The organism is Sinorhizobium glycinis, assembly GCF_001651865.1.
Taxonomy (GTDB): domain Bacteria; phylum Pseudomonadota; class Alphaproteobacteria; order Rhizobiales; family Rhizobiaceae; genus Sinorhizobium; species Sinorhizobium glycinis.
Genome location: NZ_LPUX01000064.1, coordinates 283603 through 339249 on the forward strand (window position 1 = coordinate 283603; position 55647 = coordinate 339249).

At 63.7% G+C, this 55647-nt stretch carries 54 protein-coding genes and 1 pseudogene (1 of these 55 only partly in view); 28 read left to right on the plus strand and 27 right to left on the minus strand.

All coding sequences use genetic code 11. The features are described from left to right. Positions 1 to 317 precede the first annotated feature (317 nt). From AU381_RS21210 to AU381_RS21235, 6 genes are all read left to right on the plus strand, one after another. A complete protein-coding gene (locus tag AU381_RS21210; RefSeq protein WP_064244175.1) occupies positions 318 to 2012 on the plus strand; it encodes a putative bifunctional diguanylate cyclase/phosphodiesterase in 1695 nt (564 codons plus the stop codon). Between the two features lie 104 nt (positions 2013 to 2116). Further along, on the plus strand, positions 2117 to 2635 hold the full coding sequence (locus tag AU381_RS21215; RefSeq protein ID WP_064243703.1) for a hypothetical protein: 519 nt from the start codon (positions 2117 to 2119) through the stop codon (positions 2633 to 2635). After that, positions 2632 to 3810 carry a class I SAM-dependent methyltransferase gene (locus AU381_RS21220; RefSeq protein WP_064243704.1) on the plus strand — a complete coding sequence of 393 codons (1179 nt, stop codon included), beginning with the start codon at positions 2632 to 2634 and terminating at the stop codon, positions 3808 to 3810. Before AU381_RS21215 ends, AU381_RS21220 begins: the two co-directional genes overlap by 4 nt. Next, the gene (locus AU381_RS21225; protein WP_064243705.1) at positions 3807 to 6167 is read left to right on the plus strand and encodes a SpoIIE family protein phosphatase; all 2361 of its coding nucleotides are present in this window, start codon (positions 3807 to 3809) and stop codon (positions 6165 to 6167) included. Before AU381_RS21220 ends, AU381_RS21225 begins: the two co-directional genes overlap by 4 nt. Positions 6168 to 6170: 3 nt before the next feature. Continuing rightward, complete coding sequence (locus tag AU381_RS21230) at positions 6171 to 6731, plus strand: slr1658 superfamily regulator (RefSeq protein WP_064243706.1); 561 nt, start codon at positions 6171 to 6173, stop codon at positions 6729 to 6731. Positions 6732 to 6746: 15 nt separating this feature from the next. Further along, positions 6747 to 7085: a slr1659 superfamily regulator gene (locus AU381_RS21235; RefSeq protein WP_064243707.1), complete on the plus strand. Its 339-nt coding sequence runs from the start codon at positions 6747 to 6749 to the stop codon at positions 7083 to 7085. A 38-nt stretch (positions 7086 to 7123) separates the two neighbouring features. Here AU381_RS21235 and AU381_RS21240 read toward each other — a convergent pair whose 3' ends face one another. From AU381_RS21240 to AU381_RS21280, 9 genes are all read right to left on the minus strand, one after another. Further along, complete coding sequence (locus AU381_RS21240; RefSeq protein ID WP_064243708.1) at positions 7124 to 8284, minus strand: helix-turn-helix transcriptional regulator; 1161 nt, start codon at positions 8282 to 8284, stop codon at positions 7124 to 7126. Between the two features lie 640 nt (positions 8285 to 8924). Further along, a complete protein-coding gene (gene arsC, locus AU381_RS21245) occupies positions 8925 to 9356 on the minus strand; it encodes an arsenate reductase (glutaredoxin) (RefSeq protein ID WP_064243709.1) in 432 nt (143 codons plus the stop codon). Positions 9357 to 9513: 157 nt separating this feature from the next. After that, positions 9514 to 10293, minus strand: coding sequence for an intradiol ring-cleavage dioxygenase (locus AU381_RS21250; protein WP_082910319.1), 780 nt, complete (start codon positions 10291 to 10293; stop codon positions 9514 to 9516). Positions 10294 to 10543: 250 nt separating this feature from the next. Beyond that, positions 10544 to 11848, minus strand: coding sequence for a Gfo/Idh/MocA family protein (locus tag AU381_RS21255; protein ID WP_082910256.1), 1305 nt, complete (start codon positions 11846 to 11848; stop codon positions 10544 to 10546). 162 nt (positions 11849 to 12010) lie between these two features. Continuing rightward, positions 12011 to 12835 (minus strand): sugar phosphate isomerase/epimerase family protein, encoded by an 825-nt coding sequence (locus tag AU381_RS21260; protein WP_064243711.1) that lies wholly within the window; start codon positions 12833 to 12835, stop codon positions 12011 to 12013. A gap of 20 nt (positions 12836 to 12855) precedes the next feature. After that, a complete protein-coding gene (locus AU381_RS21265) occupies positions 12856 to 14271 on the minus strand; it encodes an enolase C-terminal domain-like protein (RefSeq protein WP_064243712.1) in 1416 nt (471 codons plus the stop codon). Between the two features lie 9 nt (positions 14272 to 14280). Next, positions 14281 to 15444, minus strand: coding sequence for a dihydrodipicolinate synthase family protein (locus tag AU381_RS21270; protein WP_064243713.1), 1164 nt, complete (start codon positions 15442 to 15444; stop codon positions 14281 to 14283). 3 nt (positions 15445 to 15447) lie between these two features. Next, a complete protein-coding gene (locus AU381_RS21275) occupies positions 15448 to 16596 on the minus strand; it encodes a Gfo/Idh/MocA family protein (protein WP_064243714.1) in 1149 nt (382 codons plus the stop codon). A gap of 122 nt (positions 16597 to 16718) precedes the next feature. After that, entirely contained in the window at positions 16719 to 17399 is a 681-nt protein-coding gene (locus tag AU381_RS21280) for a TetR/AcrR family transcriptional regulator (RefSeq protein WP_064243715.1), read from the minus strand. Positions 17400 to 17598: 199 nt separating this feature from the next. Between AU381_RS21280 and AU381_RS21285 the strand changes: the two genes are divergently transcribed. Genes AU381_RS21285 through AU381_RS21310 form a run of 6 tightly spaced genes read left to right on the plus strand, consistent with a single transcriptional unit; the run spans position 17599 to position 23941 of the window. Next, positions 17599 to 18885, plus strand: a complete 1287-nt coding sequence (locus AU381_RS21285; protein WP_064243716.1) for an ABC transporter substrate-binding protein — start codon at positions 17599 to 17601, stop codon at positions 18883 to 18885. A gap of 5 nt (positions 18886 to 18890) precedes the next feature. Continuing rightward, positions 18891 to 19847 carry a carbohydrate ABC transporter permease gene (locus AU381_RS21290; protein WP_064243717.1) on the plus strand — a complete coding sequence of 319 codons (957 nt, stop codon included), beginning with the start codon at positions 18891 to 18893 and terminating at the stop codon, positions 19845 to 19847. Then, positions 19840 to 20727, plus strand: coding sequence for a carbohydrate ABC transporter permease (locus AU381_RS21295; protein ID WP_064243718.1), 888 nt, complete (start codon positions 19840 to 19842; stop codon positions 20725 to 20727). The genes AU381_RS21290 and AU381_RS21295 overlap by 8 nt, the downstream gene beginning before the upstream one ends. Before the next feature lie 22 nt (positions 20728 to 20749). Further along, positions 20750 to 21766, plus strand: a complete 1017-nt coding sequence (locus AU381_RS21300; protein WP_064243719.1) for a Gfo/Idh/MocA family protein — start codon at positions 20750 to 20752, stop codon at positions 21764 to 21766. 2 nt (positions 21767 to 21768) lie between these two features. Beyond that, a complete protein-coding gene (locus AU381_RS21305) occupies positions 21769 to 22842 on the plus strand; it encodes a Gfo/Idh/MocA family protein (protein WP_064243720.1) in 1074 nt (357 codons plus the stop codon). A 19-nt stretch (positions 22843 to 22861) separates the two neighbouring features. Then, entirely contained in the window at positions 22862 to 23941 is a 1080-nt protein-coding gene (locus AU381_RS21310; protein WP_064243721.1) for an ABC transporter ATP-binding protein, read from the plus strand. A gap of 49 nt (positions 23942 to 23990) precedes the next feature. Here AU381_RS21310 and AU381_RS21315 read toward each other — a convergent pair whose 3' ends face one another. Continuing rightward, positions 23991 to 25247, minus strand: a complete 1257-nt coding sequence (locus AU381_RS21315) for an MFS transporter (RefSeq protein WP_064244177.1) — start codon at positions 25245 to 25247, stop codon at positions 23991 to 23993. A 158-nt stretch (positions 25248 to 25405) separates the two neighbouring features. Here AU381_RS21315 and AU381_RS21320 point away from each other — a divergent pair, with 158 nt between their 5' ends. From AU381_RS21320 to AU381_RS21340, 5 genes and pseudogenes are all read left to right on the plus strand, one after another. After that, complete coding sequence (locus tag AU381_RS21320) at positions 25406 to 27178, plus strand: adenylate/guanylate cyclase domain-containing protein (RefSeq protein WP_064243722.1); 1773 nt, start codon at positions 25406 to 25408, stop codon at positions 27176 to 27178. A 233-nt stretch (positions 27179 to 27411) separates the two neighbouring features. Next, positions 27412 to 27883 (plus strand): annotated as a pseudogene (locus tag AU381_RS21325) (cupin domain-containing protein). 110 nt (positions 27884 to 27993) lie between these two features. After that, positions 27994 to 28674 carry a redoxin domain-containing protein gene (locus AU381_RS21330; RefSeq protein ID WP_064243723.1) on the plus strand — a complete coding sequence of 227 codons (681 nt, stop codon included), beginning with the start codon at positions 27994 to 27996 and terminating at the stop codon, positions 28672 to 28674. A 163-nt stretch (positions 28675 to 28837) separates the two neighbouring features. Then, positions 28838 to 29308: a carboxymuconolactone decarboxylase family protein gene (locus tag AU381_RS21335; protein ID WP_064243724.1), complete on the plus strand. Its 471-nt coding sequence runs from the start codon at positions 28838 to 28840 to the stop codon at positions 29306 to 29308. Continuing rightward, entirely contained in the window at positions 29308 to 30165 is an 858-nt protein-coding gene (locus tag AU381_RS21340; protein ID WP_064243725.1) for a sigma-70 family RNA polymerase sigma factor, read from the plus strand. The genes AU381_RS21335 and AU381_RS21340 overlap by 1 nt, the downstream gene beginning before the upstream one ends. 190 nt (positions 30166 to 30355) lie before the next feature. On the opposite strand, the gene AU381_RS21345 is transcribed toward AU381_RS21340, so the two are convergent. Both AU381_RS21345 and AU381_RS21355 read right to left on the minus strand, forming a co-directional pair. Further along, entirely contained in the window at positions 30356 to 30676 is a 321-nt protein-coding gene (locus tag AU381_RS21345) for a hypothetical protein (RefSeq protein WP_064243726.1), read from the minus strand. An 822-nt stretch (positions 30677 to 31498) separates the two neighbouring features. Further along, positions 31499 to 32221 carry a FadR/GntR family transcriptional regulator gene (locus AU381_RS21355; RefSeq protein WP_064243728.1) on the minus strand — a complete coding sequence of 241 codons (723 nt, stop codon included), beginning with the start codon at positions 32219 to 32221 and terminating at the stop codon, positions 31499 to 31501. 76 nt (positions 32222 to 32297) lie between these two features. Here AU381_RS21355 and araD point away from each other — a divergent pair, with 76 nt between their 5' ends. Continuing rightward, positions 32298 to 34022: an L-arabinonate dehydratase gene (gene araD, locus AU381_RS21360; protein ID WP_064243729.1), complete on the plus strand. Its 1725-nt coding sequence runs from the start codon at positions 32298 to 32300 to the stop codon at positions 34020 to 34022. 219 nt (positions 34023 to 34241) lie between these two features. Further along, positions 34242 to 35294: a glycoside hydrolase family 25 protein gene (locus AU381_RS21365; protein ID WP_064243730.1), complete on the plus strand. Its 1053-nt coding sequence runs from the start codon at positions 34242 to 34244 to the stop codon at positions 35292 to 35294. A gap of 21 nt (positions 35295 to 35315) precedes the next feature. On the opposite strand, the gene AU381_RS21370 is transcribed toward AU381_RS21365, so the two are convergent. From AU381_RS21370 to AU381_RS21380, 3 genes are all read right to left on the minus strand, one after another. Then, positions 35316 to 36212, minus strand: a complete 897-nt coding sequence (locus AU381_RS21370; RefSeq protein WP_064243731.1) for an SMP-30/gluconolactonase/LRE family protein — start codon at positions 36210 to 36212, stop codon at positions 35316 to 35318. A 105-nt stretch (positions 36213 to 36317) separates the two neighbouring features. Beyond that, positions 36318 to 37349 carry an L-idonate 5-dehydrogenase gene (locus AU381_RS21375; RefSeq protein WP_064243732.1) on the minus strand — a complete coding sequence of 344 codons (1032 nt, stop codon included), beginning with the start codon at positions 37347 to 37349 and terminating at the stop codon, positions 36318 to 36320. Between the two features lie 10 nt (positions 37350 to 37359). Then, positions 37360 to 38307 (minus strand): 2-hydroxyacid dehydrogenase, encoded by a 948-nt coding sequence (locus AU381_RS21380; protein ID WP_064243733.1) that lies wholly within the window; start codon positions 38305 to 38307, stop codon positions 37360 to 37362. Positions 38308 to 38395: 88 nt separating this feature from the next. Between AU381_RS21380 and AU381_RS21385 the strand changes: the two genes are divergently transcribed. From AU381_RS21385 to AU381_RS21400, 4 genes are read left to right on the plus strand one after another with little or no spacing between them, the layout of a single operon-like run. Next, positions 38396 to 39151 (plus strand): SDR family oxidoreductase, encoded by a 756-nt coding sequence (locus AU381_RS21385; RefSeq protein WP_064244178.1) that lies wholly within the window; start codon positions 38396 to 38398, stop codon positions 39149 to 39151. Next, entirely contained in the window at positions 39120 to 39656 is a 537-nt protein-coding gene (locus AU381_RS21390; protein WP_082910262.1) for a gluconokinase, read from the plus strand. Before AU381_RS21385 ends, AU381_RS21390 begins: the two co-directional genes overlap by 32 nt. Next, positions 39653 to 40540, plus strand: a complete 888-nt coding sequence (locus AU381_RS21395; RefSeq protein WP_064243735.1) for an NAD(P)-dependent oxidoreductase — start codon at positions 39653 to 39655, stop codon at positions 40538 to 40540. The genes AU381_RS21390 and AU381_RS21395 overlap by 4 nt, the downstream gene beginning before the upstream one ends. Continuing rightward, positions 40537 to 40869: a hypothetical protein gene (locus tag AU381_RS21400; protein ID WP_064243736.1), complete on the plus strand. Its 333-nt coding sequence runs from the start codon at positions 40537 to 40539 to the stop codon at positions 40867 to 40869. Before AU381_RS21395 ends, AU381_RS21400 begins: the two co-directional genes overlap by 4 nt. 61 nt (positions 40870 to 40930) lie before the next feature. Here the strand turns inward: AU381_RS21400 and AU381_RS21405 are convergent, their stop codons facing one another. After that, positions 40931 to 41746: an oxidoreductase gene (locus AU381_RS21405; RefSeq protein ID WP_064243737.1), complete on the minus strand. Its 816-nt coding sequence runs from the start codon at positions 41744 to 41746 to the stop codon at positions 40931 to 40933. An 89-nt stretch (positions 41747 to 41835) separates the two neighbouring features. Between AU381_RS21405 and AU381_RS21410 the strand changes: the two genes are divergently transcribed. Together AU381_RS21410 and AU381_RS21415 are read left to right on the plus strand one after the other, a co-directional pair. After that, positions 41836 to 42267, plus strand: a complete 432-nt coding sequence (locus AU381_RS21410; protein ID WP_064243738.1) for a winged helix-turn-helix transcriptional regulator — start codon at positions 41836 to 41838, stop codon at positions 42265 to 42267. A gap of 97 nt (positions 42268 to 42364) precedes the next feature. Then, positions 42365 to 43381: a LacI family DNA-binding transcriptional regulator gene (locus AU381_RS21415; RefSeq protein WP_064244179.1), complete on the plus strand. Its 1017-nt coding sequence runs from the start codon at positions 42365 to 42367 to the stop codon at positions 43379 to 43381. Positions 43382 to 43414: 33 nt separating this feature from the next. Here the strand turns inward: AU381_RS21415 and AU381_RS21420 are convergent, their stop codons facing one another. The 6 genes from AU381_RS21420 to AU381_RS21445 all read right to left on the minus strand — a co-directional run bounded on the left by AU381_RS21420 (position 43415) and on the right by AU381_RS21445 (position 47080). Next, the gene (locus AU381_RS21420) at positions 43415 to 43738 is read right to left on the minus strand and encodes a type II toxin-antitoxin system PemK/MazF family toxin (RefSeq protein ID WP_064243739.1); all 324 of its coding nucleotides are present in this window, start codon (positions 43736 to 43738) and stop codon (positions 43415 to 43417) included. After that, on the minus strand, positions 43735 to 43947 hold the full coding sequence (locus tag AU381_RS21425) for an antitoxin MazE family protein (RefSeq protein ID WP_064243740.1): 213 nt from the start codon (positions 43945 to 43947) through the stop codon (positions 43735 to 43737). The genes AU381_RS21420 and AU381_RS21425 overlap by 4 nt, the downstream gene beginning before the upstream one ends. Before the next feature lie 193 nt (positions 43948 to 44140). Then, positions 44141 to 44872, minus strand: a complete 732-nt coding sequence (locus AU381_RS21430; protein ID WP_064243741.1) for an amino acid ABC transporter ATP-binding protein — start codon at positions 44870 to 44872, stop codon at positions 44141 to 44143. Continuing rightward, positions 44853 to 45512, minus strand: coding sequence for an amino acid ABC transporter permease (locus AU381_RS21435; RefSeq protein ID WP_064243742.1), 660 nt, complete (start codon positions 45510 to 45512; stop codon positions 44853 to 44855). The genes AU381_RS21430 and AU381_RS21435 overlap by 20 nt, the downstream gene beginning before the upstream one ends. After that, positions 45509 to 46213, minus strand: a complete 705-nt coding sequence (locus AU381_RS21440; RefSeq protein WP_064243743.1) for an amino acid ABC transporter permease — start codon at positions 46211 to 46213, stop codon at positions 45509 to 45511. Before AU381_RS21440 ends, AU381_RS21435 begins: the two co-directional genes overlap by 4 nt. Positions 46214 to 46276: 63 nt before the next feature. Further along, complete coding sequence (locus AU381_RS21445) at positions 46277 to 47080, minus strand: transporter substrate-binding domain-containing protein (RefSeq protein ID WP_064243744.1); 804 nt, start codon at positions 47078 to 47080, stop codon at positions 46277 to 46279. Positions 47081 to 47362: 282 nt separating this feature from the next. On the opposite strand from AU381_RS21445, the gene AU381_RS21450 reads away from it, so the two are divergent. Further along, a complete protein-coding gene (locus AU381_RS21450; protein WP_064243745.1) occupies positions 47363 to 48385 on the plus strand; it encodes a LacI family DNA-binding transcriptional regulator in 1023 nt (340 codons plus the stop codon). A gap of 37 nt (positions 48386 to 48422) precedes the next feature. Here the strand turns inward: AU381_RS21450 and AU381_RS21455 are convergent, their stop codons facing one another. The 5 genes from AU381_RS21455 to AU381_RS21475 all read right to left on the minus strand — a co-directional run bounded on the left by AU381_RS21455 (position 48423) and on the right by AU381_RS21475 (position 53644). Next, complete coding sequence (locus AU381_RS21455) at positions 48423 to 49523, minus strand: ABC transporter substrate-binding protein (RefSeq protein ID WP_064243746.1); 1101 nt, start codon at positions 49521 to 49523, stop codon at positions 48423 to 48425. A 46-nt stretch (positions 49524 to 49569) separates the two neighbouring features. After that, positions 49570 to 50634 carry an ABC transporter permease gene (locus AU381_RS21460; protein WP_064243747.1) on the minus strand — a complete coding sequence of 355 codons (1065 nt, stop codon included), beginning with the start codon at positions 50632 to 50634 and terminating at the stop codon, positions 49570 to 49572. Positions 50635 to 50650: 16 nt separating this feature from the next. Beyond that, positions 50651 to 52147 carry a sugar ABC transporter ATP-binding protein gene (locus AU381_RS21465; protein WP_064243748.1) on the minus strand — a complete coding sequence of 499 codons (1497 nt, stop codon included), beginning with the start codon at positions 52145 to 52147 and terminating at the stop codon, positions 50651 to 50653. 104 nt (positions 52148 to 52251) lie between these two features. Beyond that, complete coding sequence (locus tag AU381_RS21470) at positions 52252 to 52851, minus strand: BON domain-containing protein (RefSeq protein WP_064243749.1); 600 nt, start codon at positions 52849 to 52851, stop codon at positions 52252 to 52254. A gap of 76 nt (positions 52852 to 52927) precedes the next feature. Further along, entirely contained in the window at positions 52928 to 53644 is a 717-nt protein-coding gene (locus tag AU381_RS21475) for a DUF1236 domain-containing protein (protein WP_064243750.1), read from the minus strand. 273 nt (positions 53645 to 53917) lie between these two features. Between AU381_RS21475 and AU381_RS21480 the strand changes: the two genes are divergently transcribed. Together AU381_RS21480 and AU381_RS21485 are read left to right on the plus strand one after the other, a co-directional pair. Continuing rightward, positions 53918 to 54733: an SIR2 family NAD-dependent protein deacylase gene (locus tag AU381_RS21480; RefSeq protein WP_064244180.1), complete on the plus strand. Its 816-nt coding sequence runs from the start codon at positions 53918 to 53920 to the stop codon at positions 54731 to 54733. A gap of 431 nt (positions 54734 to 55164) precedes the next feature. After that, positions 55165 to 55647, plus strand: the 5' end (the start) of a protein-coding gene (locus tag AU381_RS21485; protein WP_064243751.1) for an EAL domain-containing protein. 1896 nt of this gene lie beyond the right edge of the window; 483 of the gene's 2379 nt are visible here — the first part of the coding sequence; its start codon is at positions 55165 to 55167; the stop codon falls past the right edge of the window.

The following is a 55647-nucleotide window of genomic DNA, read 5'->3' on the forward strand; positions in this document are numbered from 1 at the left end:
CCACGCTGCCCACATGTCAGCATTTACCGGCATTTAACGTTGGACAACCCTCAAAATTGCAGGTTTTGCGGGGACAACACGAAAAATCGCAGCGCTTGACCCGGCAAAACCGAGCGATTGTCGAGCCTTGCCGCCAACGGAGGCGGCGTCAGAAAACGGTTGCTCTTCGCTCATGCGGCATTGACCAGGAAAATGGCCGCGATAATTTCTGAACGAAGAGTTGTATCAGCGACGACACTGAGTCTGGTCAACGCAATATTGTCGCCGGTTGTAGAGCGGCACCATTCAAGCGAGCAATGAAAGGGATGGAGGCCAGCATGCCTGATGCGGATGCGACGAAGTCTGCCTCATCTTCCGCCGAGAGCGACTTTCTCGCCCACACCGACGAACTCGTCTCCTATTACGACGAGAGCTTCCACCTCGTCGATTGCTCGGCGAGACACAGGAAAACCTATGCGGTCGACTCCCTGGTCGAGGCAACCTTGTGGCACGTCTACCCCGAACTATTGGCGCCAAGGCCAAGGGCCGCGGTCGATTTCGTCGTCGCGAGCGGTATCCCGCGCAGCATCGAGATCTCCGACGCAAGGGGGCGCGCCCCCCGCACCCTGGTGGTCTTTCGCGCCGAGCGCGGCATAGGGGTCGCGGAAGCGGAAGGCGATTTCACCTGCCGCGAGACATCCACCCAGAGCGAGAGCGATCGCGCGCTCCTGCTGCACCAGGCGACCCATGACGTCTTGACCGGGCTGCCGAACCGGCGGCAGTTCAGCGATCAGCTGCGAGCCGCCCTGCCCGTGCCGAGCGGCGCGAGGCTGGCGCTCATGCAGATCGACCTCGACGACTTCAAACCGATCAACGACACGCTCGGACACGGCGCCGGCGACACCGTTCTCAAGATGGCGGCGGAACGGATCAGGGGCGTGCTCAAGGAGCGTGAGTTTGCCTATCGGCTGGCCGGCGACGAATTCGCCGTCATTCAGTGGAAGGTCGACCAGCCGAGGGAGGCGGAGCGCCTCGCCGAGGCAATCGTCAATGCTTTCAAGGAGCCGTTCACCGTCGACGGCATCAACGTGTTTGTCGGTGCGAGTGTCGGCATCGCCATCGCCCCTGCGGATGGAAACGAAATCGAACAGTTGATGAAAGCCGCCGACATCGCGCTCTATGCGGCGAAGAAGGACGGCCGCGGCCGGGCAAGGACATTCACCCGTTCGATGCTGATCGTGCTCGAGCAGCGAGAAATGCTGCGTCGCAGTCTGCGCACCGCCCTCCAGGAAGGGCAGTTCTTCATCGAATACCAGCCCTTCGTGAAGCCGCGCGCCTCGATTGTCGGCTTTGAAGCGCTGTTGCGCTGGCGCCATCCGCTGGTCGGCATCATCCCGCCGAGCGTCTTCATTCCCATGGCCGAAGCTGACGGTCTGATGAGCGAGATCGGCCAATGGATGTTGGAGCAGGCCTGCCGCGCCGCCGTGACCTGGCCGTCGCATTTCACCGTCGCGGTCAACCTGTCGTCGGCGGAGTTCCTGCACGAGGGCCTCACCGATCGCGTCGCCCAGATCCTCGATCTGACCGGCATCCGCGCCGACCGCGTCGAACTGGAAATCACCGAGTCGGTGCTGCTCGAGCGCACCATCAACAATCTCGATACGCTCAACACCTTGAACTTGCTCGGTGTTCAAATTTCCCTCGACGACTTCGGCACCTACTATTCGTCGCTGAGCTACCTGAAGAACTTCCCGTTCGACACGATCAAGATCGACCAGTATTTCATCAAGGATCTTGAGCACGACGAGAAGAGCCAGACGATCGTACGGTCGATAATCGCACTCTCCCACGGTCTCGGCATGGACGTCACCGCCGAGGGCGTGGAAACCGAAGGGCAGGCCGCCTGGCTTCAGAAGGAGGGCTGCGACCGATTGCAGGGCTACTTCCTGGGCTTCCCGATTCCCGCTGAAGCGATCGGCGAATTCCTGCGCAAGTCGGCGGCCGTGCCCATGGCGGGGGCTCTGAGGACCTGACGGGGCTCGACGCAACCTGGAGTATTCTGGCGATTGGCGCCCGTCCGATATAGTCATGGGAGTTGAGCGAATCAGGATTCGCTCATGCAGTCGGAGGAAGCAGCATGAACGCAGCGCAAAGGCAGCCCGCGGAAGGGAAGTTCGAACCCCTGCTCCAGTTCGAGATGGAGATGGGGACCTTCCTGTCCGATTGGCACCATTGCGATCAGTTGTCGACCTACATGGCGCGGATGATCAGTCACAACCGGACGGATCCGGTGCGACACTCGAACTTTTTCTCCTCCGCGCTCAACGAACTCCTCGAGGTGTCGTTTCGCGGCGGCTCGCCGGAGGGCCGCATTGGCTGCGCCCTCTATCGGCAGGGTCCGAGGGAGCGCGTGAAGCTCTCCTTCCCGTGCCCGCCCGGCCAGCGGCAGTTCTTCCGCGAGGCGGTCGCGAGGACCCGCAAGAACGACGCATATGCGCGTTATCTGGACGCTATTTCAACCGATCTCGCCCCTAGCCGGGAGGTCATTCTCCTGGACCTGGCGATCAACTTCGACGCCGAGATTCGACTGGAAGAGGATGAGCCGCCGTCGATAACGATCATCGTGGATCTTCCACTTGAAGGAATTGTGAGTTGAGTACGGCAATCCTTTCAGCGCCTTTCCAGGCGGAATTCGACGCCAACAGCCAGGAGTTCGCCTTCGCCGGCGTCATTCGGCCGCGCTCCGTGGACGAGATCGCTCACAGCATTTCGGCGCTCAGGCACGCCATCGAACAGGCGCGCGGCGTCCTCTACATCAATGTGAAGCGCCTCGCGCAGATGAACAATACGGCCTTCCATGCCTTTTCCCGCGTGGTTCTGGACGCCTGCCGCACGCGCTCGGACATCCGCTTCGTCGTCGTGACCTCGAGCGTCGTCGGCTGGACCGAACGGATGTTCCGGCATCTCGGCAAGATCGAGCCGCAGATCACGGTCGAGGTCTATGATTCGAAATTCTATCCCGGCCAGAGCTTCGTCGAGGACACCAGCTTCATTCCGATCCTGCGTACACAGACCAAGATGACGTGGCGCCACGAGCGCACCATCCTGCCGCGTCACGGCATGCGAGCGGGAATTCACATGGCCGACATTTGCTGCGGCATCGGCGATTTCGCCGTGCTGGTGCGCAAGGAGTTCCAGCCGGCGCGTATCGTGGCCCTCGACCACTCCAAGGCAAGCCTGGCCTATGCCCGCGACGTCGCGGCGAATTTCGGCATTTCGGATATCGAATACACCTATGGCGACGCATCCGAGATGCTGCTCGAGGACAATCAGTTCGACCTGGTGACCTGCCGCCATTCGCTGCAGATCTTCAACCAGCCGGACCTGCTACTGAAGGAGCTGTACCGGATCTGCAAACCCGGCGGGCGCGTGTACATAACCAACGAGAAGAATTCGCACTGCCTCGGCGAACCACGGTCACAAAGCATCCAATGGACCTATAACGAGGTCGCCAAGCTGTTCGGCCATTTCGAGATGGATGTGGAACTCGGACCGAAGAGCCGCCGCTATCTCGCCGATGCCGGGTTCAACGACATCCGCGTCGAATCCTTCATGGTCACCAATCTCGACGGGGACCCGCAGGACTTCGCCGATGTCATCACCGCCTGGGAGAATGTCTATGCCGGCGAAATGGCTGTGAAACGCGGCGATCCCCCGGAGTTCATCGAGCGCTTCCGCCAGGGCTTCCGCGACCATATCTTCGCGGCCCTGCACCCCAAGGGTTACGCTGGCTGGCCGATCTGGGCAGCATCCGGACGCAAGCCGCTATGAACCCGTTCGATCAAAAGATCACCCGGTTCGGTTTGCGTTCGTTCCGCGCCAAGTTCATCCTCGTCGTCGGCGGCGCAGTGCTTTTCGACCTGCTCGTGACCGGGGGGCTTGCACTCTTCAACGTGCAGCGCTTGTCGCGCGATGCCACGACGGAGGTCGGCCAGGGCCTGGAGAAGGCGAACCAGGACTATATCCGTTCCTATGCGGAAACGACGGCCGCCCGCGTCAACCTGCTTCTGAACCAGGTTCACTCCGACGTCGGCACGCTTGCGGGCGTGCTCCAGGCGCAGGTCGACCGCCCGGTCAGAAAGTCCCAGATCGGCGAAGCGATGGCGCGGGGCGCCCCCGGCGCGGTGAGCGTCACCTATGACGAGAAAGGCGGATGGGCGCAGAACCGCCCCGGCCCCCTGTCGGTGGTCAGCGTCTGGGGATATCTGCTCGATGCCAACCACGTCCCCTTGCCCGAAGTGCAGACGGACATCGAGAACAGCGCGGTCCTCGACTTGGTCGCTCCGAGCCTGTTGGCCAACGGCCAGTCGAAGCTGCAGATGTACTATATCGGCCCGAAGGAGCGGCCGATCTTCCGGACGGCCCCCTATACGGATCAGGCCCAGACCTTCGACCGGCTCTATCCGGGCCACAATCAGGCGGAGTTCTGGCCGTTTTTCTTCCCCGGCCTTTACGATTCGTGGGAGCAATGGGCAGAGAATCCCGCGTCTCGCCCGGTGAACAGCGACATCACCCAGACGGCGCCCTATACGGATGCGATCACCGGCAAGCTGATCGTCAGCTTCTTCCAGCCCTTGTGGTCCTACGACCGAAAGCGGGTGGCGGGTGCCGCCGGCGCCGATATCACCCTCGACCAGTTGGCCGAGATCGTCGAGAACGTCCGGGTCGCCGACAATGGCTTCGGTTTCCTCACCATGTCGGACGGCAATGTCGTGGCCATCAACCCGGTCGGCGAAAAGGTGATCGGTCTTCAGTCGTCGAGCGACACCAGCAGCCAGGGGGTGACGGGCCTCGACCGGTCGCTGCGCAACAGCGCGCAAGCGGCGATCGCCAAACTCCCTTTGGATCAGGACGGCCTGCTGCAGCATGTCTTTCTTGAGGAGAACGGCGAGAAGGTGCCCTATCTCGTTGTCCTGAAACAGCTTCAGCCGACGAACCTATGGATATCCGGCCCCGTTCGCCGCGAATCCATGTTGCTTGGTATCGTCGTGCCGGAGCGTGAAATCTACGCCTCGCTCTTCGCCGCGCAGGCGGGCATCACGGAGGCAACCAACAGGATTCTGATCTATCAGGTCCTGGCGCTGCTCGTCTCGTTGCTCTTCGTCACCTCGGCGGTGTTCGCCATATCGAAGCGCATCACCGGCGGCATCAGCGCGCTCGCCAACGCGGCTCGCCGCATCGAGACCAAGGATTATTCCGTCCGCGTCGACATTCCGACCCGTGACGAGGTAGGGGAAGCCGGTGCCGCCTTCAATCGCATGGCTGAGGAAATCCGCTTCCATACCGAGAACCTGGAGCAGCTCGTCGAGGACCGCACGAAGGAGATCGAAGAGGCTAACCTGCAGATCTCGGCTCTCAACGAACAATTGCGCAGCGAGAACGTACGCCTCAGCGCCGAACTCGACGTCGCCCGCCGTATCCAGTTGATGGTTCTGCCGAGGGCTGGTGAACTCGAGGAAATTTCCGACCTCGAGATTGCCGCCTACATGCGGCCCGCCGACGAAGTGGGTGGCGACTATTATGACGTCTTGAGGGACGGCGAGCGGTTGAAGATCGGCATCGGCGACGTGACCGGCCACGGCCTGGAAAGCGGCGTGCTGATGCTGATGGTTCAATCGGTGGCACGCGCCCTGCAGGAGGCCGGCGACATGGATCCCTCGCAATTCCTCAACCGGGTCAATCGCGCCCTCTACAAGAATATCGTCAGAACCAACGCGAACAAGCATCTCTCCCTCGCCTTCCTGGACTATGACGGCAAGAGCCTGATGCTGTCGGGCCAGCACGAGGAACTCATCGTGGTGCGGAGCGCGGGCATCGTCGAGCGGATCGACACGCTCGACCTCGGCCTGCCGATCGGCCTGGAGCCCGATATCTCGCCTTTCGTGGCGACGCAGGAGATTGCCTTTGCAAAGGGCGACATGATCATTCTCCACACCGATGGCGTGACGGAGGCGGAGGGCCCGGACGGCGAGCTCTTCGGCATCGACAGGCTCTGCGAAAGTGCCCGCAGTCGCCACGGCTGCAGCGCCGAAGACGTCAAGAGCGGAATTATCGAGGACCTGATGGCACATATCGGCACGCAGAAGATCCACGATGATATAACAGTCGTAGTGATGAAACACAGGTAAGCGATGACGACCTTATATGGAATGGCAGACCTCGCCATCGGTACGGGCGAAAACGTGACCACGCTTCGCCTGTTCGAAGGCCCGCTCGACCTGAGCTGGAAGCACTGCGCGATGACCTCGGATTTCGTCGCCGAGTTCGTCGCCTTGCGCTATCGGACATCCCGCAACCTCTACAAGGAGGTGCGGCACAATGTCGGCTATCTGACGAACGAGCTCATCGAAAATGCGGTGAAGTTTCGAGCCTCGGGAGAAATCGTCGTCGAGACCGCGGTCGCGTCCAATGCGTTTCGCGCCAAGGTCTCCAATTTCGTCGACAAGGAAACGGCACGGCGCTTCCAGCATCTGCTTTCCGAGATCACCACGGGAGATCCGGGCGAGCTTCTGATCAAACGGATTGAAGAGAATGCATTGGGCGCGAGCCCCGGCGGCTCGGGACTTGGTCTTCTGACGCTCATGAGCGATTATGGCGCTCATTTTGCCTGGGTTTTCGGATCCGGCGAAAAGGAGAGCCGTATCCCGCTGGAGACCTATGCGTCGATCACAGTCCCTGAACCCTCGAATTGATGGGCAACGAAAAACATGGAAATCAAGGAAGAAGAGTATCGCGTTTGGTCGGAGGGCAAGGACATATACTTCGACGGCACCATGCGGCTGCCGAGCACGGAGGCCTATGCCCCTATATATTCCTTGGTGATGAGCATTCTCGAAACCGAGCCGGACCGCCTGACGGTCGACGTCACCGGTTTGCAGTTTCTCAATTCCTCGGGCATCAACCTGCTCGCCAAGCTGACGATCGAGGCCCGCAAGAGGCCGAACGTGCAGTTCACCGTGCGCGGAAGTCCGGAGTTTCCCTGGCAGTCGAAGTCGCTGCCGAACCTCAAGAAGTTGCACCCGGGGGTCGACCTCAGGCTCGGCTGAAATCCGATCGCGTAGCGCCGCGCCCGATCAATCACCCGTCAGCAGCCGAGCGCCTTGAGCCAGTCTCCGATCGTCGACCCACGGTGTCGGCCGGTCGGAGCGAGCGGCGCAACGGGGCGCTCCGGGGCCGCGGCCTTTCGGACCTCCCGGGGGCTCACCCCGAATTCGTGGCTGAAGGCGCGGGTGAAATTGGCGGCGACGTCGAAACCGGCAGCCTCGGCAATCTCGGCGATCGGCCGGCTGTCGGCCGGATCGCTGAGCGCCCCATGCGCCTGCTGCAGCCGGCGCCTGCGGATATAGTTGAGAACGCCACCGCTCGCTTCGAAGAGTTGGTAGAGCCGGGTGCGGGAGATGCCGATCGCCCGGCAGATGGCATCCGGCGTCAGGTCGGCCGAATGCAGGTTGAGATGAATGTACCGGTGCGCTCGCTCCATCATTCCCGTATTCGTCTGGGGTCCGGCCGCCTCCGGCCTCGCGGCAGAGGCGACGCATGCGACGACCATGTCGCGCACCGTGTGAACGATCCGCGGTAGTTCCTCGGCCGTCAGCCGGTCGAGGCTTGGCTCGATACCGTTGATGAAGTTGATCAGCAGATCGGCCAGGTTGCCCGACAAGACCGCATTGTTGGATCCGCCCAGCACCGCGGCATCATCGGCGAAAAGCTCGTAGGGCATGAAGAGGAGAACGGCGTCCGCCGCCGTCGTCCGGCCGCGAAAGGGATAGCCGAGCGAGCGGAACACCAGTCTGCCGGGCCCGTTCTCGGCAACGCCGCGATCGACTTCCGTCCAGCTCATGCCGCTACGAAGCAGTTCCACGTACCAGTGATCGATCGGGCTCGCGCGCAGCATCGCCTGCGGGCGCAGGTAGCTATGGCCGGGCACGTGCTGTTGCACGATGAGCAGATTGCCGAGATGCCAGGCCGTCTGGTCAGCAACAAACCCGTCCTGCGGCGGAACACTGTCAGGCAACCGGACCTCGAACAGAGGCGCCATATGCGCCCGCCAGGCCTGAAACTGCTCTGCCGGTGGAAGCCCGCGTGTCGAGAAGCGCATGGGGCTCAGCGCCGGCGGCCCGGCGGGGCGCGGGGGTGCCCGGACCGCGGCCTCGCGCGGCCAACGGCGGCGTTCCGGCTGCGGCTGCCTTTCAGGCGCTCCGGTCGGATTGTCCTCCGACTCGGGCCCCGTGGGACGATCACGCATACAAACTCTCCCGCCTCGATCCGGGCGATTACACGTTCTAGGCGTGGCTACATACACAGACGTATCGGTGTATGGCGTCGTGCAGAGCCCACTCAGCACTTAGCAGAACCCAGTTCTACTCCATTTTGAGTAGAAATGCACGGTGCGATAACTATCGGGATGGCACGATAATGACAATCGCCTCCGACAGCTGTAATCATATATCCATAGTCAACGCCACGTATTGCGTAACGGCGTTGATAGTAACTTGATTGTATATAATTTGCATCACCTAGTTATATTGCCCATGTACTTCAACGAATCGTGAGGTCTCTGGCTGGATAGGGGCGATGTCAAGATTTCTAGGTTCGTTTGTGCCGTCGCGATGCCTGCGGCATCGCGACGGTTGCATCCACTGCTGCACCCAACGCGCAGATACGCCCCCGCCCCCGGCGAAATTCCACGCCCACTATGGCCGGACGTCCGGAAATGCTGCGTGTACCGGTTTAAGGAACATGCAGCAGGAGTTGCGCATCCCCGCGGCCGAAGCAATCCGGCTCCACAGATGAGCCCTGGCCTCGGCGCGCAACTCCACCCCTTAAGCAGTTGGACGTCCTGGTCGAGCTGGATGGCTTCCACCGGCGATTGTTCGTTTGGTTCGCTAGACGCGGCGACCGCTCGCATCGACGACGACTTCGCCGTCCTCTTTCGCGAACGCGCCTTGCTGTCCTTGCGGCAGAAGATCCAGCACGGTTTCCGACGGGCGGCACAGTCTTACCCCGAGCGGCGAAACGACGATCGGTCGGTTGATCAGGATCGGATGCTCGAGCATCGCGTCGAGGAGCTGCTCGTCGGTCAGAGCCGGATCCGAAAGCCCGAGTTCCGCAAAGGGCGTCCCCTTCTCGCGCAACAGTTCGCGCGCCGAAATGCCCATGCGTGCGATCAGTTGCTGAAGCAGGGCACGGCTCGGCGGCGTCTTCACATACTCGATCACATGCGGCTCGATGCCGGCATTGCGGATCATCGCGAGCGTGTTGCGCGAGGTGCCGCAAGCCGGATTGTGATAGATGACGATATCGACGGGATTGTTCATGCGACGTCGGGCCTTTCGAAGTGGCGCCTTCCTTTGCTCGTTCTCCGGCGGTGAGGCTCGACGACCGAGACTTTCGGCCGGAGCCCCGGGAAGGCTGCTATGCTTCCTGTAGCGCAGCGGGGCGGCGAATGCGAGGTGCTAGATCTAGTTCTGGAGGTCAGGCCGCAATCCCGATCGTGTAGCTTGCCTGCAGCACCCCGCCGTCGAGCTTCTCGAAATCGAAGATGAAGTGCGAAGCCTCGCTCGAGGAGAACACCGTATCGCCGCCATTCATGGTGGCGCGCACGGGCCGCGCCGCATAGTCGGGATGCCCCTGATAGACGAGATCGCTCAAGGCATCGTCGAAAAGAAGCTGACTGACCAGCAGTTCGCGGTCGCCGAGGAGAACGCGCAGATGGATATGGACGGCGCGGCTCGGGTACCAGCCAGGATAAACCGTGAGAAAGCTGACGACGCCGTTGGCATCGCTGATCTGCCGGCCACGCAGGAAGCTCGTGCTTCTCGCCCTGGCCTCGCCCGCGTTGCACATCGCGGCCGCCTCTCCGGAATAGACGCCGCGCGCGTCCGTATGCCAGATCTCGACATCCGCTCCCTCGACCGGCTTGCAGGTCGAAGCCTCGACGAGGCGAAGGCTGACGCGGGTCGGCAACCCCGCGACGCCCTCGGTCACGTCGCTGCGGATCGGCACGTCGTTGGTGTGGCAGGGACCGAGGGTCTGGGCAAGCGTCGCGATGCATTGTGGCTCGGCCCGGAAGATCGGCTCAGGCAAGGCGCCGGAGATGCCGGCCGTGCCGCCCGCGCGGAAGTCTGATGCTTTCCAGTCGAAACTGTGGAGGGAAATGGGCGCACCGCCGCTGCCGCGCGCCATAAAGACTGCACCCGCTCCGGCCAGCAGCGCACCGCCGCCGAGAATGATCGTTCTTCTTTTCAGAGGCATCGGAGCGCTCCTTTCGATGAGGCCAGGTGCGAGCCGACCCATATCGTAATCTCACGTCGGAGCGAAGTTACGCCTTTGTAATGGCAAAACGAAGCGGCAACTCTCGTAATGCATGTCCCCCAAGGATGCGCAGCGGCTTTGGGCCTGCGACATGGACAAAAACGATCCTCATTCCTGTGCTGTCACAGAAACGACGGCGCATCGCCAATCCCAAGCACTGTAGGAACGCGAATGCGACGTACCTTGGGTGTTAACGGCGCCCGCCGGAGGATTGCGCCGCGAACTGGGGAACCGGACGGGTGCCGCTGTCGAAGAGATCCGGCATCAGATCGGCCAGCCGCACGACCTTGCCGCTCCGCGCGCTTTGAAGCGCTGATATACCGCAGAGGACCGAAAGCGCCCCGGCCCGCGCGCCGGCCCGTTGCCCCAGCGGATCGGCAATGCCCGGCTTGAAGATCATGTTGCGCATGCGGTCGTCGCCGCCGTAATGCCCGCCCGGCGAATGCGGCACCTTGATGCGCTCGACGGCAGGCTGGCCCTTCGGGAAATTGCGCACGAGCAGGATGACGTCTTCCGGCGTCGTCTCCCAGGGTTGATCCTCAAATTGACGAAGCTCGATCCTGCCCTTCGTTCCGTTGAAGGCGATGTGGTGGCCCTCGATCGGCTGGAAGGTGTTCAGCGAATAGGAGACATGGACGTCGTTGCGGTAGCGGATATTCGCGACCATCGTATCGGGAATGTCGATGTCCTCGCGGAACACGCAGCCGTCGCGGTAATAACCGTCGATCTCAGCGGGCTGTTCGTAGAGCGCGTCGAGGAACGGATCAGCCCCGATATCCAGATAGAAGTCGCAGCTTGCCTTATGGGGACACAGCTTGCAGCGCGGGCCGCGGAACGGCCCCTTGCGCCCGTACATCTGCAGCTCGGCAAAGGCGCTGACCGTTTCCGGGTCGCTGTCGAGATACCAGTTCAAAAGGTCGAAATGATGCGTCGCCTTGTGGACGAAAAGGCTGCCGGAGCGGTCCGTATAGGCGTGCCAGCGGCGGAAATAGTCGGCGCCGTGGCGAGTGTCGAGATACCAGTGGAAGTCGACAGAGGTGACGCGGCCGATCTCGCCGGCATCGATGAGTTCCTTGATGCGCGCCGCCGTCGGCGCGAAGCGGTAGTTGAAGGAGACGTCCACCCGCCGGCCGGTGCGCTTTTCCGCATCGAGAATGCGGCGGATCTTCTCGACCGTCGTCGCCATCGGCTTCTCGGTGATGACGTCGGCGCCGGATTCGAGCGCCTTCACGACGATATCGTCATGGGTGTCGTCCGGGGTGCAGACGATCACCAGATCCGGCCGCGTTTCGGTGAGCATCGTGTCGACATCGACATAGATCGGCGCGTTGCTGGCGATCATCGTGCGGGCACGCTCCGCCCGCAACGCATTGGTGTCGGCTATCGCGACGAGATCGACGAAGCCGCGCCAACCGGCGAGAAGGTCCTTGCCCCACATGGTGGTGCCGCGGTTGCCGGTGCCGACCAGCGCAAAACGACGTTTGTCATCCATCATCTCTCACGCAATCCTGTCTGGAGTGGCGCCGCGCGTCCGGCGGCAAAAAGGGATCAACATGTAAATTTAGAATACATGTTACTGATCGACATCCACGAAAGTCAATCGACAACCTCGGGAATTGATGCCTTGCTTGTAAGCATTATAGCCGAGTAGTATCTTTCAGCAGCAGCTTCGAAAGCGCTCGACGCAGGTGCCGATCACCTCCTCGGCCGGGCGCTTCCACCAGTTCTCGGCGGAGAAGATCTCGACCTCCTGCGCCCCGAAAAAGCCCGCCGCCTCGATGTGAGCCCGGATGCCCTTGAGGTCGATGACGCCGTCCCCCATCATGCCGCGATCGGTCAGCATGTCCCTGGTCCGGACCAGCCAGTCGCAGATGTGATGCGCGAGGATCGCCTTCATCCGGCCGGCCCGGGCGATCTGGTTGGCGAGATCGGGATCCCACCAGACATGGTAGACGTCGATCGCCACGCCGACGCCCGGTCCGACCGCGTCACAGATATCGAGCGCCTGGCCGAGCGTGTTCACGCAGGCCCGGTCGGCCGCATACATCGGATGGAGCGGCTCGATCGCCAGCGGCACGCCTGCCGCGCGAGCATGCGGCAGCACGGCGGCGATCCCCTCCTCGACCATGCGGCGCGCCCGTTCGATGTCCCTGGAACCGCCGGGCAGGCCGCCGACGACGAGGACCAGGCAATCGGCGCCAAGTGCCGCGGCCTCGTCGATCGCGCGCCGATTGTCGTCGAGCGCCTTTTCGCGGCCAGCCGCGTCCGCCGCTGGAAAAAAGCCGCCGCGGCAGAGGCCGGTCAGCTTCAGCCCGTTGGAACGGACGATGCGTACGGCCTCGTCAAGACCGATCGCCGCCACCTGGTCGCGCCAAGGAGCGATCGCCGTGATGCCGTGCTTCAGGCAGACATCCACCGCTTCGGCAAAACCGCATTGCTCGCGTATCGTCGCAAGATTGATGGAAAGACCGTCGACCTGCATGGTGTTCTCCTCCCGCTTTTTCAGCCCGCCATCGAAGCCCAGTCCGGCTCGACCGCGGAGCCGAGGCCGGTGACCCTCAAGACGGATGCAAAGGTGACTTCGCCGTTCCGGATGGCGAGTCGCGCCCGCCCGCCGGCGTTCTCGTAGAGATCGCCATGGGCGGCGAGATAGGCGGCCTGCTCCGCGTTGGGCGCCCGGCCCATGCCGTCGACATAGTGATGGCCGTTGCGCTCGATGTGCCCGGCGCCGACGAGTGCTGCCAATACGAGGTCCTGCTGCAGCCCCAAGCCGGCCTGCGTCGTCAGGTCCTCGGCTGACATGAAATAGCGGGCATGGCCGGCCTCGCCGTTCCATTTCTCGATACGGGCGCGATTGATCAGCGAGCGATAGAAGCCCTTGCAGGATTTCGACGAGATGCCGGCATAGCCGAGTTCGCGGGCCCGCAGGAAGGATCCGACGTCGCCGTCGGACTCGTCGATCTCGAGCGGCAAGCGCTCGGCGATCGCAGCGACCGATTTCGACAGCGCATCCGCACGGGCGATCGGCTGCTCGAAGAACAGCACGGACGCCCGCAACCGTTTCAGGCGCGGCTCGCTCTCGATCCGGTCGAGAAGGTCGGCGACCACTTCGCCGCTTTCGAACTGCTCGTTGCCGTCGAGCGTCACCTGATACTCTTCGGGGATGCGGTCGAGCACCGCGGCGGTCGCAATCAGCCGCTCGGCATCTTCCGCGGGGCGGCCCGAGACCTTGATCTTGAAGTAGCGGTGGCCATAGGCGGCGATCACCTCGTCCAAGGTCTGCGGCAGCCCATCTTCGAGCCGTTGCGCAGGTTCCAGCTCGGTGGCGTTCAGGGCATCCGCAAGGCCGATCGTATGGCGGACGGCAAGCTTGGGCGCGGGCGCCAGCCGCGAAATGAATCGGGTGAGATCGAAGCCGGCAAGATCGGGAGCGGTGCTGTCGGTGATACCGAGCAGATTGCCGGTCACCGCAGCCGCTGCACTGACGCCCTTCATTCGGCAGAGGGCATCGATGATGGCACGGTCGACAAGGGCCAACCCGTAGGAGGCGACAAGCGCCGGCAGGCCATGCCGTGCGGCCGCCCAGAGATGATCCGCCTCGGCGGCAGCATGGAGACCGAAGGCGGTGTTCGCCGGTAGCGATCCGAGTCCTTCGATCGCGAGAGACAGAGACCCACGAAGCTGCTCGACATTGTCTCCGGGCGACAGCGCCGGGTTCTTGTCGAACCATTTGGGCATCATCATCTCGGCCGACCAGCCGGCGGCGGAACGGCCTCTTTCATCCTCGATCCGGACCCGGACGAAGGCCTGCGGGGCGCGCTCGACCCGCGCCGCGCCGAAGCGGAAAGGAAAGCGGAAATCGACCGGCCGCTCGAAGAATTCCGCGTCAACGAGCCTGATGCGAGGGGCACCCGTCATGGCCTCGCCTCACGCGACGCCATGGACGGCGAGCACACGCCGCATCCGCGCCGTCGCAAGTTCCGGATCGGCGAGAGCACCGGCCCTGTCCGCCAGCCGGAAAAGTTCGGAGAGATGGGCGAGCGAGCGGGCGCTCTGTTGCCCGCCTATCATCGCGAAATGATCCTGCAATCCGTTGAGATAGGCGAGGAAAACGACGCCGGTCTTGTAGAAGCGTGTCGGCGCCTTGAAGATATGGCGCGACAGCGGCACGGTCGGCTCGAGCAATTCGAAGAACGCACCATTCCGCCCCTCGCCCAGCGCCTCCAGCGCGGCCGAGGCCACCGGCGCGATCGCATCGAATATCCCGAGAAGCGCGTCCGAATGGCCTCTCTCGTCGCCGGCGATCAGTTCGGCATAGTTGAAGTCGTCGCCGGTATACATGCGCACGCCCTGCGGCAATTGCCGCCGCATGACGATCTCCTTCTCCTTCGAAAGGAGCGAGATCTTGATGCCGTCGACCTTGGCGGCATGCGCCTCGATAACCTTGAGGCAGGTCTTCATCGCCTCCATGTGGTCGGCATCGCCCCAATAGCCTTCGAGGGCCGGGTCGAACATCTCGCCGAGCCAATGGATGATCAGCGGCTGCTTCACCTGCGAGAGGATGCGGTCATAGACGCGGACATAGTCGTCCGGGCCTCTGGCGGCCGCGGCGAGCGCCCGGCTCGCCATCAGGATGATCCGGCCGTTCTCCGCTTCGATCGTTTCGATCTGGCTCTCATAGGCCCTGATAATCTCTTCGACCGTCACCTGCGGGCTAGGCGCCAGATGGTCGGTGCCGGCGCCGCAGGCAATCAGCGCGCCGGGGCGGCCGCGCGCCTCGGCAAGCGCCCGGCGGATGAGGTCGCGCGCCTCCGCCCAGCCGAGCCCCATGCCCCGCTGGGCGGTGTCCATCGCTTCGGCGACGCCAAGGCCGAGATCCCAGAGGCGATGGCGAAATGCGAGCGTCCGTTCCCAGTCGATCGCCGGAGTCAGCCACGGATCGTTGTCGGCGAGCGGATCGGCGACGACATGGGCGGCCGCGAAGGCGACCCGCGGAAAGGCGAACGCCTCGCGCTTCCTGAGCGGAATCGGCCGGCCGGTGAGCTCGTACCGGGCAAGCCTGCCTTCGTGGGGAAGATCGATGCTTGCCATGGCTCAGAACTCCAGTTCCGGAACGTCGAGCCAGCGGCGTTCGGCCCAGGATTTGAGGCCGAGTTCGGCAAGCTGCACGCCCTTGGCGCCGGCTTCGAGGCCGTAGGGCCAGGGCGCGTCCTCGACGACGTGGCGCAGGAACATTTCCCATTGCGCCTTGAAGCCGTTGTCGAAGACCTGCGTGTCCGGCACCTCGTCCCAGGTCTTGTAGAAATCGATCGTCTGCGGCTGGTCGGGGTTCCAGACCGGCTTCGGCGTGTTGACGCGGTGCTGGGTCCAGCATTTCGTCAGCCCCGCGACGGCCGAGCCGTGCGTCCCGTCGACCTGGAAGGTGACGAGATCGTCACGGCGCACCCGGACCGCCCAGGAGGAGTTGACCTGCGCGATCACCCCGCCCTCGAGCTCGAATGTCGCATAGGCCGCATCGTCCGTGTCGCAGTCATAGGTCCGGCCCTGCTCGTCGACGCGGCTCGGGATGTGGGTGGCGCCGAGGCAGGAGACGGCCTTGACTTCGCCGAAGAGGTTGTCGAGCACGTAGCGCCAGTGGCAGAGCATATCGAGAATGATGCCGCCGCCGTCGTTCTTGCGGTAGTTCCAGGAGGGCCGCTGGGCCGGCACCCCCCAATCGCCTTCGAACACCCAGTAGCCGAACTCGCCGCGCACCGAGAGGATTTTCCCGAAGAAGCCCGAATCCCTGAGCAGCGCCAGTTTGCGGAGCCCAGGCAGGAACAGCTTGTCCTGCACCACGCCGTGCTTCAGGCCGGAGGCGCGCGCCTTTCGCGCCAGCTTGACGGCAGTCCTCAGATCATCGGAGATCGGCTTTTCGCAATAGACATGCTTGCCGGCGTCAAGCGCCCTGCCGATCAGCTCGGCGCGCATCAGCGTCGTGCCGGCATCGAAGAAGATCTGGTCCTTCGAATCGGCGAGCGCCGCGTTTAGATCGGTCGACCAGCGGGCAATGTTGTGGCGTTTCGCCAGTTGCTCCATCTTGTCGCGGTTGCGTCCGACGATGATCGGGTCGATCTCCAGCCTTTCGCCGGATTGGAGCGTGATGCCGCCCTGGTCGCGAATGGCCAGGATCGAGCGCACCAGATGCTGGTTGTAGCCCATCCGGCCGGTGACGCCATGAAGAATTATCCCCAAACGTGGCATGCGGTTACCTCCCTGCCAGGCTCAGCGGGAGTGGACCAGCCCTCCCACGCCAGTAACTAAACGGTTACTTTGTCGCAGAGAGAAAACCCACTTGTCAACATTAAAAACGACATGTCAGCGATTCAGCGGCGAATGGAGGCCAAGGTGACCTGAACGATGTGGCGCTTCCAGGCCTCGAGATTTGCCTCGTCCATGAGGTCGCGGCCGAAGATCGTCGTCAGCGTGTGCTGGTTGGAGAGATAGAAATAGCCAAGTGCGGCGATCGTCAGATAGACGTTCAAGGGATCGACATCGATACGGAACAGACCCTTCGCCTTGCCGCGATCGAGCAGGTCAGCGAGCTTGTCGATGAAACCCGAATGCAGTTCCTTGAGCCGTGTCGACTGCCGCAGCCAGCGGGCCCTGTGCAGGTTCTCGGTGCCGAGCAGGCTCAGGAACTCCGGATGATCGAGGAAGTACTTCCAGGTGAACATGGCGAGTTCCGCCACCCCCTGTTCAGGCGCCAAATCGCTGAGATTCAACGTTTTTTCTGCCGTTCGAATGCCGATGTAGGCCTCCTCGAGAACGGCGAGGTAGAGCTGCTCCTTGTCGCCGAAATAATGATAGAGCATCCGCTTGTTGGTGCCGGCCCGTTCGGCGATCGCGTCGACCCGGGCGCCGCCGATGCCGTTCTCCGCGAACTCGACCGTCGCGGCCGCAAGGATCGAGGCGCGCGTGCGCTCGGGATCGCGTTGCGCGGCCCGCTGCGCCCGTCCGCCATTGCCCCCCCGCCTTGCCTTCGCGCCCGCCCCTGCCTTGTCCATTCCGCCACCTCCGCCACCACTTGCCATCAGCGGCAATCGATGCAACATTGTAAAAAAATCTTACAAGATAATGACACCTACGTACACAACTGCTTGACAGGGTCATTGCTTGTCCATAACTTGTAACCAAATAGTTATTTGTTGCAAGAGCACCATGTGACGGAACGTTGTGGAGGCGTTCCGGAGGGAGGAGGAACAGATGACAATGCGCATGACCAGACGCAACGTGCTCGCCGGAGGGGCGGCACTTCTTTCATATTCCGTGCTGGCATCGAGCGCGCTTTCTCAGGAAGCGCGGCTCAGGCTGCTGTGGTGGGGCTCGCAGGCCCGCGCCGACCGCACCAACAAGGTCAACCAGCTCTTTCAGTCCGCGAACACAAATGTCGCGATCAACGGGGAATTCCTCGGCTGGAGCGACTACTGGCCGCGCCTTGCGACCCAGGTCGCCGGCCGCAACGCGCCGGACATCATCCAGATGGACTATCGCTATATCGTCGAATATGCCCGCCGCGGCGCGCTGGCGCCCCTCAACGACTATCTCGGCTCGGTGCTGAAGGTCGACGATTTCGACCAGGTGCAGATCGAGGGCGGCAGCGTCGACGGCAAGCTCTATGGCGTCAGCCTCGGCGCCAATTCGGCAACGATGCTGGTCAATGTGGCGGCCTTCGAGGAAGCCGGCATCGAGTTGCCGACGCCGTCCACCACCTGGGACGACATGGCGCGGATCGGCGCCGAGATCACCAAGGCCGGCAAGCGCAAGGGCTTTTTCGGCCTGGCGGACGGCAGCGGCGTCGAACCGCTCCTCGAGAACTGGCTGCGCCAGCGCGGCAAGGCGCTTTTCACCGCCGACGGCAAGATCGCCTATGACGCGAACGACGCGGCCGAATGGTTCGCCATGTGGGCGGCGATGCGCGAGGCGAAGGCCTGCGTGCCGCCGGATATCCAGGCGCTCGACCAGTTCAATGTCGAGACGAGCCCGCTGTCGCTCGGAAAGTCGGCGACATCCTACGCCCACTCCAACCAGCTGGTCGCCTACCAGGGCATCAACAAGGACAAGCTGGCGCTCAGCAACCACCCGCTGATCGGCAAGGGCGCGAAAGGCGGCCACTACCGCAAGCCCTCGATGTTCTTCTCGGTCTCGGCACAGACCAAGGATCCGGAGCTCGGCGCCAAATACGTCAACTTCTTCGTCACCGATCCCAAGGCTGCCGAAATCCTCGGCGTCGAGCGCGGCGTGCCGGAATCGAAGGCCGTGCGCGAGGGACTGGCACCGACGCTCGACGAGCTCGGCCGCGCCGCACTCGACTATGTGTCGGGCCTCGGTCCGCTCGCCGGTGCGCTGCCGCCGCCGCCGCCCTCCGGTGCCGGCGAGGCTGAGCTTGCGCTGCGCACCGTCGCCGAACAGGTGGGCTTCGGCCAGCTCGACGTGAAGCAGGGCGGCGAGACCCTGGTGAACGAGGTCACGCAGATCCTGTCGCGAGGATGAGGGGCATGGCTGCCGTGCAGGATTCCGCCATGGCTGTCGGCAGGGGCGCTCAGGCGCGCCCCGCCGCACAGGGCCGCTTCGCCGCCCTCTGGACGAAACACGGCGCCGGCTACATGTTCCTGTTGCCGTGGCTCGTCGGCTTCTTCGGGCTGACGCTCGGACCTGCCGTCGCCTCGCTCTATCTTTCCTTCACCAGCTTCGACCTGATCCGCTCTCCTGAGTGGGTCGGGGCGGCCAACTACGTCCGCATCGCCACGGCCGACCCGAAGTTCGCCGCCTCGCTCAAGGTGACCTTTCTCTATGTGGTGCTGTCGGTCCCCTTCAAGCTCGCCTTTGCGCTGCTCGTCGCCATTCTTCTCAATCGCGGCATCAAGGGGCTCACCGTCTATCGCGCCATCTTCTACCTGCCGTCACTGCTCGGCGGCAGCGTGGCGATCGCCGTGCTCTGGCGGCAGCTCTTTGCCGGCGACGGCCTGATCAACAGCCTGCTTGCCCAGGTCGGCATCGAGGGCCCGAGCTGGATCTCGCATCCGGACTATTCGATCTGGACGCTGGTCGTGCTCAGCGTCTGGCAGTTCGGTTCGCCGATGATCATCTTCCTCGCCGGCTTGCGGCAGATCCCGACCGACATGTACGAGGCGGCGAGCCTCGACGGGGCATCGAAGTTCCGGCAGTTCTACAAGATCACCCTGCCGCTCCTCACCCCTGTTATTTTCTTCAATGCCGTGGTCCAGACGATCGAGGCCTTCAAGGCCTTCACCCCCGCCTTCATCATTTCCGGCGGCACCGGCGGGCCGATCAACTCGACACTGTTCTACACGCTCTATCTCTACCAGGAAGCCTTCGGCAACTTCCGCATGGGCTATGCCTCGGCGCTCGCCTGGATCCTCGTGCTGATCATCGGCCTGTTCACGGCCTTCTCGTTCCTCACCTCTCGTTATTGGGTGCATTACGATGACTGACGCGACCATGAGCTCGATCACCGCACCGCCCCCGCCGGCGGCCGGTCGCCGCAGCCCGATCGGCTCCGTGCTCATCCATGCCGGACTGATCGCCGCCTCCTTCGCCATGCTCTACCCGCTCTTGTGGATGGTCTCGGCATCGGTCCGGCCGGAGGACGAGATCTTCTCCTCGACGACGCTCTGGCCCTCGTCGGTGGATTTTTCCCCTTATGTGCGCGGCTGGTTCGGGCTCGACGTCAGCTTCGGGCGGTTCACCTGGAACTCGCTGGTCATCGCCGGGCTGACGGTGATCGGCAATGTCATCGCCTGCTCGCTTGCCGCTTACGCCTTTGCGCGACTTCGCTTCGCCGGCCGAAATTTCTGGTTCGCGATGATGCTCGGGACGATGATGATCCCGTATCACGTCACGCTGATCCCGCAATATGTCCTCTTCCTCGATCTCGGCTGGGTCAACACCATCCTGCCGCTGGTCGTGCCGAAGTTCCTGGCAAGCGACGCCTTCTTCATCTTCCTGATGGTGCAGTTCTTCCGCGGCATTCCGCGAGAGCTCGACGAGGCGGCGATGATGGACGGCTGCGGCCCCTGGCGCATCTACTGGAAGATCATGCTGCCCTTGTCGCTGCCAGTTCTGGCAACGGCCGCGATCTTCTCCTTCATCTGGACCTGGGACGATTTCTTCGGGCCGCTGATCTACCTGAACGACATGAACACCTACACGATCCAGCTGGGCCTCCGGACCTTCGTCGACTCGAGCAGCACCTCCGACTGGGGCGGCCTCTTCGCCATGTCGACGCTGTCGCTGGTGCCGGTGTTCTTCTTCTTCCTGTTCTTCCAGCGCCTGCTGATCGAAGGCATTGCCACCACCGGCATGAAACGCTGACCGACGGAGTTCAAGGACCATCATGACCGAATTGCGTTTCGCCGCCGTCGGCCTCAACCACAACCATATCTACGGCCAGGTGAATTGCCTGGTCCGCGCCGGCGCCCGCCTCGTCGGCTTCCACGAGCCGGACGATGCGCTGGCCGCGGAATTTGTGGGCGTCTACAGGGATGTGCCGCGGATCGCGTCGCTCGAGCAGATCCTCGAGGACCAGAGCATCGGCCTTATCACCTCCGCCGCGGTCTCGGCGGAGCGGGCGGAACTGGCGATCCGCGCCATGCAGCGCGGCAAGGATGTTCTCACCGACAAGCCTGGCATGACGAGCCTCGACCAGCTCGCCAAGGTCCGCCGGGTCCAGGCCGAAACCGGGCGGATCTACTCCATCCTCTATTCGGAGCATTTCGAGAGTCCGGCAACCGTCAAGGCCGGCGAGCTCGTCGCTGCCGGCGCGATCGGCGAAGTCGTGCATCTCGTCGGCCTCGGACCGCACCGGCTGCGCCGGGAGACCCGCCCCGACTGGTTCTTCCGCCGCTCCGATTACGGCGGCATCCTCGTCGACATCGCCTCGCATCAATGCGAGCAGTTCCTGTTCTTCACCGGTGCCAGCGACGCGACCATTCTGTCGGCAAGCGTCGACAACCGCAGCGTGCCCGACAAGGCGGAGCTGCAGGATACCGGCAACATCCACCTTTCGACGGCCAGAGCCACCGGTACGATCCATGTGAACTGGCTGACCCCGGACGGCATGCCGACCTGGGGCGACGGCCGGCTCTTCATCGTCGGCACGACCGGCACGATCGAAGTGCGCAAGACGGTCGACCTCGCCGGCCGCGAAGGGGGCAACCACCTCTTCCTCGCCGACCGGAACGGCGTCGAGCACATCGACTGCTCAGGGGTCGAGCTGCCCTTCGGCCGCCAGCTCCTCAACGATATCCGCGACAGGACCGAAACCGCCATGCCGCAGGAGCGCTGCTTCAAGGCCATGGAGCTGGCGCTTCGCGCCCAGGCGATCGCCGAACAGAACCGGGAAAAGATCTGACCATGAGTGTAAAGACAGTCGCCATCATAGGCTGCGGCATTGGACGGTTGCACATGATCGAGGGCTACCTGCCGCATCCAGACAAGTTCCGCGTCAAGACCATCTGCGATCTCAATGTCGAACGGCTCAACGAGTTCGGCAACGAGTTCGGCATCGAGGGCCGCACGACCTCCTTCGAGGAAGTGCTTGCCGACGAGACGATCGACATCGTCGACATCTGCACGCCGCCGGGCATCCACCTCGAGCAGGTAATCGCCGCGCTCGCGGCCGGCAAGCACGTCATCTGCGAAAAGCCGCTGACCGGTTCGCTCGCCGGGGTCGACACGATCATCGAGGCCGAGAAGGGCGCGCGGGGCGTGCTGATGCCGATCTTTCAGTATCGCTACGGCGACGGCATCGAAAAGGCGAAGCGCATCATCGAAGCCGGCATTGCCGGCAAGCCCTATGTCGGTTCGGTCGAGACCTTCTGGCTGCGCACGCCCGCCTATTATTCGGTCCCGTGGCGCGGCAAATGGGCGACGGAGCTTGGCGGCGTGCTGGTGACCCATGCGCTGCATCTCCACGATATGCTGCTGCATCTCCTCGGTCCTGTCTCCAAAGTGTTCGGGCGCGTCGCGACACGCGTCAACGACATCGAGGTCGAGGATTGCGCCTCGGCGAGCCTCCTCATGCAGAACGGCGCCTTCGTCTCGCTCTCCTGCACGCTCGGCTCGCAGGAGCAGATCAGCCGGCTGCGCCTCCATTTCGAGAATGTCACCTTCGAAAGCAGCCACGAACCCTACACGCCAGGCAAGGATCCCTGGAAGGTGATCCCGGCCAACGATGACGTGAAGGCGCAGATCGACGCGGTTATCGGCGACTGGCAGCCTGTTTCGCCGCGCTTCACCACCCAGATGGCCCATTTCCACGCGCATTTGCGCGGCGCGGCGCCGCTGCCTGTGACGACGAAGGACGCCCGGCGGGCACTGGAACTGGTGACGGCGATCTACCAGTCGGCCGATACGGGACGGGAGATATCGCTCCCGATCGGGCCGGACAGTCCGAAATACGCCGATTGGCGCGCCAATACGCGATAGGCCGAGAGAGGATTTGCAAATGGCTACCAGCGTCGTTCTTCAGAAGGTCGAGAAGCGCTATGGCGCCCTCGACGTGATCCACGGCATCGACCTCACCATAGATCCCGGCGAATTCGCCGTCTTCGTCGGCCCGTCCGGCTGCGGCAAGTCCACCTTGCTAAGGATGATCGCCGGGCTCGAAGAGATTACCGGCGGCACGCTGATGCTCGACAACGACCGGATGAACGAAGTGGCGCCCGCCAAGCGCGGCATCGCCATGGTGTTCCAGTCCTATGCACTGTATCCGCACATGTCGGTCTACAAGAACCTCGCCTTCGGCCTCGAGACGGCCGGATACAGGAAGACCGATATCGAACCGAAGGTACGGCGCGCCGCTGAAATCCTGCAGATCGAGAAACTCCTCGACCGCAAACCAAAGGCGCTATCGGGCGGCCAGCGCCAGCGCGTCGCGATCGGCCGGGCGATCGTCCGCGAGCCGCGGATCTTCCTCTTCGACGAGCCGCTTTCCAACCTCGACGCGGAACTGCGCGTCCAGATGCGCGTCGAGATCTCCAGGCTTCACCGCGATCTCGGCAACACCATGATCTACGTGACCCACGACCAGGTCGAGGCCATGACCATGGCCGACAAGATCGTCGTGCTGAACTCCGGCCGGATCGAGCAGGTCGGCGCGCCGCTCGATCTCTACAACAATCCGGTCAACCGCTTTGTCGCCGGCTTCATCGGCAGCCCGAAGATGAACTTCCTGAAGGCGCGGATCGGCAGCGTCACGGAAACCGAAACCGCCATCGAAGTCTGCGGCGGCACGATCCGCCTGCCGCGGCGCCTCAAGGGGGCGTCGCAAGGACAAGACGTCACGTTCGGCATTCGCCCCGAACATCTCTCGGCCCGTGAAGGCGGCATCGCGCTTGCCGCCGTCAATGTCGAGCTCGTTGAGAATCTCGGCGGCGAGACCATGCTCTACGGCATCACGCCCGACAGCCAGCAGCTGACCATAGCGCTCGAAGGCCAGCAGAAGGTGGAGCGCGGCGCCAATCTCGCCGTCTATTTCGATCCTGCCCGCTGTCACGTCTTCGGTTTGGACGGCAGGGCGATCTAGGCGGCAACGGGTCTGAAGCAACCATCGATGCGGATTGACCCGCACCGGCTCAGGGCTTGAATGGCGGGACCTCCCGCATCGTGACGGCAACGACGACACCAGAGACGAATGTGAGGGCGGCGACCGATGCGATCGCCCAGGCAAAGCCGAAACGATCCGCAATAAGACCGGCGGAAAGCGCCCCGACCGCGTAGCCGAGGTCTCGCCAGAAACGATAGACGCTGAGGGCGCGGGCCCGCCAGGCAGGATGCGCAGCATCCGAGACGGCAGCAATCAGGCTCGGATAGACCATGGCCGTGCCGATGCCAATCACGAGACTGGCGAGAAGCCACCACTCGAACCGCCGGGTCAAGGCAGTCAGGAACAATCCGGCGGCCTGCACCCACATGCCGGCGACGATCAGGCCTTTGCGTCCCCAGCGGTCGCTCAAGGGGCCCGTCGCGATCTGCAGGATGCCCCAGGTCGCGGGATAGACTGACTTGAGGACACCTATCCGCTCGACGCCGAGTCCAAATGAGGCGAAGAACAGCGGGAATATACCCCAGCTCATCCCGTCGTTGAGATTGTTGACGAGCCCTGCCTGCGAGGCCGCGAACAGGTTGCGGTCCTTGAAGGAGGCCAGAGCGAAGACCTCCCGGAAGCCGATCGAAGTGGGCTGCTCGGGGCGCGAAGATGCCTCGAGACGGACATGTTCGCGCGTGTCGCGCACGAGCAGGATCGAAAGCACTGTCCCCAGGGCGGCGTATCCGATGCCGAGATAGATCGGTATCGGGCGCAATCCATATTGCGAAGCGAGGTGGCCTGTGACGAATGCCGTCAGGCCGACGGCGAGATAGCCTGCGAATTCGTTCAATCCTACGGCCAGCCCGCGTGACTTTGGTCCGACCAGGTCGACCTTCATGATCACGGTCATCGACCAGGCGAGCCCCTGGTTGATGCCGAGCAGGGCGTTGGCGGCAATCACCCATTCCCACCTTGGTGCCCAGATGACCATGAAGGGAACGGGGAGGCCGACGAGCCATCCAAGGACAAGGACGCGCTTGCGCCCCCAAAGGTCTGCCATCTGTCCGGAGACGAGATTGGCGAACGCCTTCACGACGCCGAAGCTGGCGATGAAGGAGACGATGAGCGTCGTCGAGGCGATGTGGAACTCTTCCGACCCGATCAGCGGCACGACGGTGCGCTCGATCCCGACCATGCCGCCGACGAAGGCGTTGATCAGGACGAGCAGGGCGAACTGTGGCCAGTTTTCGCGCAGTCCAAGCTGGATACTGGACGACCGTGACACTCCGCTCGCCCTGACCATGGTTATCCAGCGGCTGCGACCGTTCATCGCCGAGATTGCCCTCTTTCCGTGCGGCACCCAGCTCCTTCGAAAGAAGGGGCGAATTTAAGATAGGCGATCGCACCGGGGTGCGCTAGAATCGCCGCGGACCGCTGATCTGCCAGTCCGGTGGCGACTCGATGAAACAGAGACTAGCCGCAATCCTGGCGGCCGATATGGCAGGCTACAGTCGGCTGATGGAGGCCGACGAAGCAGGCACGATCGCCCGCCTGAGAACGCACCGTATAGAATTGATCGATCCCGCCATCGCCAAGAACGAGGGCCGGATCATCAAGACGACGGGCGACGGCATGCTGGTTGAATTCCAGAGCGTCACCGACGCCGTGAAATGCGCCGTGGAAATCCAGCAGCGCATGAAGCGGCGCAATTCGGATGTGCCCCAGGATCGGCGGATCGAATTCAGGATCGGCATCAACCTCGGGGACATCATTTTCGACGACGACGACATCTTCGGCGACGGCGTGAATATCGCCGCGCGCATCGAGCAACTGGCCGATGTGGGGGGCATCTGCGTCACCGCTGCGGTGGCGACGCAAATTGCCGACCGCCTCGAAGTCTCCATCGAGGACCTGGGCGAGAAGACGCTGAAGAACATCAGCCGCCCCGTTCATCTTTTCCGGATCGGGCTCGAGGGCTCCGCCCTGCCGGGCCCGTCGGAGGAGAAGGAGGCGAAGCGCGCCGTCTCCAAACCCTCGATCGTCGTGCTGCCGTTCGACAACATGAGCGGCGATCCCGAGCAGGAATTTTTCGCCGACGGATTGACCGAGGACATCATCACCGAGCTGTCCCGCCGCCACGAGCTGTTCGTCATCTCGCGCAACTCGAGCTTCGTCTACAAGAACCAGCCGGTGAACGCGCGAGAAGTGGCCGAGAAGCTCGGGGCCCAGTATCTGGTCGAAGGCAGCGTCCGAAAGTTCGGTGACAGGGTGCGGGTAACGGTCCAGCTCATCGACGCAATCAACGACGCCCATGTCTGGGCGGACAAGTACGATCGAAGACTGGACGACATTTTCGCCATCCAGGACGAGGTGACGGCGGCGATAGCGGCCACTCTCCCCGGACGTCTCGAGGCGGCCCAGCGAGACCAGCTCGCCCGCACGAAGCCGGCGAACATGGCCGCCTACGAGTGTACGCTCACAGCCAAGGTGCTGCACCACCGCGGCACCGTCGCGGACAACCAGCAGGCCCAGGCCCTGATAGACCGGGCAATCGCGCTCGATCCCGGCTATGCGCATGCCCATGCCTGGCGGGGCTGCATCCTCGGGCAAGCCTGGGTGCATGGCTGGTGCGAGGACAAGGATGCGGTCTGGGCGGAGATCGTCGCCGAACTGGAACGGGCGCTGGCTCTCGACGACAACGACGCCGACGTGCATCGCATTCTCGCCGCCGTGAACGTCAACAACAACGAGTTGACGACGGCACGTTACCACCAGGAGCGGGCCCTGTCCCTCAATCCCAATTACGATCTGGTGGTCGTCCAGCAGGGCGAACTCTTAACCTGGCTTGGCCGGCCTGAAGAGGGGGCCGAGTGGATCCGCAAGGCAATGCGGCTCAATCCCCATCACCCGGAGCGTTTCTGGAGCCACCTCGGAAAGGCGCAATTCGCCGCGCGGCAGTATGGCGAAGCGATCGAGGCGTTTATGCACCTTTCGGTGATGGACCATGTCCAGCACGCCTTCGTCGCCGCCTGCTACGGCTGGCTCGGCGACGACATTGCCGCTTCTGCGCATATGAAGAAGGTCAGGGCGCTCGCCCCCGACTTCGGCATCGAATCCTTCCTCGCCACGTTGCACTACGCTCAGGAATCCGACACGCAGCACATCCGCGACGGGCTTGTCAAAGCGGGTGCGGACGACGGCTCGCCAACGGCGGAAGAGATCGCGGCGCAATAGAGCCTTCCCGCCGCGTTGGGCGTCCTACGCCGGTTGCATCTTGTTCGCGTAGGCCGAAAGCAGACCGGACCATCTTATTAGCGCCAGTTTTACGCCGATCCGCCACGCCCACTTATGATGCCGGCAGCGGCCGAGGAGAGCTTGCTCAGACGTGGTCTGCGGGCTTATCCTGAACGTTTCGCGAGCCTGCGCGCAGCCGAGGTGGAAGGCCCGGCGACAGAGGGAGGTTCATCATGAGAATCGCATCGAGATTGGCAGCCGGCTTAATCGGACTCTGCGGCATCGCCTCCTTTGCCTCGGCAGAGGGTGCGCACACCCTGATCGTTCCGGATGACGTCAAATGGGCCCCGGCCCCGAAAATACTTCCGGCCGGAGCAGAAATGGCGGTCCTGTTCGGGCGATCCCACCAAGGAAGGTCTCTTTGCCCTTCGGCTCAAAGCGCCGGCGGGTTATGCGGTCGCACCGCACACGCATCCGGCCGATGAAGTGGTCACGGTCATATCAGGGACCATCAAGCTTGGGATGGGCGAAACGGCCGATCGGACCGCCGCCAAGGCACTGCCTGCGGGCAGTTTCTTCGCATTGGCGCCTGAGATGGCGCACTTCGCCTACTTCGACGAAGAGACGGTGGTCCAAATTACCACCAACGGCCCATGGGGCCTCAAGTATGTCAATCCGGCGGACGATCCTCAGAAGTCGCAATAGCCCGCCGCGGCATTGAAAGCCAACCGCCCCGCCGCCGAGCGCTGCGGGGCCACAGCGACCTTAGCGCGTCGAACAGGGCGCGCGGCGCTGTAGGGACGAGGAGGTTGTCCATGTCAACGCACTCTATCGACCATCCGCTGCAACCGGGCGACCAGGCCCCGAACATTGTGTTTGAGGCCATCTCCCGCGACGGAAAGATCGCACTTGATGATTTTCGCGGCCGCAGCCCGTTGTTGATCGGCTTGTTTCGGGGTCTGCTTTGTCCATTCTGTCGCCGCCACATCGCGGCGATGGCGCAGCTCAATCCGGCTCTGCGCGAGAAAGGCGTGAGCTCCCTGGCCGTGGTAAACACACCGGCCGAACGAGCCCGCCTCTATTTCCGTCACCATCCCATATCCGGACTTCATGCTGCATCCGACCCGGAGCGGACTTCGCACCGCGCCTTCGGCCTGCCCCTCGTCGAACTCACGGAGGACGAGACCGACTGGCCACGCAAGGTCGGAATGGACGCAGTCAAGACGATGCGGGTCGACCGCCCCGGGGAATTGCCAGGGCCGATGGACCCGGCCGCCGGGGGCGACCTGCTCAACAAGATGGACGGGTACGAAATCACCGCGGCCGATCAGCAGGTCAGGATACCTGGCCATTTGCAGCTTGTCGGCCATTTCCTGCTCGATCGAGACGGTGTGGTGCGCTGGAGTTTCACGGAAGTCGAGGAGGAAGGCCAAAATATGTGCCAGGCACTGAATCCCGAAGAATTGATGTCGGCCGCTTCCCGAGTCGCGCATTGAAAGCGAAAACGCGCTCGATGATACAATATCGCGGTGTGATCCTGTGCGCTGGCCTGTCCCTCCGCGGAAAGGCACGTGTTGGAAAAAAAAATCGGTGTTCATGTCACACCGGGAGGATCCTGTCTCGTCATGGTGTCGTAATCATCAAAGGAGCTACCACACCATGACCGCCAGACTTGATCCATTCGCCGCCGCCCCTTCCCTCATGAAGAACTGGATGAGCACATCGGTCGCCGTCGCGGCAAGCCTTGAGCCGAGCCTCATCGAGCTCGTCAAGATCCGGGCCTCGCAGATCAACGGCTGCGCCAACTGCATCAACATGCACACTGTGGAAGCGCGTGCAAAGGGCGAGACCGAGCAGCGGATCTACCTGCTGTCGGCCTGGCGCGAGGCGCCGTGCTATACCGATCGCGAGCGCGCCGCGCTCGGCTGGACGGAGGCCCTGACACGGCTGTCGGAAGGCCATGCACACGACGGTGCCTATCAGGCCCTGAAGGCTCAGTTCACGGAGGAGGAGCAGGTGAAGCTGACGCTGATGATCAACGTCATCAACGGCTGGAACCGCATGGCGGTCGGCTTCGGCCTGTGGGTCGATCCGGCGGCGGCAGCGGCCGCTGCCAAGGCGGTCGCCTGATGGACCGCGCCGGGCACGAGGATGCTGCACTGAGCTTCGATCCGCTGCGTCCGAAGCTGTTGCGCGTTGCCTATCGCATGCTCGGCTCCGTTGCCGACGCCGAGGATATCATGCAGGAGGCCTTCATCCGCTGGATGGGGGCCGACCGCGCCGCCGTCAGGGAGCCCGAGGCGTTCCTGCGCCGTACCGTGACACGGCTCTGCCTCGATCAGCTGAAATCCGCCCGGCGCCAGCGCGAGACCTATGTGGGCCCCTGGCTCCCCGATCCCGTCGTGGAAGAGGAGGAAGAGGAAGACGTCACGCTGCCGCTGATGCTGGCGCTGGAGCGCCTCTCGCCGCTCGAGCGTGCGGCCTTCCTGCTGCATGACGTATTCGGACTGGCATTCGACGAGGTCGCGGCGACAATCCAGCGCGACCCGGCCGCCTGCCGCCAGCTTGCCACCCGCGCCCGCGCCCATGTCCGCGACGCGCGACCGCGCTTCCGGGTCGAGAAGGAGCGTGGCATCGAGCTTGCCAAGGCCTTCTTCACCGCGTCACGCAGCGGCGACATGAAGGCGCTCGGCGCCCTGCTGGCTGCCGATGTGAGCATCCATTCCGACGGCGGCGGCAAGCGTTCCGCTGCAATTGTGCCGATCATCGGTTTCGCGGCCGTGATGAAGGTGCACGAATATCTGGCGGGGCTGTTCCGGAAGGACGGCTCGAAACTTGTTCGTGCCGGCTTCGTCAACGGGCTGCCAGGCTTCGTGACGCTGGAAGCCGACGGTGAGCTCCAGACGACCGCGCTCGACATCGAGGACGGCAAGGTCGCCGCGATCTATGTGGTGCGCAATCCCGACAAGCTGAGGCATTTGCATTAGACCATGTCGGAGAACCGAGCACCGCCCGATCCTTGGCAGCGTTCCTTACGGCTCGGGTCGGTGAATCATTGGCGTGCCGGCCTGGAACAGCTCGACGAAGTTCCCCGAAGGGTCGGCCAACAGAACCTGCGCGCCTCGGTTACGATCTCATTGCGAAATCGGACGCCGGCGGCAGCCGGGATCTCCCCCCTCAGCAATCGGTGGTGTCCCGCCCCTGGCTCGGATTCACCTCCTTCTTGGCAAGGCCGGGCGGGCAGTCCCGATTGCTGATGTCGTCCTGCGCCTCATCGGCGGCGCTCCGCTCATCGCTCCTGACGCTGCCGGTGGTCTCGCCGGAAACCGATTTATCCTTGCGGAGATCTGCCTTGCAATTCGGAGAACCCGGGTCACACGTCTCCACCTTCGACGAAGCGTCGACGTCAATGGTGGCCTTTGTGGACTGGGCAAACGCCGACAGGCTGGTCGCCGCGCAAAGTGCTGCCGCCAGGGCAGCGGATACAGCGAGTTTCATTTCTTACTCCATCGGTTGGTTCAGATTTGTCGTCACCGGCAACAACCGCGGGGATCTGGGAATGTTCCGCCCACCGGCTTTGCGTCGCGAACATCCCTCCGGCCCGACTTCCTCGGTGGTACCCGCCGGGCGCAGCGAGGTGGCGAAGAGGATCTTGTGGCTGAAGTCCGGCGCGCATTCAAATGTCAAGTCGAAGGACATGTTCTGCACCACAATTGTCAGTGAAGATTTGCTAAAAAACTCCCTGCATCGACGATATCTCACGTGATTTTCGAGACTTACCGATCCGGTTTTTTCCTTTAATACCCCTTGCCTCCACTCCACTTGTAAAATAAACATACAAGAAACTTGCCAGGGAGATTTCCATGAAAACGACGTCCGTCAGCGCGACCGACCTTGGCGCCTCCGTCCTATCGGTCCCGCCTTGGGCAGGCGACGCTGAGGGAGTTCAGGGCCAAGGCGGAAAATCGCAGACAGGTGGAATGGCTGCGCTCGGGTCGCATGACGACCTATCTCTACGGCGGCAACGCCAGCGAGGCGGCAGGCGGCGGGAACCACGGCTCCCGGCGAGCGCCTGACATGGAACTGACGGCGGCATTCGCCCTACCCCCCTCAGGCCTGCCGGCCACCTCCCCCACAAGGGGGGAGATCGACTCGCGGCAAGCCAAGCGCCCAATTCAAACGGGTTGGCGGAATGTAGCGCCGCTCGATGGGCACCGGGCGCAACACCGGCGTTCTCCCCCCTTGTGGGGGAGATGGCCGGCAGGCCACAGGGGGCTGGGACCTGCCCCCGTCCTTCGGCTCTCGACGAGGAAGGATAACTTAAAGATCGCCGTAGGATCCGGTGACGCGGGCGCGGGATTCGGTCAGATGATAGCGCATGTGGAGACGCGCGAGGTCGGCGTTCTGGCTGGAGATCGCCATGAAGATCTTGCGATGCTCTTCGAGGACCCGGCGGCGCCGGTCTTCCGAACCCTGCTGCGTCAGGCTCAAGGCCATGCGCATCGAGCCGCTCATGATGTCGCGCAAATCCTGCAGGAGGCGAGGAAAAAGCTCGTTTCCCGCGGCTGCGGCGACGGCGAGGTGGAAGGCGAAGTCCTCCTCCCAACCGTTCTCGCCGCGCTGGAAGGCGCTCTCGAGCGCTTGAAGCGCCTCGCCTATCTGGTTCAGCTGGGCCTTGGTTCGGCGCATCGCGGCCAGGCCGGCGCACTCGGTCTCGAGCGCCAGGCGCGGCTCGAAGGCGCGAAGATAGCTGGCGATCTCGGCCGAGGCGGCAAAGTCGGTGAGCCTGTTGGACGGCCGCGATTTGACGAAGGTGCCTATCCCCTGGCGCGAGACCACCAGCCCGTCCGCCTGCAGCCGCATCAGTGCTTCGCGCACCACCGGCCGGGAGACCTGAAAGTCGCTGCAGATGCGCGCCTCGGACGGCAGCTTCGCGCCTTCGACGAGTTGCCCGCTGGTGATCTGCTCGAGGATCTGGCCGTAGAGTACGTCGGCAAGGCGTTCGCGCCGCGCCGGTTTCAGTTTCAACATCGCGTCGTTCAATAGCTTGTCTCGCCTGTCATTTTTCTGAACAGGTCTAATTTAGCCGAGCCGATCGGGAATGCAAAGGAGGTCGCCGATGATCAAACGCAAGAGTCCAGAAGATCTTAGAAGCTTCCGCTGGTTCGGCGCCACGGACCTGCGCTCCTTCGGGCATCGCTCCCGTCTCTACCAGATGGGCTACGACCAGCAGGAAATCGCCGCCAAGCCTGTCATCGCGATTATCAACACCTGGAGCGACATCAACCCGTGCCACGCGCATCTACGCGCCCGCGCCGAGGAGGTCAAGCGCGGCGTCTGGCAGGCGGGCGGCTTCCCGGTCGAGCTGCCGGCCATGTCGCTCGCCGAGACCTATGTGAAGCCGACGACGATGCTCTACCGCAACTTCCTCGCGATGGAGGTGGAGGAACTCATCCGCTCGCATCCGGTCGACGGCGTCGTTCTGCTCGCCGGCTGCGACAAGACCACGCCGGCGACGATCATGGGGGCGATCCAGGTCGACCTGCCGACGATCTTTGTGCCGGCCGGGCCGATGCTGCGCGGTAATTATCGCGGCCAGCCGCTCGGCTCCGGCTCGGACGTCTGGAAATACTGGGCCGAGAAAGAAGCCGGCCAGATCACCGAGTTGCAATGGAACGAAATGGAGCGCGGCATCGCCCGCTCCTACGGCACCTGCATGACGATGGGAACCGCCTCGACGATGACGGCGCTCGCCGACACGCTCGGCCTCTGTCTTCCCGGCGCTTCCGCCATTCCCGCCCCGGACGCCGGCCATTCGCGCATGGCGGCGCTTTCCGGCGCCCGCATCGTCGAGATGGTCTTCGAGGACCTGAAGCCCTCCGGCATCCTGACGGCCAGGTCTTTCGAGAACGCGCTGGCGGTGCATATGGCGATGGCCGGCTCGACCAATGCGATGATTCACCTGATCGCCATGGCGCGGCGATGCGGCGTCCAGCTGACCCTGGAAGACTTCGACCGCATGTCGGAGAAGGTCCCGGTGCTCTGCAACATCCGCCCGACCGGCGCCTTCCTGATGGAGGATTTCTTCTATGCCGGCGGCCTGCTCGCCCTCTGGAAACAGCTGGAGCCGCTGCTCCATCTTCAGGAACGCAACGTCATCGGTACGATCGGCGGGGCGATCGAGCATGCCGAAGTCCACCTGCCCGACGTGATCCGCCCGCTCGACAACCTGGTCGCCGGACGCGGCGGCACGGCGATCCTCAAGGGCAACCTGGCGCCCGACGGCTGCGTGATGAAGCCCGCCGCCGCCGATCCGGCGCTCCTCAAGCATCGCGGCCCGGCGCTGGTCTTCGACGACTACGAGGCGATGACGCGGGCGGTGAACGACGAGGACCTCGACGTCACCGCCGAAACGGTGATGATCCTGCGCAATGCCGGTCCGGTCGGCGGGCCGGGCATGCCGGAATGGGGCATGCTGCCGATCCCGAAGAAGCTCCTGAAGCAGGGCGTGCGCGACATGGTCAGGATCTCCGATGCGCGCATGAGCGGCACCAGCTATGGCGCCTGCATCCTGCACGTGGCGCCGGAGTCCTATGTCGGCGGCCCGCTGGCCGCCGTCCGCAACGGCGACATGATCGCCCTCGACGTTGCCGAGCGATCGATCACCCTGGAGGTCGATGCGGCGGAGATCGAACGCCGCCTCGCTGAATGGCGTCCGCCCGAACGCGACTATTCGCGCGGCTATCTGAAGATGCATGCCGAACACATCCAGCAGGCTCCGGAGGGCTGCGACTTCACCTTCCTGCAGTCGCCCCACAAGCTGCCTGAGCCCGAGATCCATTGAGGTGAGGCCAAAGCGATTTCTGGTTAACCGGCCCCGGCGGCGCAGCGACTATTAGGGCGGGCGCTTCGCGACGGCCGGAACATTGGACTGATCGCGCCGAGCCGGCCACGTCCGTTAAGCTCGGATTCAATCTTTGTTGGTAATTTCCCGTTAGCACTTCCGATCAGTCGCGACGGCATCATGCCCCGCCGTCGACAATGTTCTGCGTACGGGTCCCCAATGCGTTTGTCGGCTGCGCCTGCAATCTTCCTCACCTGCCTCGTTCTTTCGGGCTGTGCCTCCAGCTCCGGTCCCGAGACGGTTCTTTCGCCGCGGCCGTCGCGCGAAACGACGAGCTCGGTTGCGCCGCCGGCCGCACCGGCGGTCTCGGTGCCAGGCCCGGCTCCTTCCGGCGACGTCGAGATGGCCGAAGCGGCAGGCGAGCCGCCGGAGGAACTCGCCTGGGCCGGCCAGGTGCCGCAGCCGCAAGCCTTCACGTCCATGGAAAGCGAAGCCGGCATGCCTGTTCCGATGGAGCGGCCGGTCGCCATGGTTGTTCCGGACAGTCCGGCCATGGACGAGGCGCCGCGCACCCGTTCGCGTGTCTACGGCCATCGCTTCCGGGATGCCAAGCCGATCAATTTCGGCAAGCGATCGCCCAGAAAGCTCGCCGTCCACGGCGTCGACGTTTCACGCTGGCAGGGCAATATCGACTGGGAGAAACTCCGCACGCAGGGGGCGAACTTCGCCTATATCAAGGCGACCGACGGCGGCGACCATCTCGACCCGATGTTCAGGAAGAACTGGCGCCGGGCGCAGCAGGCCGGCCTGAAGCGCGGCGCCTACCACTTCTTCTACTGGTGCCGGACGGCCGGCGAGCAGGCCGACTGGTTCATCCGCAACGTTCCGCGCGAGGCCGACGCCCTGCCGCCGGTGATCGACGTCGAATACAACGGCGAATCGAGCTGCAAGCGACGCCTCTCGGCGGCGCGGGTGCGGGAGAAGATGCAGGTCTTCATGGACAAGCTGGAGCGGCATTACGGCCAGCGCCCGATCATCTACACCGCACCCGACTTCTATCGCGACAACCTGCAGGGCGCCTTCCCCAACCATCCCTTCTGGCTGCGCGCGGTCGCCGCCCACCCCTCGAAGGTCTATCCGGGCCGCAAGTGGCTGTTCTGGCAATATTCCGGCTCAGGCCTGTCGCACGGCGTCGACGGCCGCATCGACCTCAACGTCTTCCATGGCAGCGAGGCCGAATGGCACAATTGGGTGGCGGGGCGCTCGACCTGACGCAGCCGCCGCGCGCTGCCGTCACGGAGTTTGCACGCCCTTGCGGTTGAGCGTGATTGCATAGACGCTGGTCGTCGCCGTTATGAACAGCTGATGCTTGGCGCGGCCACCGAAGCAGAGATTCGAGACGACTTCCGGCACGAGGATCTTGCCCATCAGGTGTCCGTCCGGGGCGATGCAATGCACGCCGTCGGCGGCCGACGACCAGAGATTGCCGTCGCTGTCGACGCGAAGGCCGTCCGCGGCGCCGGGCGCGATCGTGTGGAACACTTCGCCGCCGGAAAGCGCGCCGTCGGCGCCGACGCCGAAGACGCGGATATGCTGCGGGTCGGAGGAGAACATGCGCCCGGTGTCGGCGACGTAGAGCCGGCTTTCATCCGGGCTGAAGGCGAGGCCGTTCGGGCAGTTGAAATCCGTCAGCACCGCCTCGATCGAGCCGGACGGGCGGACCCGGTAGACGTTGCAGGGAAGCTCCTGTTCGGCACGGAACCCCTCGTAGTCCGTCATGATGCCGTAATGCGGATCGCTGAACCAGATCGAGCCGTCGGTTGTCACCACCACGTCATTGGGCGAATTCAACCGCCTGCCCTGGTAGCTGTCGGCGATGACCGTTATCGATCCGTCCAGCTCCGTCCGCGTCACGCGTCGCGTGCCGTGCTCGCAGCTGATGAGCCGCCCCTCCCGGTCGCGCGTATGGCCGTTCGCATAGTTCGAGGGGCTCCGGAAGGTCGAGATGCCGACGCCGGGCAGCCAGCGCAGGATGCGGTTGTTGGGAATGTCGGAGAAGAGCAGGCAACCGGCGTCGCCGAACCAGACCGGACCCTCGACCCAGTCGAAGCCGGTCGCGATCTGTTTCACGGGCGCATTGCCCATGACGAATGACTTGAAGCCGGCGTCGACCGCCTCGAAGAACGACATTCCTGTTTTCCCTCCCCCGTTTCATCTATCGAAGAGCGGCGCCGTGGCGCCGCTCGATTGGCCGCAGATTGCCCCGCCGTCGCGACGACGGCAACCGTCTGCGCGTCAGGAAAAGGCGATCTGCGCCTTCATCGCCTGGCTGCGATCGCTCGCCAGATCGAAGGCGGTGACCGCCTCGGCTAGCGGCACCGTATGGGTGATCAGCGGCTTGACGTCGATCAGCCCCTTCTGCATGAGCCCGACGCCGGTGCCGAATTCCTCGTGGAAGCGGAAGGAGCCGCGCAGTTCGAGTTCCTTGGCGGTGATCGCCATCATCGGCAGGCTCATGTCGCCGCCGAGCCCAAGCTGGATGATGATGCCGCGCGGGCGAAGCGCGGCAATGCCGGCGGCAAGCGCCGGCGCCGCCCCGGAGCATTCGTAGAGAACGTCGAAGCTGCCCTTGTCGACGCCATAGGGGACGAGCGCATCCGGCTCGCTCTTCATGTTGATGACCCGATCGGCGCCGGCCTTCTTGGCGAGCGCCAGGGTGAAGTCGGAAAGGTCGGTGGCGACGATCTCGGCCGCGCCGGCGCGGCGCGCCGCCAGGATCGAAAGCACCCCGATCGGCCCGCAGCCGGTGACGAGAACCCGCTTGCCGAGCATCTCGCCGACCCGCCGCGTCGCATGCAGCGCCACCGCCAGCGGTTCGCCGAGCGCCGCCTCGCCGGGCGTCAGGCCGTCGGCCGGAACGCACTGGATGGCATCGGCGACGAGCACTTCGCGGAAGGCGCCCTGAATATGCGGAAAGGGCATGGCGCTGCCGTAGAAGCGCATATTGAGGCACTGGTTGTGCAGCCCTTCCTGGCAATAGCGGCAGGTCCGGCATGGCCGCGACGGCGACACGGCGACGAGCTGGCCTGGCTTGAGCCCGTCGACGCCGGGCCCGAGCGCTTCCACATAGGCCGAGACCTCGTGGCCAAGGATCATCGGCTCGCGCAGCCGCACGGTGCCAAAGCCGCCGTGGTTGTAATAATGCAGGTCGCTGCCGCAGACGCCGCCGACGGCGAGGCGCAGCCGGACTTCGCCGGCGCCCGGTGCCTCGACTGCCCGCTCCTCAATGCGCAAATCCTTTGCGCCGTGAACGACGATGGCTTTCATGGCAGGCTCCTTACAACACAGGCGTCAGCAGCGGCTCGCCGGCAAAGTGCGCGGCGAGATTGTCGCGCACCAGCTTGCCCATGGCCTTGCGCGTCTCGATCGTGCCCGAGGCATGGTGCGGCTGGAGCAGCACGTTGTCGAGCGCGAGAAAGCGCGGGTTCAGCGCCGGCTCGCCTTCGAAGACGTCGAGCGCCGCCGAGCCGAGGGTTCTGTTTTCCAGCGCTTCGAGCAGAGCCTCCTCGTCGATGTTGGAGGCGCGGGAAATGTTGACCAGCATGCCCTCGGCGCCCAGCGCCGAGATCACCTCGCGTCCGACGATATGGCGTGTCGCGGCCGAGGCGGCGAGCGTCACGAAGAGGAAGTCCGACCGCGCGGCAAGCGCCACCGGGTCGGCGACGAATTCCCATTCGGATGCGTAGGACTTCGGCTCGACGTCGGAATAGGCGATCTCCAGGTCGAAGCCCTTGAGGCGCTTGGCGACCTCGTAGCCGATCCGGCCGAGCCCAAGCACGCCGGCGCGCCGGCCCCAGACACGCCGCTTCAGCGGATAGAGGCCTTGTGTCGCCCAGCTGCCGTCCTTCACCCAGCTTTCCGCACCGATCATGCCGCGCGACAGGCAGAGCATCATCGCCACGCCGAGATCGGCGACGTCGTTGGTCAAAACGTCCGGCGTGTTGGTGACGCGGACGCCGCGTTCGCGGCAGGCGGCAAGATCGACGGCGTCGAAACCGACGCCATAGACGGACACCACTTCAAGCCCCGGGCAGGCCTCGATCATCGCCCGATTGGCGCCGAGCTCGCCTCGGGTGGCGATCCCTTTTACGCTCGGCCCGACCTCGGCGAGGAAGCGCGCCTTGTCGGCGGCATCGAAATAGCGATGCACCGTGAAGGCTTCGTTCAACGGCACCTCGTCCCACTCCGGATAGGGCCCGACCTGGAGAATATGCGGCTTGCTCAATTCAGAAACTCCGTCCCTTGACATTGAATGTTATCGATAACATAAACAGATCAATTCTGGATGTCGAGATGCAATGCGGGAGGAAAAATTGGCCCTCGAACTGTTCGATCTCAGAGGCCGGCGGGCGCTTGTCACCGGCTCCTCGCAGGGCATCGGCTTTGCGCTCGCCCGCGGCCTTGCCGATGCCGGGGCGGAAGTGGTACTCAACGGGCGCGATCGAGGAAAGCTCGCCGAAGCGGCCGAGCGCATTGGGGGCGCGAAAAAACTCGCCTTCGACGCCACCGATCATGAGGCGGTGCGAACCGCCGTGGACGGTTTCGAGGCGGAAGTCGGACCGATCGACATCCTCGTCAACAATGCCGGCATGCAGCACCGCACGCCGCTCGAGGACTTCCCCGCCGACGCCTTCGAAAAGCTGCTCAGGACCAACATCTCGACGGTCTTCAACGTCGGCCAGGCGGTGGCGCGCCACATGATCAAGCGGGGCGCCGGCAAAATCATCAACATCGCCAGCGTCCAGACGGCGCTGGCCCGCCCGAGCATCGCCCCCTACACCGCCACCAAGGGCGCGGTCGGCAATCTCACCAAGGGGATGGCGACCGACTGGGCGAAATACGGCCTGCAGTGCAACGCCATCGCGCCGGGCTATTTCGACACGCCGCTCAACGCCGCCCTGGTCGCCGATCCGGACTTCTCGGCCTGGCTCGAAAAGCGCACCCCCGCCGGCCGCTGGGGCAAGGTTGAAGAACTGGTGGGCGCCTGTATCTTCCTCGCCTCGGACGCTTCCTCTTTCGTGAACGGACACGTGCTCTATGTCGACGGCGGCATCACAGCATCCCTCTGATATCCCGCGACGCATGGTGCTGATGGGCGTTGCCGGCTGCGGCAAGTCCTCGGTCGGCGCGGCGCTGGCCACGCGTATCGGCGCCGTCTATTTCGACGGGGACGACCTGCATCCGGCGGAAAACATCGCCAAGATGAGCAAGGGCATTCCCTTGGAGGACGACGACCGCTGGCCATGGCTCAGCCGCGTCGGCGAGGCGCTTGCAGCCGGCACCGGGCCGACGATCATCGGCTGCTCGGCGCTGAAGCGCGCCTACCGCTCGCATATTGCCCGCACGGCAGGCGAGCCTGTCCTCTTCATCCATCTGGCAGGCACCAGGGACGTCATCGAGAAGCGCATGAAGGAGCGGCAGGGGCATTTCATGCCGCCGACGCTGCTTGCCAGCCAGTTCGCTGCGCTCGAGCCGCCGGGACCGGACGAAAATGCCATTAGCGTCGACATCGACCAGCCGCTCGAGGCGGTCGTCGAGGCGATCGCTGTCCAACTGGGAGGACTGCGTAAATGACGAACAGGGTTGCGCTGATCGGCGCCGGAGCCATGGGAGGCGCCATCGGGACGAGGCTCGTCGAGACCGGCAATCAGCTGACGGTCTTCGACCTCGACCGGGCCAAGGTGCAGGAGCTGGTCGACAAGGGAGCAAAGGCGGCGGCGAGTGCAGCGGAAGCGGCGGCGGCATCCGATACCGTCATCCTCAGTCTCAATTCGGCAAGGATCGTCCATATCGCCGTCTTCGGCGAGACCGGCGTCGCCAAGGGCGCCAAACCCGGAACCCTTATCATCGACATGTCCTCGATCGATCCGGAAGCCACCAAGGCATTGGCGAAGGAAGCCGAGGAAAACGGCCTGCGCTGGGTCGACAGCCCGCTTTCGGGCGGCGCCCCGAAGGCGCTCATCGGTGAGTTGACGCTGATGGCCGGCGGCAAGGAGGAGGACGTGGCGGCTGCCTATGAGGTGCTGAAGCATGTCGCCTCGAACTACACCCATATGGGTCCTGCTGGCGCCGGCCAGACCACCAAGCTGATCAACCAGGTTCTTTGCGGGCTGAACTTCCTTGCCGTCGCCGAGGCGACGCAGCTGGCGCTCGACGCGGGCGTCGACGCGGCGAAGATCCCGCAGGCATTGAGGGGCGGGCGGGCCGACAGCGCCATCCTCCAGGAATACATGCCGCGCTTCGTCGCCAGGGATTATCGCCGCACCGGCCGGATCGACAACATGGTCAAGGACCTGAACGGCGCGCAGGACCTTGCCCGCCGCACCAACACCGCGATGCCGCTGACCGCGACCTGCGCGGAAGTACACCGGATGCTGACGGCCGCCGGCCTCGGCGGCGAGGACCAGGCGGCACTCATGGAATATTTCAGGGGACCCAACAAGGAGATTATCGGATGATCACCCGCTACGCGCTGTTCGAGGGAAAGGTGAAGGACGGCGAGACCGAGGCCTTCAGGGCTGCGGTCCTCGACGAGATCCTGCCGAAGTGGAGGGCCTTTCCCGGTGCGCTCGACGTTCGCGTCACCTTCGCCGACGCCCGCGACGAAGGGGCGCCGGAGATCCCGATGATCCTGGCGATCAACTATCCGGATGTCGACACGGTCGAGAAGGCGCTGGCAAGCCCGGCGCGCGCGGCAGCGAGAGCCGCGACGGAAGAGGTACTGGCGCGCTTCTTCGAAGGCCGCATCCACCACCACGTGACGCAGGCGAACGAATACCGCCTTTAAGCGGCGCTGCGGGCGGCACCTGGCGGAGCCGGCGCCGCCCGGCAGCGCGGCGATAGAAAGCTCAATCGGGAAGTCTATTGAATTTCCGAAGGCTTTTGTCGACGAAGGACTCGGGCATGAAGCGGCGCAAGAACCGGACCTGTCCTGCGGCTTTTCCGGCGGTGTAGCGTCGTCTGGGCGATGCCGCATTGGCGGCCCTTACTACGGCTTCGGCGACTACCTCGGGTGCATCGCCCTTCGCGACGATCTCGCGCATCAGCCTCTCCGCACCGGCGCGAAGCGTATCGTAGACGGCGAGTGGCCGGTCCGGCCGCGTGATGTTCTCTTCGAAGGATGTGCGGGTCACGCCGGGCTCGACAAGCACGACGCGGATGCCTTGCGTTCGCACTTCGTGGTCGAGAGATTCCGAATAGCCTTCGATGGCGTGCTTGGTCGATGCGTAGAGTGCGTTGTAGGGGGCGGGGATCAGCCCGAGTATGGAACTGACGTTGACGATCCGGCCTCGACGCTGCAGTCTCATCACCGGCAGGACCGCATTTGTCATGCGGATGATGCCGAACACGTTCACGTCGAATACGGCCTTCGCCTGTTCCGTCGTGGATTCCTCGGCGCCCCCAAGCAGCCCGATCCCGGCATTGTTGACGAGAAGATCGATCCGCCCTGCCCGGTTCAGAACCTCGTCGACGGCGCCCTCTACGGATGCATCCTCGGTCACGTCGCAAATCAGCATCGTGATCCCGTCGGAGGTATCGGGCATCGGCTTTCGGCTGGTGCCGAAGACACGGTAGCCATCGCGCCGCAACGCTTGTGCCGTCACCAACCCAATGCCGGAGGAGGCACCTGTAACCAGGGCAATGTCACCTTCTGTCTTGCTCATCGGCTTTCGCTTTCATTTCGTCATGGAACATCGATGAACAATGAGTTACTATCAAAACAGTATGAAGTCACTACTATAACGATATCGACATGAAGAATCTTTCGAGCCAACCCTGCCTGATCGCCCGTAGCCTGGCGCTTGTGGGCGACGCATGGAGCATGCTGATCATGCGCGACGCCCATGCGGGGCTGACCCGCTTCGATGATTTTCGCAAGAGCCTCGGTATCGCGCCGACAATGCTGGCGGGGCGGCTTTCATCACTGACCGAGGAGGGTCTGCTGGAGAAACGCCGCTATTCCGACCGTCCGCCACGGGACGAATATGTGCTGACGGAAGCTGGCCGCGACTTTCTGCCGGTTCTGTTTGCGATCGGCGCGTGGGGACGCAAGCATCGCGGCGGGGGCGAGGTGACCCGGTTCTTCGACGCCGAGACCGGAACGGAGATCGATCCCGTCACCATCGACCGCGTGACCGGCGCTCCGCTTGGCACACGTCCCATTCGTATCGCCGCACCTGAATAAGCCGCCACAAGGGAGAATTGCACACCCGCGCAGCAGAGGCTTGCATTCCGTCGGCAATCCGGGTGTACTTGGATTGGTAACGATAACATGGATGCCGATGCACAATATCCGCAAGCCCCCGACGATGGCCGACGTGGCGCGGCGAACCGGCGTTTCCCCGATGACGGTTTCGCGCGCCTTCAAGCGTGACAGTTCCGTCAGCCAGGAGACCCGCGAGGCGGTGCTCAGCGCCGCCGAGGAGCTCGGCTATGTCTTCGACAGCACCGCCTCCAATCTTCGCTCGCAGCGCACTGACTTCATCGCGGTGACGATCCCGTCGATCAACAACGCCAATTTCGCCGATACGGTGCGGGCACTTTCCGACCACGTCTCGGAACGGGGCCTGCAGATCCTGCTCGGCTACACGAATTACGATGTCGCGGAAGAGGAGCGGCTGATCGAGCAGCTTCTGCGGCGCAAGCCCGAAGCGATCGTGGTGACGGGCGGCAAGCATACGCCGCGAGCCCGAAAGCTCTTGTCGAATGCCGGCATCCCGGTCATCGAGACCTGGGACCTGCCCGAGGAGCCGATCGGCCATGTCGTCGGCTTCTCGAACGCGCTCGCGGTGCGCGAGATGGTGGATCACTTCGTCAGCGTCGGTTACCGAAAGATCGCCTTCATCGGCGGCGACGCCGACCGCGATACGCGCGGCACCGATCGCCGGGCAGGGTTCATCGCCGCCCTGAAGGATCACGGGCTCGATGCACCGCGCCTGATCGCCGCCGGGCCGCCGCCGATCTCGATGCGCGAGGGGGCGAACGCCATGGGGCAGTTGCTCGAGCGCTTTCCCGACACGGAGGCGGTGATCTGCGTCTCCGACCTTTCCGCCTTCGGGGCGCTCACCGAATGCCAGCGGCGCGGCATCGCCGTGCCCGACCGGATCGCCATCGGCGGCTTCGGCGACTATGAGATCGGCGCGATCTCGGTGCCGAGTCTCACGACGATCAACGCCTTTGCCAGCGAGATCGGCGCGAAGACGGCGGAACTGATCCTCGATGTGCTCGACGGAAAGCTCGACCGGCCGGGCCGGGTGACGATCCGCCCCGACCTGATCCTCAGGCAAACCAGCCGGTAGGCTCTGGCGGACTTGAATGCAAAGGCCGTGATTTTATGCAATTCCAACAATGATCGCCAGAAGGCGGTCGATTTCCTGCATCGTCTCGCGATCAATATGACCGATGACGCTGCCAATTTTGCTTCGTGGAGTGTTCGTCATGCGGTCGAGCATGACCTGTGATCTTGCGCGCAAGCCGGAATTTTCGCTCGGCTCGATGTTGACTCGGTAATAGGGCGTCTCGGCAATATCGCTGGTCAGTGGAATGATGAAAAGGCGCTCGATCCTGTCGAAGGCATCGGCTTGCACGATCACCGCAGGACGTGGTTTGCCATTGTCGCCCTGAAGCGCGACGGTCACGATATCGCCGCGCCTCATTCCTCAATATCCCTGAACGCATCTTCGGCGACAGCATCCCAAAAATCATCGTTGTCGGTTCGCGGCTTTGCATTCAGGATTTCAGCCTGGCGTGCGGCCTCCTTGGCGAACGTCGGATTGCTGGTGTCCGGCACCCAGATCGTTACCGGCTTGAAGCCGGCGGCCCGCATCTTTTCGCGATAGCGCTGTTGGCGGATTGCACTGCTCATCAGTCGGGCCTTTGCGTTACTGGTAACGCCAATATAGCGTTACATATAACGCACGGCAATGGCATTCGAGCCTGCTAGAGCATTTTGCAGTCAGGTGGAATCACCTGACGTCGCACAAATGCGGCAAAAACAAAGGTTTAGAGCGGCGGCGCGAACGTATGTGAGCGCATCCCGCTCTAATGCGGCAAACCCGTCACTTGACGTCGGATTTGACGAACTGGCGCAGTTCCGGCGTCTCAGGATCGGCGAAGAGGGCGGCGGACGGTCCCTGCTCCCAGATCCTGCCCTTGTGCATGAAGATCGTCTGCGTGGCGACGCGCCGGGCAAAGCCCATTTCGTGCGTCACGAGGATCATGGTCATGCCGTCGCGGGCGAGGTTCTCCATCACCGTCAGCACTTCCTCGGTCAGTTCCGGGTCGAGCGCCGAGGTCACCTCGTCGAACAGCATGACCTTCGGCCGCATCGCAAGCGAGCGGGCGATCGCGACGCGTTGCTGCTGGCCGCCGGAAAGCTGATCCGGATAGGAGTCGAACTTTTCCGAAAGCCCGACGAGGTGCAGCACCTCGCGGGCAACCTCCCGGGCCTTGGTCTTCGCCACGTCCTTGACGATCCGCGGCGCCAGCATGATGTTTTCGCCGACCGTCAGGTGCGGAAAGAGATTGTAGCTCTGGAAGACGATGCCGACATCGGTGCGCAGCTTGCGAAGCGCCTTGGCGTCGCCGCCGAGGGCGTGGCCGGCGATCTCGATCTTGCCCGAATTAATCTTTTCGAGCCCGTTCATACAGCGCAGCAGCGTGCTCTTGCCCGAGCCCGACCGGCCGATCAGCGCAAAGACCTCGCCGCGCCCGACCGAAAGCGACACGCCCTTGAGGACTTCGAGAGCGCCAAAGCTCTTGTGGACGTTTTCAACGACTACTTCCGGCATGAAGCCTCCTTTCCAGCAAGCGCGACAGCTGGGACAATGGGTAACAGACGACGAAATAGAGGGCGGCCACGGCAAGGAAGACGCGGAACGGCTGGAACGTCGCATTGTTGATGAGCTGCCCGGCCCGGGCGAGTTCGACAAAGCCGATGATCGAGGTGATCGAGGTGTTCTTCACCACCTGGACGGCGAAACCGACGGTCGGCGGCAGGGAGATGCGCATCGCCTGCGGCAGGATCACGTAGCGGTATTGCTGCAGCCGGGTCATGGCGAGCGATTCCGACGCCTCCCATTGCTGCTTCGGCACGGCCTGGATTGAGCCCCGCCAGATTTCCGCAAGATAGCCGGAGGCGTAGACCGTCATCGAGGCGCCGGCGGCAAAGAGCGGCGGCAGCTCGAAGCCGGCGAGGCTCAGGCCGTAATAGGAGAGGAACAGGATCATCAGCACCGGAATGCCCTGGATGATCTGGATATAGGTGGCGGCGGCAATCCGGACCGGCTTCAGCTGCGAGGTGCGGGCGAGCGCAACGGCGAAGCCGAGCAGGCCGCCGCCGATCAGCGCGATCACCGTCAGCAGAATCGTCCATTGCAGCGAAAAAAGCAGGAAGCCGAACTGGTCGAGGCCGAAGGTCTTGAGCGTCATGCCTGGACCTCCGGGAGTGCCGTCATCGTCCGGCGCGCAACCCGGCGGCCGAAAAGCCACATGCCGACGACGGCAAGCACCGCCCGCAACGCCAGCGCCAGGACGAGATAGATCAGCGTGACGGCGATATAGATCTCGAACGACCGGTAGGTCTGCGATTCGACGAAGGCGGCCGAGGCGGCGAGCTCCTGGGTGGAGATCGCCGAGCAGATGCTGGAGGCCAGCATCATCAGCACGAACTGGCTGCAGAGCGCCGGATAGACCTTGGCGATCGCCGGCACGATGATGACATGGCGATAGATCTGGAAGCGCGTGAAGCCGAGCGCCTCGCCGGCCTCGATCTGCGACTTGTGGACCGCCTCGATGCCGGCCCGGATGATCTCCGTCGAATAGGCGGCAAGGTTGATCGTCATGCCGATCAGCGCCGCCGTATCGGCTCCGACGCGAAGGCCGAGACCCGGCAGGCCGAAATAGACGATGAACAGCTGAACCAGGAAGGGCGTGTTGCGGATGATCTCGACATAGGCATCGACGAGAAAGCGAACCGCGCCGCCCCAGATGGAGCGGACCGAGGCAAGCCCGATGCCGGCGGCGCAGCCGAGGATGATCGACAGCACCGAGATCTTGATCGTCAGCCAGATGCCGCTCAGGATCTGATCCTGGTATTGGGCCAGCACGCCGAATTGGAACGTGTAGGACATGGGAACTCCGTCGAGTTTGCGCGGGCACGCCGGGCTTTGCCGACGCGCCCCTGTTCAACGCAATCAGAACGTCGGGAGCGTCGGCATCGGCCGGCCGGTCCACTTCGTCGCGATCTTGTCGAGATCGCCGGAGATCTTCATCAGGTAGATGGCGGTGTTGAGCCACTGGCGGATCTCGAAGTCCTCCATCCGCGTCGCCATCGAATTGCCCTGCTGGAAGAAGGTGAAGCCGACCTGCAGGCCGGCATCCGGCCGCTGCTTGATGATCGCCTCGCCGACCGTCGAGGGCAGCGCGACCGCATCGACCTGGCCGGCGATCAGCGCCTGCGCGCTGGTCGAGTCATCCTCGTAGACAACGATTTCCAGGCCGGGAACCGCCGCCTTGCGCAGCGCCGTCTCCTGCGACGAACCGCGGTTGACGGCGACGCGCTTGCCTTCGAGATCGGCGAGCTTGGCAAATTTCTGGTCTGGACCGGAGATGATGTCCATGTTGAAGGCGCTGTAGGGCTGCGTAAACATCACCGTCTTGGCGCGCTCCCCGGTCGGCGCCAGGGTGGCGACGAGAAAATCGACCTTGCCGGTCTGCAACGCCGGAATGCGGGCCGGCGGCGTCAGCGGCACGAGCTCGACCGGCAGCGACAGATAGCCGGCGATCAGGTTCGCGACGTCGACGTCGTAGCCGGTCGGGTTGCCCTGCTCGTCGACCATGCCCATCGGCGGCGCGCCGGTGAGCACGCCGATGCGCACGGTGCCCCGCGAGATGATGTCGTTCAGAGTGGCCGCCTGGGCTTCGACAGCCGAAGCGAGGCCGGCCGCGGCAATTCCAATGGCTGCCACGATGGTGCGCATGAATTTCGAAATCGTCATAGTTTCTCCTCCACTTGGTAGATCGTTATTTCCGGAATTCGCCCGCCCCTCGCGGGCACTCGGCCGCCTCGCCTTGACGCCGTTGCGCCGCCTCTCCTGCCGGGCGTGCCGGCGCGGTCCCGCCGCAGCCGCCAAGCGCCCGTATGCAAGTCGATTTCCTTTTCACTCACCGGCTATTTCTCTTGAAAGAGGCCCAAGGTTATCGTTAACTTAGCAGATGTTATCGATAACAAATCAACACGTCAATCGGTCGAACGGCATTTTGATGAAAAGGAGACGCCGGTGAGTCCGCGCGGAAAAGTGATCACCCTGCAGGAGGTGGCCGACAGGGCCGGCGTCAGCCGCATGACCGTCTCAAAAGTGCTGCGCGGCGCCGGCAACATTTCGGCGGAAACGCGCCGGCGGGTGAAGCAGGCCGCCGACGAGCTCGGATATCTGCCGAACAATCTTGCCGGGTCGCTGAGCTCCCGCAAGAGCCGGATGGTCGCGGTGATCATCCCGTCGATCAGCGACATCGTGTTTTCGGAGGTCTTGAGCGGCATCAATGCGACGCTTCGGCCGCGGGGATATCAGACCTTCATCGGGGAATCGGGCTTCGAGCCCGAGACCGAAACCGAGCTCATCCGCGCCATGCTGTCGTTCCGGCCGGCCGGCATCCTTTTGAACGGCGGCATGGCGCGAAGCGCGGATGCGGAAAGTCTGCTGGCGCGGCGAACCTGCCCGGCGATCCAGCTTTGGGATTGCGACAGGCACGCCTTGGATTTCCGCGCCGGTCCATCGCATGAGGAAGCGGGGCACCTGGTTGCAAGGCATTTTCTCGAGCGCCGGTTGAAGCGCATCGCCTATGTGGGCGCCGAGCTCGACAAGGACCTTTGCGCACGCCGCCGCCACTTGGCGCTGAAGTCGTCGCTTGCCGCAGAAGGTATCGATCTTCTCAGCGTGACCGCCGAAGACAAGCCGCGGCAGGCGGTCACGGGACGCCTTCTGACGGAGCAGCTGGTACGGGCGCATCCCGAGATCGAGGCCATCCATTTCCTCAACGACGCGATGGCGCTCGGCGGCCTCTCCTACCTGCATGAGGCCGGGCTCCCGGTGCCCGAACGGATCTCCGTGGTCGGCTTCAACGGCACGTCGCTCGCCAATGCGGTCAGAACGCGGCTCACCACCATCGACCTGCCGCGAACGGAGATCGGCGAGAAGGCCGCGCAGGCGTTGTTGCAGATGATCGCGGAAGAGACTGTGCCGGACGTCTGGCGAGCGCCGCTCGCACTGGTGCAGGGCAACACGACCGTGACGGATAAGTAAAAAGGGGGCGCCATTCGCGGCGCCCCAGCCTGGGAGATTACATCTTGCCCCAGAGTTTCTTGTACTGATCGCGATAGCCGTTATCGGGATCGAATGTATTCTTCGGGCCGCCGTCGAATTCGACATTGTCGGCCGTCACCACGTGCAGCGGCGACAGGTAGCCCGACCACTTTTCGCCGGCGAAGGCGCGGTTCAGCTCGTCGACGAGCTGCCAGCCCTGCAGGTTCAAGGGCTCGGCGACCGTCACCTTCTGGAACTGGCCGGCGCGGATGCGCTGATAGGCCGATTCCGAGCCGTCGCCGGCCGCGACGTTGATCGGCGCATCGGTGCCCCCCTTGCCGGCGGCGGCGAGCGACGGCCCCATGAAGTCGAAATAGAGATCGTTGATCGCCAGCGAATGCGTCCACTGGTCGCCGTATTTCTGCAGCAGCGAGGTGGTCAGCTGCGGCATGCGCTGCGACGTCTCGGCGATCGGCGTGTCGACATATTCGAGCACCTTGCCGCCGAGTGCTTCGATCTCCGCCTTCATCTTGTCGGCCTTGGCAATCGCGATCGCATAGGTCGAGTCGGTGAAGATCACCACCCCCGGCTTGCCCTTGGCATCGGCAAAGGTCCAGTTGGCAGCGGCCTTCGACACTTCCATCGCGTCGGTGCTGACATTGGCGAAGAGTCCGGTCTTGTCGTCCGGACCGATCACCGGCCCGACGTGCCAGGCGACGAGCGGGATGCCGGCGGCCTTGGCCTGTTCGAGCGCCGGTGCCTGCTCGACGGCGTCGAAGCCGTTGATGATGATGCCGGCCGGCTTCAGCGCCATCGCCTGGCCGAAGGCCGCAGTGCGGCCGCCGATCGAGCCCGCGCCGTCGATCACCTTCACTTCCCAGCCGATCGCGCCCGCGGCCTCTTCGACGCCGGTGGTGACGCCCAAAATGCCGCCGTTCTTGAGGTCACCGGCAAGCACGACGATGGTCTTGCCCTCCTGCGCCTTCGGGCCGGCCGTCGGCCCATCCCAGGCGGTCACCTTGTTTGCATATTTGGTGACGATCGCCTCGGCATCGGCCATCGGATCGGCAAAGGCGACTTTGCCGCCCATCAGCGCAATCGCCGCCACCGTGCCTGTCATGAAAGTCCTGCGTTTCATATACCCTTCCTCCCTTGGGTTCGTTTGATGTGCAGATTTCTGGGTGCTATTTCTTGCCGGCCGAGTCAGCGCTCACCGCCGCCGGTGCCTTGCGGGCGACAATCCCGCGCCTCCGCTGCGCGTAGCCGGCTATGCCGATCGCGACGAGCAGCGTGACGCCGTTGAACAGCGGTTCGACGAAGAAGGAACCACCGAATTGCTGGATGCCGGAGATGCCGACCGCCAGGATGATGACGCCGATCATCGTGCCCCAGACATTGACGCGGCCGGGCTTGATGGTGGTCGAGCCGAGGAAGGCCCCGACGAGCGCGGGCAGCAGGTATTCGAGACCGACACTCGCCTGGCCGATCCGAAGCTTCGAGGCGAGCAGCACGCCGGCAAGCGCCGCGAGCGTGCCTGAGGAGACGAAGGCGCCGATGACGAAGCGGCGGACCGGGATGCCGTTCAGTGCCGCCGCCTTGGGGTTGGCGCCGATCGCGTAGACATAGCGGCCGATCGGCAGGTATTCGAGGATGAGCCAGAGCGCCAGCGCCAGGATGAGGACGTAGAAGCCGGTGATCGGCAGGCCGAGCAGCATCGTGCCGTTCAACGAATAGAAGCCTTCCGGCAGGACGCCGACCACCTGCCGGCCGCCGGTGTGCCAGAGGGCCAGCGCATAAAGGATGGTTCCGGTGCCGAGCGTGGCGATGAAGGAGTCGATCCGCGCCACCTCGACGAGCAGGCCGTTCAGGAAGCCGGCGAGCGCGCCCAAGAGCAGGACGATCAGCACGGCGATCGGCCAGGGCACGCCGAACATCGTCTGCAGGCTGATCGCCAGGATGTGCCACAGCACGATGCCGTAGCCGACCGTCAGGTCGATGCGTCCGGAGGCCATCGGGATCATTGCCGCCAGCGACAGGATGGCGATGATCGCCTTGTCGGAGACGATCGAGCGGACATTGAGGACCGTCGGGAAGGTCTGCGGCAGGAGCAGCGAGAACAGGACGATCAGCAACAGGGTCAGGACGACGAGGCCATAGACCGGCAGGAAGCGGATCAGCTTCTGCGCCAGGCTGAAGCCGGCAAGCTCGCCGCGGGTCGGTTCAAGCGCGGTGGATTCGATCGACTGCATTTTCTTCTCCCGGAACTTAAGCCGCTTCGGAGGCCGAGGCGGCGGCGATCACCGCCGAGGTCGTCAGTTCTTCGCCCTTCAGCTCGCGGACGATCCGGCCGCGCGAAAAGACCAGGGCGCGATCGCAGATATGGGCGATTTCCTCGAAATCGGTCGAGACGAACACGACGGCGAGCCCCGCCTCGAGCGCCCGGGCGATCAGCCGGTAGATGTCGGCCTTGGCGCCAACGTCGACGCCCGCGGTCGGATCTTCGGCGACGAGCAGCTTGCGGCCGGTCGCCAGCCAGCGGCCGACCACGACCTTCTGCTGGTTGCCGCCGGACAGCGCCTCGATCGGCAGGCTCTGGTCGTTCGGCCTCAAGCCGACACTTTCGCCGATCGCCTCCGCGAGCGCCGCTTCCTTTGAGGGAGCGAGGACCGAAAACAGGCCGCGGCCGGCGGCCTGCGGATTGAGGAAGGTGTTCTCGCGCAGCGACAGCGACATGGCGACCGACTCTTCCGTCCGGTCGCGGGCGATCAGGCCGACGCCGGAGCGCATCGCCGCCACCGGACTTGACAGGTCAGGCTGCTCGCCGCCGATCGTCACCGTGCCCGAAAACGGCTGGCAGCCGAACAAGGCGCGGCCGACCAGTTCCTGACCGGCGCCGCGCAGGCCAACCAGACCGATGAGTTCGCCCTTGAGCACATCGAAGGAAACAGGCCCTACGCCCTGGCAAGCGAGCTGCCTGATGGTGACGACCGCTTCGCCCGGCGTACTCGCCGCCTTGACGAAGAGCTGATCGGCCTTGCGCCCGACGATCATTTCGATGAGCTCGTCCGGCGTCGTCTGGGCGACCGGCTTCTGGCCGACGAGACGGCCGTCGCGCAGCACCGCGACCCGGTCGGCGATGCGGAAGATCTCGTCGAGGCGATGCGAGACATAGATCATCGCGACGCCATGCTCTTTGAGCGGCCGGATAGCGTTGAAGAGCCGCTCCACCTCGTCTGCCGGAAGGCTCGCCGTCGGCTCGTCGAGCACCAGCACGTCGGCCTCGACGGCCAAGGCGCGGGCGATCGCCACCAGTGATTTTTCCGTGCGGGTCAGCGCCTGGACGCGGGTCGAGGGGTCGAAATCGCAGCCGACGAGGCGCAAGGCCTCGCGCGCCCGCTCCTCCGTGCGGCGCCAGTCGATCAGCCGCGTGCGCATCGAGAAGCCCTGCGCCAGGCCGACATTCTCGGCGACCGTCATCCATTCGATGAGGCCGAGATCCTGGTGGATGAAGGCGACCGGCTGCCGCTTGTTCGGCTTCGGCGGCTGGTTGACATAGGGCTCGCCGCGGAACCGGATCTCGCCGCCATCCGGCCGGTAGATGCCAGCGAGCGTCTTGATCAGCGTCGACTTGCCGGCACCGTTCTCGCCGAGAAGCGCAAGGATTTCACCGGCTTCGAGGTCGATAGAGACCTGGGACAGGGCCCGCGTGCCGCCGAACTCCTTGGTGATGGAGCGGAACTCCAAGAGCTTTTGACCATCCATGCGCTCCTCCCAAAGTCGCTGGTTGAGGGGGAGCTTATGTTATCGATAACATAATGGTCAAGGGGGTAATGACGGTTCGCCGAATTTGGAGCCTCGCGCCGATACTATCGCAGGCTTGCCGGCCGCGCCCTTAGATTGTTTTGCACGTGGGACACCCCGGGAACACCGTCCGCGCAGTCCTCGGCGCGCCGTTTGTCCAGCCGGCTCGAAACGAAGCCGCCGAGCGTCACTTCGCCGTTCGAAACGGAGACTTCGATGCCGGAGGCGTCGAGCCACGGATCTTCGGTCAGCCGGTCGTTAACATCTTCCGCTATCCGGTCATCCGATCGCTTGTAGCCGCGCGGGCCTTTGCCCCGGAAGCGCCCTGCCTCGTCGCGGCTCCTGCGGCCGCCGGGCCACTCCTCCTGACCGGACCGGTTCCGGAAGGGCGGCGCATTCTCGTAAGGATCGAAGGAACCGAGCTCCTCGATACGGCGCGCCAGTGCGCGGCCACCGCCGCCATGAAAATAGCGGTTCGAATGTTGCAGCGCCTCTGCGAACCATGCGCCTTCACCAGCCTCGTCACCGCGGCGGCCCCACCGCTCCTCATCGCGGTCCCTGCCGTGGCGGAACGGTCTGCTGCGCGTGCCATGTTCAGGATCGCGCCAGAGTTCTCTGCGCTTCGGGTCGCCCCGACTGTCACGCCGATGCCAATTCTCTCTCATCCGCGCCCTCCTTCTGGAGCCGTGGACGAAAGGCCCGCCAGCAGGTCCGGCAGGCCCCCGTTCACGCCAAACACCGCTACGCCAGGATGACGACGATCTTCAGCGACGACGGCTCGACGATGACGATCCGGCCGTCCGCCAATATGAAGAACAGATAGCCTTCGTATCTCGGCACGATCTTGATGATGCGCGGCGGAAGAGGTCTCAGCTTGACCTTGACGGTTTCAGGTACGGCGACGCCGACGGAAACGTCGAAGTCAACGTCGATCGGCTCGACCTTTTCTTCCTTGATGATCTGGGTGATCTCGGTCTTCTGTTCCACCGTCACGTTGACATCGCCGGAAGCCTGGCCTTCTTGGGTCTGTTGCGATTGACCCTGGTCCTGCTGCTGTTCGCCTCCTTCTTGCGACGGCTGCTGTTCGGTCTGATCCTGGGCGGGCTGCTGCTCCGTTTCGGTTTCGGTACCCTGCTGCTTGGTCTCGCCTTGCTGCTGTTGCTGCTGCGTATCGGCTTTCGGTTGCTGCTGCTGTTCGGTGCCGCCCTGCTCGGTCTCAGGCTGTTCGCCAGTGGTCTGGTCTTGCTGGCCCTTGCCGGTGGCTTCACCGTCCTGTTGGGCCGCTCCGCCCTGGGCATCGGGCTGCTGCCCCTGCGCCGCGCCCCCTTGCGGACATTCCGTACCCGCCGGGCACTCTGTGGACTGCCCCTGGGCCGGTTGCTCCGTCTGGGCGAATGCCGGCCCGAAGGGGACCCCCAGGCTTAGGGCAAGCGCACTCTTGATCAGGATACCTTTCATCGAACGTTCTCCAAATGTTAGGTCCCTTCCGGGGGCCAACCACGACGTGAAAGGTTTGTTCCCTGCAGGTTCATGGCGGGACTGCAACCGCCTTAACCCCTAAGGAGTAGGGCATTTGAATTCGTTCACGAACCGTTGCCCCGGTGTTCGTACCTATTTCAGCCATTCATTATGGAGGCGGAGAACCGCGTCGAAAGCCCGGTTTCGACCGGTTGGAACAACTTGCCGCACGCCGAGTTGAACGCTGCTGGGCGCGAAGAGACGGGAGCGAAAATGAAGGAACACCTGGAGGCGATCGCTTCGGCACTGAAACGGCGGCATGCCGTCCTGTTCGTCGGCGCCGGCGTGTCGATGAGCGTCGGCTTGCCGTCCTGGAAGACGCTGATCGACCACATGCTGGAGGATCTCGATCTCGACGGTTCCGTGATGAAGGACCCGGACGTCACCTACCAGACGATTGCCGAATGCTATCGCCTCGAGCATGGAAACATCCGCACGCTCTGCGAATGGATGCGCGAGAACTGGCGCATCCTGCCGGACCGCATCCAGAAATCCGAATTGCACCGGCTGATCGTCAGGCTCGATTTTCCGGTCATCTACACCACCAACTACGACAGCAATCTGGAAGTGGCCTACGACGTCCTCGGCAAGCGCCATGCGAAGATCAGCCATGCGAGAGACATGGCGACCGCTCCTGCCGGGGTGACGCAGATCATCAAGTATCACGGCGACTTCGACGATGCCGAGACGCTCATCCTCACCGAAACCGACTACTTCAACAGGCTCTCCTTCGACTCACCGCTCGACGTGCGGTTCCGCAGCGATGCGCTCGGAGCGACGGTGCTCTTCATCGGCTACAGCATGTCGGATCTCAATATCAGGCTGCTGCTCCACCGCATCTGGAGCACCTGGCAGCGCTCCGGATACGAAAGCGACCGGCCGCAATCCTACGTCTTCATGTATCGGCCCAATCCGGTGCAGAAGGCGGTCCTGAGCAATTGGGGCGTGACGGTGCTTGAGGGAGAAGGACGCAATCCGCAGGAGGCGCTCCTGGCTTTCATCCGCGCGCTTAGCGCGGAGTCGGGGTGACAAGACCAACGCGCCGACGCCGCCCCCTGCCGCTGCCGCTTGCGGTTACGAGGGCCACTTTTTCCCTTGCCGTGCCTGTCCTTTCGGTCATTTCCGGCCGCGTTTGCCATGGCGCGCGGTCCGGGGTGTAAGCAGAAAGACACTCTCGTGCCTGTAGCTCGGCGGATGATTCCGGGACGGCGCCCGCGACACCTGCGCAATTCGGATATTCCAGCGCGATCGGGCTACCGGCAAATGCGCATTATTTACCGAAGCCTAATGTTTTCGGTGGACCATAGGCGCCGGTTTCGTTCCTGCTCGCATTGCTGACGCGATAGGCGACAGATCGCTTCGGTGCCTGCCGAAGAGCGGAGATCGGACCGAAAATTCGGAAAGGCCGCAGGTGAACCTCGCGTCGGCCTTATGGGTGCGTTGTGGTCCTGGGCATATAGATGAATACGCATTCGGTAGAGAGCCGCTTCATTCTGATCGTTTCCAGCGCTCTCTTGCTCTTGATCGCGCCGCTCTTCGTGCTGTTCTTCTATCTTTCGAATGAACGCGCCTATCAGGACGTCGTCGATCACGGACAGGTCCTGCTCCAGGCCAATTCGCTCGCCCTCGGCAAGCCGCTGTGGGATTTCGACGAAGAAAGCGTCCGGCAGATCGCCAGCACGATCCTCGCGGACCGTTCGGTGATCGCCGTCCGCGTATACGAGGTCGCCGGCGGGCTCGACGTCAGGCTGCCGGAGCGCTCCCGGGACAAGGATCCGCCCGGGCAGATCCTGTCCACCCCCGTCCACTATCGCTCCGTCGACGGGACCAAGACGGTCGGCAGGCTGGAGATCGCGCTGCGGCAGCGCGACCTTTTCTCCGACTTCAAGATCGACGATGCCGTCTATATCGGCATCTTTCTGTTTGCGATCGTGATCATCACG

What these genes read in the sequence shown, in the direction of transcription:
- AU381_RS21210 (WP_064244175.1), top strand. Translation starts at nt 318, where the DNA reads ATGCCTGATGCGGATGCGACGAAGTCTGCCTCATCTTCCGCCGAGAGC.
- AU381_RS21215 (WP_064243703.1), top strand. Translation starts at nt 2,117, where the DNA reads ATGAACGCAGCGCAAAGGCAGCCCGCGGAAGGGAAGTTCGAACCCCTG.
- AU381_RS21225 (WP_064243705.1), top strand. Translation starts at nt 3,807, where the DNA reads ATGAACCCGTTCGATCAAAAGATCACCCGGTTCGGTTTGCGTTCGTTC.
- AU381_RS21230 (WP_064243706.1), top strand. Translation starts at nt 6,171, where the DNA reads ATGACGACCTTATATGGAATGGCAGACCTCGCCATCGGTACGGGCGAA.
- AU381_RS21235 (WP_064243707.1), top strand. Translation starts at nt 6,747, where the DNA reads ATGGAAATCAAGGAAGAAGAGTATCGCGTTTGGTCGGAGGGCAAGGAC.
- AU381_RS21240 (WP_064243708.1), bottom strand. Translation starts at nt 8,284, where the DNA reads ATGCGTGATCGTCCCACGGGGCCCGAGTCGGAGGACAATCCGACCGGA.
- arsC (WP_064243709.1), bottom strand. Translation starts at nt 9,356, where the DNA reads ATGAACAATCCCGTCGATATCGTCATCTATCACAATCCGGCTTGCGGC.
- AU381_RS21250 (WP_082910319.1), bottom strand. Translation starts at nt 10,293, where the DNA reads ATGCCTCTGAAAAGAAGAACGATCATTCTCGGCGGCGGTGCGCTGCTG.
- AU381_RS21255 (WP_082910256.1), bottom strand. Translation starts at nt 11,848, where the DNA reads ATGATGGATGACAAACGTCGTTTTGCGCTGGTCGGCACCGGCAACCGC.
- AU381_RS21260 (WP_064243711.1), bottom strand. Translation starts at nt 12,835, where the DNA reads ATGCAGGTCGACGGTCTTTCCATCAATCTTGCGACGATACGCGAGCAA.
- AU381_RS21265 (WP_064243712.1), bottom strand. Translation starts at nt 14,271, where the DNA reads ATGACGGGTGCCCCTCGCATCAGGCTCGTTGACGCGGAATTCTTCGAG.
- AU381_RS21270 (WP_064243713.1), bottom strand. Translation starts at nt 15,444, where the DNA reads ATGGCAAGCATCGATCTTCCCCACGAAGGCAGGCTTGCCCGGTACGAG.
- AU381_RS21275 (WP_064243714.1), bottom strand. Translation starts at nt 16,596, where the DNA reads ATGCCACGTTTGGGGATAATTCTTCATGGCGTCACCGGCCGGATGGGC.
- AU381_RS21280 (WP_064243715.1), bottom strand. Translation starts at nt 17,399, where the DNA reads ATGGACAAGGCAGGGGCGGGCGCGAAGGCAAGGCGGGGGGGCAATGGC.
- AU381_RS21285 (WP_064243716.1), top strand. Translation starts at nt 17,599, where the DNA reads ATGACAATGCGCATGACCAGACGCAACGTGCTCGCCGGAGGGGCGGCA.
- AU381_RS21290 (WP_064243717.1), top strand. Translation starts at nt 18,891, where the DNA reads ATGGCTGCCGTGCAGGATTCCGCCATGGCTGTCGGCAGGGGCGCTCAG.
- AU381_RS21295 (WP_064243718.1), top strand. Translation starts at nt 19,840, where the DNA reads ATGACTGACGCGACCATGAGCTCGATCACCGCACCGCCCCCGCCGGCG.
- AU381_RS21300 (WP_064243719.1), top strand. Translation starts at nt 20,750, where the DNA reads ATGACCGAATTGCGTTTCGCCGCCGTCGGCCTCAACCACAACCATATC.
- AU381_RS21305 (WP_064243720.1), top strand. Translation starts at nt 21,769, where the DNA reads ATGAGTGTAAAGACAGTCGCCATCATAGGCTGCGGCATTGGACGGTTG.
- AU381_RS21310 (WP_064243721.1), top strand. Translation starts at nt 22,862, where the DNA reads ATGGCTACCAGCGTCGTTCTTCAGAAGGTCGAGAAGCGCTATGGCGCC.
- AU381_RS21315 (WP_064244177.1), bottom strand. Translation starts at nt 25,247, where the DNA reads ATGGTCAGGGCGAGCGGAGTGTCACGGTCGTCCAGTATCCAGCTTGGA.
- AU381_RS21320 (WP_064243722.1), top strand. Translation starts at nt 25,406, where the DNA reads ATGAAACAGAGACTAGCCGCAATCCTGGCGGCCGATATGGCAGGCTAC.
- AU381_RS21330 (WP_064243723.1), top strand. Translation starts at nt 27,994, where the DNA reads ATGTCAACGCACTCTATCGACCATCCGCTGCAACCGGGCGACCAGGCC.
- AU381_RS21335 (WP_064243724.1), top strand. Translation starts at nt 28,838, where the DNA reads ATGACCGCCAGACTTGATCCATTCGCCGCCGCCCCTTCCCTCATGAAG.
- AU381_RS21340 (WP_064243725.1), top strand. Translation starts at nt 29,308, where the DNA reads ATGGACCGCGCCGGGCACGAGGATGCTGCACTGAGCTTCGATCCGCTG.
- AU381_RS21345 (WP_064243726.1), bottom strand. Translation starts at nt 30,676, where the DNA reads ATGAAACTCGCTGTATCCGCTGCCCTGGCGGCAGCACTTTGCGCGGCG.
- araD (WP_064243729.1), top strand. Translation starts at nt 32,298, where the DNA reads ATGATCAAACGCAAGAGTCCAGAAGATCTTAGAAGCTTCCGCTGGTTC.
- AU381_RS21365 (WP_064243730.1), top strand. Translation starts at nt 34,242, where the DNA reads ATGCGTTTGTCGGCTGCGCCTGCAATCTTCCTCACCTGCCTCGTTCTT.
- AU381_RS21370 (WP_064243731.1), bottom strand. Translation starts at nt 36,212, where the DNA reads ATGTCGTTCTTCGAGGCGGTCGACGCCGGCTTCAAGTCATTCGTCATG.
- AU381_RS21375 (WP_064243732.1), bottom strand. Translation starts at nt 37,349, where the DNA reads ATGAAAGCCATCGTCGTTCACGGCGCAAAGGATTTGCGCATTGAGGAG.
- AU381_RS21390 (WP_082910262.1), top strand. Translation starts at nt 39,120, where the DNA reads ATGTCGACGGCGGCATCACAGCATCCCTCTGATATCCCGCGACGCATG.
- AU381_RS21395 (WP_064243735.1), top strand. Translation starts at nt 39,653, where the DNA reads ATGACGAACAGGGTTGCGCTGATCGGCGCCGGAGCCATGGGAGGCGCC.
- AU381_RS21400 (WP_064243736.1), top strand. Translation starts at nt 40,537, where the DNA reads ATGATCACCCGCTACGCGCTGTTCGAGGGAAAGGTGAAGGACGGCGAG.
- AU381_RS21405 (WP_064243737.1), bottom strand. Translation starts at nt 41,746, where the DNA reads ATGAGCAAGACAGAAGGTGACATTGCCCTGGTTACAGGTGCCTCCTCC.
- AU381_RS21410 (WP_064243738.1), top strand. Translation starts at nt 41,836, where the DNA reads ATGAAGAATCTTTCGAGCCAACCCTGCCTGATCGCCCGTAGCCTGGCG.
- AU381_RS21415 (WP_064244179.1), top strand. Translation starts at nt 42,365, where the DNA reads ATGCACAATATCCGCAAGCCCCCGACGATGGCCGACGTGGCGCGGCGA.
- AU381_RS21420 (WP_064243739.1), bottom strand. Translation starts at nt 43,738, where the DNA reads ATGAGGCGCGGCGATATCGTGACCGTCGCGCTTCAGGGCGACAATGGC.
- AU381_RS21425 (WP_064243740.1), bottom strand. Translation starts at nt 43,947, where the DNA reads ATGAGCAGTGCAATCCGCCAACAGCGCTATCGCGAAAAGATGCGGGCC.
- AU381_RS21430 (WP_064243741.1), bottom strand. Translation starts at nt 44,872, where the DNA reads ATGCCGGAAGTAGTCGTTGAAAACGTCCACAAGAGCTTTGGCGCTCTC.
- AU381_RS21435 (WP_064243742.1), bottom strand. Translation starts at nt 45,512, where the DNA reads ATGACGCTCAAGACCTTCGGCCTCGACCAGTTCGGCTTCCTGCTTTTT.
- AU381_RS21440 (WP_064243743.1), bottom strand. Translation starts at nt 46,213, where the DNA reads ATGTCCTACACGTTCCAATTCGGCGTGCTGGCCCAATACCAGGATCAG.
- AU381_RS21445 (WP_064243744.1), bottom strand. Translation starts at nt 47,080, where the DNA reads ATGACGATTTCGAAATTCATGCGCACCATCGTGGCAGCCATTGGAATT.
- AU381_RS21455 (WP_064243746.1), bottom strand. Translation starts at nt 49,523, where the DNA reads ATGAAACGCAGGACTTTCATGACAGGCACGGTGGCGGCGATTGCGCTG.
- AU381_RS21460 (WP_064243747.1), bottom strand. Translation starts at nt 50,634, where the DNA reads ATGCAGTCGATCGAATCCACCGCGCTTGAACCGACCCGCGGCGAGCTT.
- AU381_RS21465 (WP_064243748.1), bottom strand. Translation starts at nt 52,147, where the DNA reads ATGGATGGTCAAAAGCTCTTGGAGTTCCGCTCCATCACCAAGGAGTTC.
- AU381_RS21470 (WP_064243749.1), bottom strand. Translation starts at nt 52,851, where the DNA reads ATGAGAGAGAATTGGCATCGGCGTGACAGTCGGGGCGACCCGAAGCGC.
- AU381_RS21475 (WP_064243750.1), bottom strand. Translation starts at nt 53,644, where the DNA reads ATGAAAGGTATCCTGATCAAGAGTGCGCTTGCCCTAAGCCTGGGGGTC.
- AU381_RS21480 (WP_064244180.1), top strand. Translation starts at nt 53,918, where the DNA reads ATGAAGGAACACCTGGAGGCGATCGCTTCGGCACTGAAACGGCGGCAT.